General features: G+C 57.4%; 40 protein-coding genes (1 of these 40 running past the window's edge). 21 read left to right on the top strand and 19 right to left on the bottom strand.

Translation table 11 applies throughout. From position 1 onward, the window contains the following. From J3U88_RS21910 to J3U88_RS21885, 6 genes are all read right to left on the bottom strand, one after another. On the bottom strand, positions 1-118 hold the beginning of the coding sequence (locus J3U88_RS21910) for a GatB/YqeY domain-containing protein (RefSeq protein WP_207861123.1). Its footprint begins 332 nt before the window's first position; only the first 118 of its 450 coding nucleotides appear in the window; it begins with the start codon at positions 116-118; its stop codon lies beyond the left edge, outside the window. A gap of 120 nt (positions 119-238) precedes the next feature. Then, entirely contained in the window at positions 239-1,390 is a 1,152-nt protein-coding gene (locus J3U88_RS21905) for an NAD(P)/FAD-dependent oxidoreductase (protein WP_207861122.1), read from the bottom strand. 4 nt (positions 1,391-1,394) lie between these two features. Continuing rightward, positions 1,395-4,421, bottom strand: a complete 3,027-nt coding sequence (locus J3U88_RS21900; RefSeq protein ID WP_207861121.1) for a LodA/GoxA family CTQ-dependent oxidase — start codon at positions 4,419-4,421, stop codon at positions 1,395-1,397. A gap of 144 nt (positions 4,422-4,565) precedes the next feature. Then, positions 4,566-5,189 carry a sigma-70 family RNA polymerase sigma factor gene (locus tag J3U88_RS21895; RefSeq protein WP_207861120.1) on the bottom strand — a complete coding sequence of 208 codons (624 nt, stop codon included), beginning with the start codon at positions 5,187-5,189 and terminating at the stop codon, positions 4,566-4,568. Positions 5,190-5,500: 311 nt separating this feature from the next. Continuing rightward, positions 5,501-5,986: an ArsI/CadI family heavy metal resistance metalloenzyme gene (locus J3U88_RS21890; protein ID WP_207861119.1), complete on the bottom strand. Its 486-nt coding sequence runs from the start codon at positions 5,984-5,986 to the stop codon at positions 5,501-5,503. A gap of 301 nt (positions 5,987-6,287) precedes the next feature. After that, the gene (locus tag J3U88_RS21885; protein WP_207861118.1) at positions 6,288-6,428 is read right to left on the bottom strand and encodes a hypothetical protein; all 141 of its coding nucleotides are present in this window, start codon (positions 6,426-6,428) and stop codon (positions 6,288-6,290) included. 421 nt (positions 6,429-6,849) lie between these two features. On the opposite strand from J3U88_RS21885, the gene J3U88_RS21880 reads away from it, so the two are divergent. The 4 genes from J3U88_RS21880 (at position 6,850) to J3U88_RS21865 (ending at position 12,747) form a co-directional block, all read left to right on the top strand. Beyond that, complete coding sequence (locus J3U88_RS21880; RefSeq protein ID WP_207861117.1) at positions 6,850-9,120, top strand: hypothetical protein; 2,271 nt, start codon at positions 6,850-6,852, stop codon at positions 9,118-9,120. A gap of 360 nt (positions 9,121-9,480) precedes the next feature. After that, the gene (locus J3U88_RS21875) at positions 9,481-9,951 is read left to right on the top strand and encodes a type VI secretion system tube protein Hcp (protein ID WP_207861116.1); all 471 of its coding nucleotides are present in this window, start codon (positions 9,481-9,483) and stop codon (positions 9,949-9,951) included. 218 nt (positions 9,952-10,169) lie between these two features. Beyond that, positions 10,170-10,469 carry a hypothetical protein gene (locus J3U88_RS21870; RefSeq protein ID WP_207861115.1) on the top strand — a complete coding sequence of 100 codons (300 nt, stop codon included), beginning with the start codon at positions 10,170-10,172 and terminating at the stop codon, positions 10,467-10,469. Between the two features lie 364 nt (positions 10,470-10,833). Further along, positions 10,834-12,747 (top strand): tetratricopeptide repeat protein, encoded by a 1,914-nt coding sequence (locus J3U88_RS21865; protein WP_207861114.1) that lies wholly within the window; start codon positions 10,834-10,836, stop codon positions 12,745-12,747. 95 nt (positions 12,748-12,842) lie between these two features. Here J3U88_RS21865 and J3U88_RS21860 read toward each other — a convergent pair whose 3' ends face one another. Then, complete coding sequence (locus J3U88_RS21860; protein ID WP_207861113.1) at positions 12,843-14,201, bottom strand: TldD/PmbA family protein; 1,359 nt, start codon at positions 14,199-14,201, stop codon at positions 12,843-12,845. Beyond that, on the bottom strand, positions 14,198-15,604 hold the full coding sequence (locus tag J3U88_RS21855; RefSeq protein ID WP_207861112.1) for a TldD/PmbA family protein: 1,407 nt from the start codon (positions 15,602-15,604) through the stop codon (positions 14,198-14,200). Before J3U88_RS21855 ends, J3U88_RS21860 begins: the two co-directional genes overlap by 4 nt. A gap of 938 nt (positions 15,605-16,542) precedes the next feature. On the opposite strand from J3U88_RS21855, the gene J3U88_RS21850 reads away from it, so the two are divergent. Together J3U88_RS21850 and J3U88_RS21845 are read left to right on the top strand one after the other, a co-directional pair. Further along, entirely contained in the window at positions 16,543-18,285 is a 1,743-nt protein-coding gene (locus J3U88_RS21850; RefSeq protein ID WP_207861111.1) for a M20/M25/M40 family metallo-hydrolase, read from the top strand. 150 nt (positions 18,286-18,435) lie between these two features. Continuing rightward, on the top strand, positions 18,436-18,774 hold the full coding sequence (locus tag J3U88_RS21845) for a hypothetical protein (RefSeq protein ID WP_207861110.1): 339 nt from the start codon (positions 18,436-18,438) through the stop codon (positions 18,772-18,774). A 179-nt stretch (positions 18,775-18,953) separates the two neighbouring features. Here J3U88_RS21845 and J3U88_RS21840 read toward each other — a convergent pair whose 3' ends face one another. The 3 genes from J3U88_RS21840 to J3U88_RS21830 form a co-directional block, all read right to left on the bottom strand. After that, positions 18,954-19,364 carry a hypothetical protein gene (locus J3U88_RS21840; RefSeq protein WP_207861109.1) on the bottom strand — a complete coding sequence of 137 codons (411 nt, stop codon included), beginning with the start codon at positions 19,362-19,364 and terminating at the stop codon, positions 18,954-18,956. 178 nt (positions 19,365-19,542) lie between these two features. Further along, complete coding sequence (locus J3U88_RS21835; RefSeq protein ID WP_207861108.1) at positions 19,543-19,968, bottom strand: ElaB/YgaM/YqjD family protein; 426 nt, start codon at positions 19,966-19,968, stop codon at positions 19,543-19,545. Positions 19,969-20,168: 200 nt separating this feature from the next. Continuing rightward, entirely contained in the window at positions 20,169-20,363 is a 195-nt protein-coding gene (locus tag J3U88_RS21830; protein WP_207861107.1) for a hypothetical protein, read from the bottom strand. Positions 20,364-20,837: 474 nt separating this feature from the next. On the opposite strand from J3U88_RS21830, the gene J3U88_RS21825 reads away from it, so the two are divergent. Beyond that, positions 20,838-22,211 carry a sigma-54 interaction domain-containing protein gene (locus J3U88_RS21825; protein ID WP_207861106.1) on the top strand — a complete coding sequence of 458 codons (1,374 nt, stop codon included), beginning with the start codon at positions 20,838-20,840 and terminating at the stop codon, positions 22,209-22,211. 107 nt (positions 22,212-22,318) lie between these two features. Here J3U88_RS21825 and J3U88_RS21820 read toward each other — a convergent pair whose 3' ends face one another. From J3U88_RS21820 to J3U88_RS21810, 3 genes are all read right to left on the bottom strand, one after another. Next, positions 22,319-23,143, bottom strand: coding sequence for a BON domain-containing protein (locus J3U88_RS21820; protein ID WP_207861105.1), 825 nt, complete (start codon positions 23,141-23,143; stop codon positions 22,319-22,321). Positions 23,144-23,246: 103 nt separating this feature from the next. Further along, entirely contained in the window at positions 23,247-23,450 is a 204-nt protein-coding gene (locus tag J3U88_RS21815) for a CsbD family protein (protein WP_207861104.1), read from the bottom strand. A gap of 531 nt (positions 23,451-23,981) precedes the next feature. Further along, positions 23,982-25,106: an alpha/beta hydrolase gene (locus tag J3U88_RS21810; protein WP_207861103.1), complete on the bottom strand. Its 1,125-nt coding sequence runs from the start codon at positions 25,104-25,106 to the stop codon at positions 23,982-23,984. On the opposite strand from J3U88_RS21810, the gene J3U88_RS21805 reads away from it, so the two are divergent. Then, positions 25,105-25,332 carry a hypothetical protein gene (locus tag J3U88_RS21805; RefSeq protein ID WP_207861102.1) on the top strand — a complete coding sequence of 76 codons (228 nt, stop codon included), beginning with the start codon at positions 25,105-25,107 and terminating at the stop codon, positions 25,330-25,332. The two genes, J3U88_RS21810 and J3U88_RS21805, sit on opposite strands and share 2 nt — an antisense overlap. Positions 25,333-25,509: 177 nt before the next feature. Beyond that, positions 25,510-26,970 (top strand): PI-PLC domain-containing protein, encoded by a 1,461-nt coding sequence (locus tag J3U88_RS21800; RefSeq protein ID WP_207861101.1) that lies wholly within the window; start codon positions 25,510-25,512, stop codon positions 26,968-26,970. 119 nt (positions 26,971-27,089) lie between these two features. On the opposite strand, the gene J3U88_RS21795 is transcribed toward J3U88_RS21800, so the two are convergent. Further along, positions 27,090-27,932 carry a B12-binding domain-containing protein gene (locus J3U88_RS21795; protein ID WP_207861100.1) on the bottom strand — a complete coding sequence of 281 codons (843 nt, stop codon included), beginning with the start codon at positions 27,930-27,932 and terminating at the stop codon, positions 27,090-27,092. A gap of 186 nt (positions 27,933-28,118) precedes the next feature. On the opposite strand from J3U88_RS21795, the gene J3U88_RS21790 reads away from it, so the two are divergent. The 7 genes from J3U88_RS21790 (at position 28,119) to J3U88_RS21760 (ending at position 34,828) form a co-directional block, all read left to right on the top strand. After that, positions 28,119-29,087 (top strand): acyl-CoA desaturase, encoded by a 969-nt coding sequence (locus J3U88_RS21790; protein WP_207861099.1) that lies wholly within the window; start codon positions 28,119-28,121, stop codon positions 29,085-29,087. A 9-nt stretch (positions 29,088-29,096) separates the two neighbouring features. After that, a complete protein-coding gene (locus J3U88_RS21785; protein ID WP_207861098.1) occupies positions 29,097-30,374 on the top strand; it encodes an NAD(P)/FAD-dependent oxidoreductase in 1,278 nt (425 codons plus the stop codon). Next, a complete protein-coding gene (locus J3U88_RS21780) occupies positions 30,371-31,213 on the top strand; it encodes a DUF1365 domain-containing protein (RefSeq protein ID WP_207861097.1) in 843 nt (280 codons plus the stop codon). The genes J3U88_RS21785 and J3U88_RS21780 overlap by 4 nt, the downstream gene beginning before the upstream one ends. Continuing rightward, positions 31,210-32,523, top strand: a complete 1,314-nt coding sequence (locus J3U88_RS21775; RefSeq protein WP_207861096.1) for an SAM-dependent methyltransferase — start codon at positions 31,210-31,212, stop codon at positions 32,521-32,523. Before J3U88_RS21780 ends, J3U88_RS21775 begins: the two co-directional genes overlap by 4 nt. An 11-nt stretch (positions 32,524-32,534) precedes the next feature. Beyond that, entirely contained in the window at positions 32,535-32,894 is a 360-nt protein-coding gene (locus J3U88_RS21770; RefSeq protein ID WP_207861095.1) for a DUF1475 family protein, read from the top strand. Positions 32,895-32,901: 7 nt separating this feature from the next. Next, entirely contained in the window at positions 32,902-33,702 is an 801-nt protein-coding gene (locus tag J3U88_RS21765) for a DUF1295 domain-containing protein (RefSeq protein WP_207861094.1), read from the top strand. 91 nt (positions 33,703-33,793) lie between these two features. Then, entirely contained in the window at positions 33,794-34,828 is a 1,035-nt protein-coding gene (locus tag J3U88_RS21760; protein WP_207861093.1) for an SAM-dependent methyltransferase, read from the top strand. Between the two features lie 34 nt (positions 34,829-34,862). Here J3U88_RS21760 and J3U88_RS21755 read toward each other — a convergent pair whose 3' ends face one another. Beyond that, positions 34,863-36,857 carry a hypothetical protein gene (locus J3U88_RS21755; RefSeq protein ID WP_207861092.1) on the bottom strand — a complete coding sequence of 665 codons (1,995 nt, stop codon included), beginning with the start codon at positions 36,855-36,857 and terminating at the stop codon, positions 34,863-34,865. Positions 36,858-36,879: 22 nt separating this feature from the next. Next, a complete protein-coding gene (locus J3U88_RS21750) occupies positions 36,880-38,208 on the bottom strand; it encodes a P-loop NTPase fold protein (RefSeq protein WP_207861091.1) in 1,329 nt (442 codons plus the stop codon). A gap of 296 nt (positions 38,209-38,504) precedes the next feature. On the opposite strand from J3U88_RS21750, the gene J3U88_RS21745 reads away from it, so the two are divergent. Continuing rightward, positions 38,505-39,584 carry a radical SAM protein gene (locus J3U88_RS21745; protein WP_207861090.1) on the top strand — a complete coding sequence of 360 codons (1,080 nt, stop codon included), beginning with the start codon at positions 38,505-38,507 and terminating at the stop codon, positions 39,582-39,584. Positions 39,585-39,604: 20 nt separating this feature from the next. Next, positions 39,605-40,900, top strand: coding sequence for a radical SAM protein (locus J3U88_RS21740; protein ID WP_207861089.1), 1,296 nt, complete (start codon positions 39,605-39,607; stop codon positions 40,898-40,900). Between the two features lie 147 nt (positions 40,901-41,047). Here the strand turns inward: J3U88_RS21740 and J3U88_RS21735 are convergent, their stop codons facing one another. Then, entirely contained in the window at positions 41,048-41,974 is a 927-nt protein-coding gene (locus J3U88_RS21735) for a thrombospondin type 3 repeat-containing protein (protein WP_207861088.1), read from the bottom strand. 517 nt (positions 41,975-42,491) lie between these two features. Here J3U88_RS21735 and J3U88_RS21730 point away from each other — a divergent pair. Together J3U88_RS21730 and J3U88_RS21725 are read left to right on the top strand one after the other, a co-directional pair. Continuing rightward, a complete protein-coding gene (locus J3U88_RS21730) occupies positions 42,492-46,757 on the top strand; it encodes a leucine-rich repeat domain-containing protein (protein WP_207861087.1) in 4,266 nt (1,421 codons plus the stop codon). Positions 46,758-46,955: 198 nt separating this feature from the next. Beyond that, on the top strand, positions 46,956-50,126 hold the full coding sequence (locus tag J3U88_RS21725) for a leucine-rich repeat domain-containing protein (RefSeq protein WP_207861086.1): 3,171 nt from the start codon (positions 46,956-46,958) through the stop codon (positions 50,124-50,126). Here J3U88_RS21725 and J3U88_RS21720 read toward each other — a convergent pair. Next, complete coding sequence (locus tag J3U88_RS21720; RefSeq protein ID WP_207861085.1) at positions 50,123-55,969, bottom strand: ATP-binding sensor histidine kinase; 5,847 nt, start codon at positions 55,967-55,969, stop codon at positions 50,123-50,125. The two genes, J3U88_RS21725 and J3U88_RS21720, sit on opposite strands and share 4 nt — an antisense overlap. A 1,166-nt stretch (positions 55,970-57,135) precedes the next feature. On the opposite strand from J3U88_RS21720, the gene J3U88_RS21715 reads away from it, so the two are divergent. Continuing rightward, positions 57,136-57,633 (top strand): FG-GAP repeat domain-containing protein, encoded by a 498-nt coding sequence (locus tag J3U88_RS21715; RefSeq protein ID WP_243436079.1) that lies wholly within the window; start codon positions 57,136-57,138, stop codon positions 57,631-57,633. Positions 57,634-57,671 lie beyond the last annotated feature (38 nt).

Here is a 57,671-nt window from a genome sequence, read left to right as displayed (position 1 = left end):
CCGTTTCTTTTTTGATGATTTCGGCTTTGAGCATCCGCAGCGCGCCCAAGCGCACCTTGTCTTTTGCTTTCATCGCCGTTTTCATGTCGTTACTAATGCGCTCACGAATCGTGCTCATGGTGTGTACCTCATAGTGTGATTCGGCTGCCGAAAACCACGCGGGGATTGAGGTCTGCCGCCTGGGGACAACCGCCATGGAAGGGGCTAGCTCACCCATCCTACATGAACACGCGCAAAGTCACCCTTTTTTCTCCATGAAAGATACCGTTGCGTGTCGCCTTTGCCAAAAGGGTGCATGGCAAAAGCGGCGTTCCATGCCGTAAAACAGCAGGCGATGGGTTTGGTAGCCTTGCCATACACGTTCGATTTGGGCCCTGTATTGTTGCTGAACCCAAGCCGTGTTTTCCGCGTTGGGATGGGTGAGCCGACGCGATGCCTTGAGCAGATCACCGAGTTGCATGGCTGTCGCCATCGCGTGGAACATGCCCTGGGATGAGAGTGGATCGAAAGCGCAGGCCGCGTCGCCGACCGCCGCCCAGGCCGCGCCCGCCGCGGTGGGGAGGCGACTGGAGCCGGCCGCCACCATGCCGTGTAACACCAGGTCGGTCTGTACTGAATCCGTTAATTCGGCCAATACCGGCTCGCGGCCGGCCAAGTCGAGGAATGCCGCCGGTTCGCGGTGGAGGCTGCTGTTGATCAGATCACTGTCGCTTTGGTAGGCAAGGACCCGCCGGCCGTTGGGCAAGGGCGCGCTGTACCACCAACCATTTTGGGCCGCGAGGATCAGGCCCATTTTGCGGGGGTCCCGGTTGGGGATTGTCGCCCAACAGGCCGTGAGGCGGTCGAGATGGATGCGTGAACCGGGGAGGCGTTTGGCGAACGGGGCCGTGCGTCCGCCTGCATCGATCACGTAACGCGTGTGGACCCTCTGTTCCACCGCGCTGTTTCCGCCCCCGCGCAGCAGGTGGAGGCGCAGGCCGTCGTCTTCCGTTTCCGCTTTTTGAAAGGTTGCCGGGCGCAGAAAAACGGCCCCGGCCGCCTCGGCTCGCGCCCTTAAAAAACCTTCGAACGCGGCGCGGTCCAGGTGGTAACCGGCGCCGTCGGGATTGCGCAGGTGGTCGTTGATATGACAATGCGAGGAGCCCCAATAGCTTTGCATTCCTAGGGAGCACTGATGTGGCGAATTGGGGCCGGTCAAGGTTTCGCTCAAGCCGAGTGCTTCCAAGATGCGCCGCGCCGCCGGCGGCAGGCACTCGCCGATGCGTGGCGGGGGTTCTGCTTGCCGGTCGACCAGGAGCACGCGACAGGTCGGCGCAAGGGCGAGCGCGGCGATGCAGCCGGCAATGCCCGCGCCAATCACCGCCACGTCCGTTTGGACCAGATCCGCCATCCCGTTACCGGAAACGCGAAACTTTTTCGATCATTCCGAGGTTGATGCGTGCGCGACCCGTGTCCTGCTCCTTCTTCGGCACGCTGTGCGCGGCTTTTTCCGCATCGCTCGGCGCCTGCGAGGTTCGCAATCCGGCGCTCTCCTCGTGGGTGACACCCACCTGCATGTCCGGCGGGAAGTTGGCATCGCCTTCCACGCCCGGCCGCGCTTGAACGACGGCGAGGCGGTCAAAGTGGTGAATCATGCTGTTGATTTGGGCGGTGTAGGTGGCCGGCTGACCGTGCAGCGGCAGCGCGTCCAACCAGTCGGTGCGGTAGGCAAAGGCCTGGCGACGCGTTTCTTCCGAGAGGTTGGGGTCCATGACTTCCGCGTAACGGGCCTCGTTGAGGATGTTGTTGGGAACCCTTGCCGGCCAGAAGGTCGGCAGGAAGGGATCGTAATCGCTGGTGTAGCCGTCGCGACAACTGGCGGTGTCGGTCTGCCACGGGATGGCCATCCAGCGCGTGATGCCACCCGCGACCTGCCCGCCCATAAGCGGGCCTTTGGCCAGCGTCAACACATCGCTGTTCATCAAAGGTCCGTAATACCAACCCGCCTTGGGGTCCGTATCGGGCGCATGTTTGAAACGGAACGGTGCCTTGTACATGCCCGTCGTGCGCACCGGCCAGGTCATTTCGCAGCCGGGGTGGAACGCGTCCGCCAGGCAGAATTCCATCGCCGCTCGGGTTAGCGTATCCGGTTGTTCGGCCACCGGAACCTGGTCGATGCAGCTGGGTTCCGGGGTGTCGTTGCCCAAATAATCCGCGTCGAAATCGCCTTCGACCCATTGGTCTAAAAAGGAGAGTTGCAGGTCGGAGAGGGTGCAGTGCTGCCGCACCGAACCCGAGGGGGGAATCGTGATTGCGTCACCGTACAACCACGGCCACAGTTGCGCGGCTTGGGCGCCGGGCACGTCGAAGCGGCGGAAGTTGTTGGAGATGGTGCGGCGCATTTCGAGGTTGGCCGAGGAGGGATCGTTGAGTTTGGCGATCCATTCCTCCGTGGTGTAGTCGAACTGACCGCCCCATCCAAATGCCGCGGCAAAGCCGGCGTTGACCCATTGCAGGTTGGTCATGCGTTGGAAAATCGGCAGGATGTCGTTTTTGAAGGAGGGTCGCTTGGGCCGAATCAGTGTTCCCGCTTGAACCGCCACGTCACGCATCAAGTCATACATCGTGCGTACCGATTTCTGCATGGGCGCATAGTCCGGCGGGGCGCAAATGACCCAGGCCGGTTCGACCGACAGCCGCACGCCTTGGTAGGTGACCTCGGCCGTGACCGGCCCGTCGGAAATGTCGTCGTACCAGCCTTGGTTGTTGGCGAAGGTGATGGCGAGTTGGCCGTGAATGTTGCGTGACGTGCCGTGTCCGCCGAGCATGATCAGTCGTCCCGCATCGTCCGTGCGCATCTCGCCCAAGTACACTCCTTCTTCGAAAAACGTGCCTTTAAACTCTTTGCGCTTGTCCTTGCTACCGTGGGCCAGCGTTTGTTTGCCGCCGTCGATTAGCAGGTTGTTGCGGTCGGCGACGTTGTTGTTGCGCAGCAGCGACGGGGGCGCGTCGTCCGCTTCCGGGATATCCAGTGCGATTTGGAATTCGTACCAGGACGCTTTCTGGTTGGCCAGGTGGCTGTGCCAGGTGATTTCCGCGTTTTCCCGCGTCAGTTCTTTAACCGCCTTACCCGCCGCGTTAAAGCCGTAGATGCGGAACTCGGCCGCTTGGCGTTTGAGGGCCCCGCTTGCGTCGCGGTAGGCTTCCGCGCCCGGTTGGGGTGGTGGGTTGGGGACTTGCGGCCCGAGGAACCAGCCATCCTCGCTGTTGCCGACCCGCATCACGCCGATGGGCGGATAAATACCCGCGGTGACGATACAATCCGAGTTTTCATCCGTGTTGCCGACGAACGGGGGGTTTGGGGCTTCCGGCTCCGTGAGTTGTTGGCCGTTGGCTTGGTGGCGTGCCTCGGCGGAGGCTGCATAAACCACGCGCCGCGCCTCGGCGATGCTGCCCAGCGGTTCATGGGCGGGTGGGGTGCGCCAAATGTTAAAAGCGAGGTTGGTGCCGAACGATTCCTGGCCGATGGCGCAAATGTCTTGTTGGGGAAAGTTGATTTCGGCGATGCAAACGAAGGGGCTTTCGTCCGTGGGCCACACCACTTGGGCGTCGTCGAGCGGCATGGTTGCGGGGTTGGTGCGCGGTTGAATTTCAAATCGGAAGGTGGCCGGCCCGTTGCGCAGGCGGCTTTCCAGGTCGAGCCGCAGGTAATCGTTGTCTGTAAAGGGCGCGCCGCGATTCGTGCCCGGCACCGGTACGATGCGGTATTTGACAATTTCTTGTTCGCCGAGGCGGAAGGGAAGGATCGCCCAATAACGTGCGCTCAAGCAACTCGCCTCGACCTTGCTCATCGCTTTGATGATGGCCGCCACCTCGGGGTGTTTTGCCAAATAACTGTCGTAATCGCCTTCAACCACGCCCGCGGTGGTGAACTGGCACATTTGCTGGGCGTCCTTGGCGAAGAAGCGGTCGATGTTCTGAAAGATGAAATCGCTGGTATTGCCTTCCCCGAGCAGTTTTGGGCCCGGCACGCCGAACAGTTTTAAGCCGACCCCGAGCGTGGTGTGCAGGTCGGGACTGGTGGGGGTGGTATCGCTGGAGAAACGCGCCACGCAGTCGTAGTTTTTCCCGGCGAAAATACCGACCTGGAAACAGGGATCGATGTCCTCACGGATGTTAAAGGTGCCGTAGGCAACCCCGTGTTGCTTGCGAAATACCGCGCGTTGGGCCGGATGCTGTCCGTTCTCAATGCGGAACTTTTGACCCATTTCCACGAACATTTCTTCGAGCCGTTTGGTGACCACCGGTGTGGGACCGTCGCTATTCCAGCAAACAACGTCGTTGGCGCCGGCCTTTTCGGGTTGGTGATCCTGTCCTTTTGCGCGTTTTTTCTTTTTTCCGGTCTTGTCCTTATCCTTGTCTTTTGCGGGTTTCTTCGCCATGGCGGAGCTCTCCTGGGGGTGATCCGCGCAAACCGCGCAACAATCCCCATTGCGTGAAGGCGGTATTTTCCCGTGTTTTTGAATCGGTACCCAAATACTAATTCTTTTGAAAAGGCGACGCAATGTTTTTGGGGTGGGTGTGAATTAGCTTGATTTGGGTATTTTGCGTTCTGGATGGAGGCTGTGTGTTTTTTCGGGGGTGGGCGTGTCTCGGGGGCAGGCGCAGGGCGGCGCATCAGGGTGATTGCGTTGCCACGCCGTCACCCGGCCTTGGGCATCGAATTCAAAGCTGCAGCAGTCGTGTAAGGCGTTGCCCAGCAAGCGGCGCCCGCGTTGTACCCGCGATTTGGCGCCTGCTACCGACAGACCGAGGGTGGCCGCGATTTCCTTCATGGATTGATGGTGAAGGTCGGCCGCGGCCACCGCTTCAGCATATTTTGGGGGGAGCCCCAACAACATCGGCTCTAGCCAGGTTGCCACCAATTGTTCCGTTTCCGTGACGACCGCCGCGTCCTGGTGTGGGAACTGGTCCGGGCAGCCTTCGGGTTCGGGTTGACGGCGGCGGTAGTGGTCGGTGATCAGGTTTCGCGTCACCGTCACCAGCCACGCGACCGGGTTCCCGTGACGGGGGGGTCGTTCCAACAGGCGCACAAAGGCTTCCTGGAGAATATCCTCCGCGTCGGCCGGGTTGGCCACGCGCGCCGCCACGTAAGCTTGCAGCTCGCCGCGGAATTGGTGCCAAAGCGTTTCGAATTGGGCGCGCGTCATCTTCATTCGCTCCTGGGCTGATGGTGTCGGGGCTAGCCCGCATTTCTCACAAGGAATTCTGCTACGGGGCAACCCATGCGATTACGAGGGGGCGGCCTTCCGCGGGGCGGCCTCCCGCGGGGCGGCCTCCCGCCTTACTCGGTCGAGCCGCCTTCGCCTCAGCTGCTACGCCGAACGGTCGGACCCCGAAAGGTCGGACCCCGAAAGGTCGGACCCCTGCGCCGTGGCTTGGTCGTAATCTTCGTACTCACAAGGCTTTCTGCTTCTCGCGACGAATCCTTGTGAGAAATGCGGGCTAGGGTCGTGGGGGTTTATCCGCAACAGCCCGTGGCGGCTGCCGCGGCCGCACCGGTTTGTTGGGCCGAGACATAGGCCGGGTCGTCCTCCGCGAAGCTGTCTGCCTCCAGGACCACGAAGAACTCGATCATGTTGCCGTCCGGGTCCGCCACCCAGATCTTATCCTGTTTGGCGTAACAACAAACCTGATCGGTTTCGACGGATTTAACCAGACCCGCCGCGGTGAGGCGTTCGCGGATGCGCGCCAGTTGGCCCGTGTCCTTGAGCTGAACGCCCATGTGGGAGAGGGCGCCCGCGCCGACTTTGGCGCTTTGGTTCAGCGTCAAGTTAATCGAGGGATGGGCGACCTCGAATTTCGCGTACCCGGGCCGTTCCTTGGTCGGTGCTTGTTCCAGCAAGGCGCTGTAAAACGCGGTTGAGACCTTGATATCGGCCACATTAAGCGCGAGGTGGAAGCGGGCCGGACCGGCAAAATCGACAGCGGAATGTTGAATCGTCATGAGAAGACCTCCAAAACATCATTTACCCCCTCAACGAGCCGATCCCGTTTTGGATGCAAACTTTTTCAAAAAAAATGATCCTACCACCCGCGCTGCTTCTTCGCGAAACCTGTCGACGGTCAGGGTACCCATCGAGGAGTATCCCGTTTTCCACGGGTGTCCTGCTTTTCCCGCCGGGCTTTTTCGCGCGGCGTTTACCTGGACGACAGGGATTTTTGGCTGTCAGGATGATCTTCGCCATGAACAAACAAAATGCGTCACCGGATTTTGTAGTGCAACCCTGCGAAACTGGGGTTACGATTCACAAGTCCAGGTTTGGAATGGAACCGACCTCGTCGAAACCGTTGCCTTGCAAGGCAAAGCTGTTCGCTTGTTGGCTTTGGAGCGCGGTCTCTTGATCGTGACCAAGGTCGACGGGGTTCCCCAATTCACCCTTCGTCATTAAGGATCGCTTGAGTCCTGAAGCAACAGCAAAGCCCACGGCGTTTCGTCGCGGGCTTTTTATGGTTTCGGGCCGGCGGTTTTTGCTTTGCTTTGGGAATAAGCTCTAGGGAGAGAAATTATTACAAGGTCGGTGGGCGTGGAAAACGTTCGGTTTGTGTGAAAGTGCCAATTTGTCCTGTCCCTAATCCTGTTCTTTTGCGCTTAGATAGACGACCCTGTTTGCGGTGATTTTGATCACCTTTGGGTCGGGCTTTGGGCGGTGCCCTTGTCGCTTACCTCTGCTCGCCGTGTTTGGGTTTTCTCCGCGTTCCGACGGGAAATCCTTTTTCAAAAAGAGAACGGCTGTTTTGGCGTTGCTCCGACCCACGCGTTTCAGCTCCATTTGCTCTGATTTGTATGATTTTTAGGAGTCGCTTCGAATGAACCGTACGTTTTCTTTTTTGCTGCTCGTATCTTTGACCGTCCCAGTTCTCGCCTCGGGGAATCGTTTCGTTTTTTTGGATTCCGACGGGGTTCACGAACGTTTTTTAGACACCCGCACCGGGGAAACCCTCCTGCGCGACATTGATTTCCGGCGCGCCGCGCGCGGTGTGCAATCAACCCTGTGGTTGCAAAGCCGTCAGGTAGGGGACCTTGTTTATTTCCTCTTCACCGAGCCCGGCCACATCAAGCGCTACGACCTTCAGTCGGGTACCTGGCTGGCCGACATCCTCTTGCCCGAAACACCAACCGCTTTTGCCGTAACCGGTGAGCAATTGAGCGTTGCCTTTGGGCGGCGCATCGCGCGTTTTGACCTCTCCGGCCGCGGTGAAACCCATTTGCGCAATACCGTCAACGATGTTTATGGTTTAACGCCCTTTGGCCGCTTCTTACTGGTGCAAACCTCGGCAGGCATGCAGAGTATCGATGCCTTGACCGGTGGATTGATTGACGAAAGCAACTTTTGGTACCGCTTGGGCGAATTGGCCGTCCGCGCCGACGGGGTCGGTTTCGGCCGTTCCCTCGGTACCAGTCCTTCCGACATTGTTCGTTTTGAGATTGGGAGCGACGGTGTGTTCGGCAACCAAAACGACAGCCCCTACCACGGGGGTTTTCCCGGCGCGCAATGGGTGCGCCTTTTGCCCGATCAGGCCCGTGTGGTCGACAACGGCGGCACCGTTTACCATGCCGATGATTTGGTTTACGCCACCAGTGTCGCCGGACACTTCGACGACATCGCTTTTTATGGGAATGTGCCCATTATCCTGCGCGATAACCATTTGATCGCGTTTAACCGGACCCTGTTGGAAACCGGTCGTTTGGAAGTAGCGGAGTCCCTGCTTAAAATCGCCGTCGTCGGCGAAACCGTCGTCGGGTTTTACGAGGGCACCGACGGACCGGAGACCGCCGTTTACGCCATCGAGCAATTGCAGCCTGAGACGCCCGGCGCTGCCGTGAATCCCGTGGGTTTGGCCTATACCCCCGATGCTGTCATCATGGATCGCGCCGGCGTGTTGAATCTCCTCAGCCGCGCCCATTTATCCGTGTTTCGTTGGTCCGTGGCCGAGCAGCGTTACCTGGACACCATTCCCTTGGTGAACGGCCCGCACTACATGACCTACAGCGAGGCGACGCACGCCTTGTTTTTCGCGTACAATTCCGGTGCCTTGACCCGGCTCGATTTAGACGGGGACCGGCGAGAAGTGCCTTTCGCCAACCTACCGACCGCACCTTTGGGTTTGGCCGCCGCGGATCAGCATATTTTTGCCTGTGATTCATCCGGCGCTTGGGCAAGCCATCGCCTCTTCAACCTGGCAGGGGAATTAACCGAATACGTGGATTGGAACCATAGCTCGGTCGAGTTCATTTGGAGCCAACCGCTGCGCCGCATGTTTTTCTTCGGGTTCGGCGATTTAATGTATGAGGAAATTTCTACCGCCGGCCGCATCGTTGACCGTGGCGAAGCGCCCTATTCCAACGATACGCGGGTTGACTATCCCATCCGGGTGTCGCCGGACGGGGCTTACATTGTGCTGGGGACCGGCGTGATTTACAGCGGTGCCGATCTGGCGCGGACCAATACCTTGTCCAATGAAATCGAGGACGCCGCGTGGTTCGATGGCCGGCTGTTCACCCTGCACAACCTCGGAGGGGTTACTCAGCTCCAGGAGTGGGGCGCCGGTAACTTTCCCATTTTGGCGCGGCTTTCCTATTATGGTACGCCCTTGCGTTTGTTCGCGGCCGCGGGCGGTTTGCAGGTGATCACCATGGTGGACGAGGTTCCCGTGTTTTCGCTTTACCAACCCGCGTGCGCGGCCGATCCCTTGCCCACCGTCAGTACCTTACCCGCCGAGGTTGAGGTATGCGAGGGCGGAGAAACGACTCTGAGTTTGGCCGTTCTTGAGGGTGAGGTAACCGCGTGGCAGTGGCGCTTTAACGGCTTGCCCATCGCGGGTGCCGACGCCGCCGACTATACCTTGCCGGCGACCGGCGAAGCCATGTTAGGTGCTTACGATTGTTTGATCACCAGCTGCAACGGCTCCTTTCTCTCATCCACCGCGACCGTGCGTATGGGTACCACCGTTTACGACGACACCGCCTTCGCCTGGTGGCCGAACCTTCCGAACAGTGCCTGTTACGACACCAACCAAAACAGCCTCACGGATGTTCTTGACCTGGTGGCGATGGTCAATCTCGGCGTCCCTCGCTAGCTCGCATTTCTCCTGCCGTCCATTATCAAAAACAGACCCGCGGATTTCTTAGACCGCGGGTCTTTTTCTTTTTGGAGCGGCCATCCTTATATAAATGAACGGGCGTGGCCTGTGTACCCCAATCGGAGAGCCTTCAGGGGTGGGCTGGTGTTTGGATTTCAGATAGCCCTGTTTCGATTCGAGATACCCGGCCGGGCAGGTGGATTCCGTATCGACGAACAGGTTGTTTGCCCTGGCAAACAATCAAGCTCCCGCGGTGTGTTTTTTTGCCGAAAAAGGCCTCAATCGTGGGGGGGTGCGGTTGGCACGCACCCTGCAAAGTACTAAAGCGTCAAAGTTAACTTATAAGGAGACCCCCAAATGACTGTTTATTCTTTTGTACGTTGTGGCAACATCCCAGGCGCTGAAGCCGAAACCGGTCACGAAACCGACATCCGCGTTCACGAGTTGCACCTCAGCTCCAACCTGCCCGTTTCCGAATTGGACAACAAAGTTAAATCCAAGCGTTCCCGTCAACCCCTGACCTACGTTTCTGAAATGGGCAAACACACGCCCGTAACTTTCCAACACCTCTTCAACAACGTGGAAGTACCTGAACTGGATGTGTTGTTCTACCGCCCCGACATCGTCAGCGGCGACATGACCAACTATTTCACCATCAAGTTCAAGCGCCTCAAAGTCGTTTACTCCGGCGTGACCAAGCGCAACGTGTACTTGCCCGAAAGTGATCGCTTCCCGGATGAGCACACCACCAAAATGGTTTACGGCAACGTGGTATACAGCTACAACGAAGACGGCATCGAAGCTGAAGACGAAGTCAACGACCACTAGATTGCGGCCCGCTCGGGCTTCCTAGGTATGAACCCAAGCCTGAGCGCGTTCGTTCCCGCCGGTTTAATAGCAAACCACCTATCGGTTTCCCGGCGATCCTTTCATTCTTATAAAAAGGCCCTTCTGGGGCCTTTTCCTTTTTGGGCCGGCAAAAGGACTTTTCTGAATCGGGTTCGTGTTCGATACAATGAACAGCATCCCCATCAAGGAGTTCGCGCGTGGGTCGTCCCGCACCCAATTGGTTTGCCGATCTAAAAGATCTTCACCCCGAACGTTGGTATACCTCGCCGCGTTTGGCGCGATTGGTCGCGCGTTCCCCCGCCAATGTGCGCATTGTGCTCAGCCGCCGTATTCCGCCGACCTACCAATCCATCGGCGGCGAACTTTACGCCACCTGGCTGGGTTCCGATTTGATTGCGCTGAGTCAAACCTTTGCCGTGGAAAAAGCACAGCGTGATCGCCGCAAGCGCAAGCCGCGGGTTATCAATGATTCGCCCGGCGGAAATCCGCCCGGCTAACAAAAGTTTCCTCATTTGGTTCAGCGCTTCAGCGTTTTTTTCCTGAGAAAGTGGTAAGCCCGTCGCCGCCTTTTGGTATGATAGCTCACCGTTACCCGACCGTATCAAACCTTGCAGCCAGGCGGCCTTGACAGCGTCTTCGCGTCGTTGGGCGTAAGGTTCCGCGCCGCCCCATCACCCCGGTGGTCCCGTCGCGGCAATGGAATCCACCCTTTGTGATCGGTTTCCTATTGGTTGCTCGGTGCCCGGCCGATAAGGCTTAGGTACCTTGGGCCCTCGGTTGGGTCATCTTGATCAAGGCATGCCCCGGACCGCCTGGTCCATGGGGCGCGGGACTCGGCAAACGGGTCGAAGGGTAGGTCGCATGACACGGATCGTTTCATTATTTTGCAAACCATGGCGCATCGCCTTATTTTTGGTGACCCTGTCCTGTGTCGCCAACGCCTTGGCCCAGCACCCTTTTTACGTGCAGGCCTATGACAACGGCGTGCAGGCCATGACACTCGACAACCGCGACATGGCGCTTGAGTTCCTGGAAATTGCCGCCTTTGGCTTGCTCGAACATCCCGAATACCTCAAAGACATATACATCCGCACCGCCGTCCTGCTTCACGAGGACGAAAGCCAACGGGCGAAGTTCATGCAAATCGCCGCGCGTGTTAAACGCCTGATCGGCGACCAAGGCCAACGTCCCGAAAGGGTCGACGCCCAGATTTGGGACCGCTACTTAATTGCTGTCGGCCGCAAAAAGCCGCCGCTGCCGCCGGTGCCCAAGGACGAAAGCAAACTCCGCGAATACACCCAAAAGTACCCGCGGAAGCTAGAGGCTTGGCAAGCCCTTGTCGATATTGATCTTAAGGGGCGTGAGACCCGTGCGCGTCAAACTCTCGCCGACGCCCTGGAACACCATCCCAAAAACGTGGCTCTGCTGGAAGAAGCGTTGACCTTCGCTGTTAACCGCGACCGCAAACGTTCGGCCGCCGATCACGCCGAGGCCCTGTACAAGCTGAATCCTGGTTCGGCCGTGGTTATGGAATACTACGGCGTCATCGCCGCCGACCAGGACAAATGGGACGACGCCGAACGCTTTCTGAAAAACGTTGGCAAAACGCCCATCCTGCGCGATACCGCCGATGCTTTGGCCGCGCTTGACCGCCAACGCAAACGCGAGGCCGACCAAAAAGCCAAGGAAGATGCGCGCATCGCCAAACTGGAAGCCCAGAAAAAGGCTGACGATGAACGCGCCCGCCAAAAAGAATTGGACGCGGAGAAGGCGCGTCTGGCCAAGCTGGAAGCCGATAAGGAACGTTTGGAGAAAGAAAAAGCAGACGAGCAGCGCCGCTTGGAAGACAAACGCAAGGCTGAGTTGGCCAAGGCCGAGAAGCGCAAAAAACGGGAAGCGTCGAGCGCGGAAAAAGAGAAACCGGCTGACAAGCCGGAAACCCGCACCGCGAAAAAGGCCGATCCCGACCCGATCCAAATCTTGGAAACCCGTCTGCGCAAAAACCGCAACGATTTGGAAGCACGCTACGATCTGGCGGAACTTTACCTGGACCGCAAGGACCTGCGCAAAGCGGGCAAGGAACTGCGCCGTCTTGGTAACACCGACGCGACCGGCCCCCGTTACACCGAGGTTTACGCCCGCTACAACTACCTGGCCGAACGCTACAAACGCAACATCGACCTGAAAAAACCCGAGTCCTTGTCCAATCGCGCCAAGTACTTCGTGGGCATGAGCTATTTCCGTTCCGAGCGTTTGGACGAGGCCGTCAAGCTGCTCAAACCCCTGAGCCGCACCACCTATCCCGACCTAAAAGAAGTCGACAAGGTCCTCGAGGAAACCGACCGTTCCGACGCGGAACTGCGCGAGCAGTCGGTGCGCGACCGCAGCATCCAGCAATTGGAGCGCCGCGTCAAACGGGACAGCGCCAAACCCATCGACAAACTCCAACTGATCGGCTTGTACCTGGAACGCAAAAACTACCGCAAAGCGGCACCGCTGATTGAGGATGGCGTCAAACAATACCGCGCCAACCAAGATTTTCGTTACTACGCGGGTCGTCTGGCCCTGTACCGCAAAAAATACGGCGAAGCCTACCGTATGTTCCACAGCCTGATCAACGCGGGATACCGCCAAAACGACATCTACTTCTACGGCGGCATGGCCGCCATGAAAGACGGCCAAGAGGCCGCCGCCGAGTACTTATTCAAAATGGCCGTCCGCGACAACGTCTCCCTGGAAAAACGCATCGAAGAGGTCCGCTCCGGCAATCGGTAAGGTTTTTTTGCCGCCGTTGAACGCGGTATAGTGGTTTTGCAAAAAACAAACAACGCCCGCATCAAACGACGTCTGGGCGTTTTCTGAGCGAAGCGTTACAAACCGCTGACGTTCATGTTGCCGATGATGAAACCCGGGGTTTGGACCGACCAGTCGTGCATGACGTTGTTGCCCATGTGGCTGATGTTTTTGAGCATGTCCTTGAGGTTGCTGTTGAGGGTGAACTCCATGACCGGGTACTGGACCTCGCCGTTTTCGACCCACAGCCCCAAGGCCGCTCGTGAGAAATCGCCGGTGGAAATGTTGACGCCCTGGCCTAGCAGGCTAATGACCCAAATACCGGTGCCCATCTCTTTGAGCAGGCCCGCTTCGTCGAAGGGACCCGGTTCGATGAGCAGGTTGGCCGTGCCGCCCGCGTGGCCCGTGGTGGTTTTGCCTAATTTATTCGCGCTGTAGGAGCCGAGCAGCCAGGTGTTGAGGCGGCCTTTTTCGATCAGTTTAGCGGCTTTTTTGGCGACGCCCTCGCGGTCGTAGTTGCGGCTCGATTGGCCGCGCGGAATAAAGGGATCCTCGGTGATGGTGACGATGTCGCTGCATACCTGCTGTTCCAGTTGGTCGATGAGGAAGGATTCGTTGCGGTACACCGCGCCGCCGGTCATGGCCGCCAGCAGGTTGCTCCAGATCGAACGTGCCACGGTGGGTTCGAAATAACAGGGGAAGGTGCCGGTTTGTGGTTTGCGTGCGCCGATTTTGCGCAGCACGTTGTTGGCCGCGCGTTGCGCGGTCTCTTTGGTGCCGCGCAGGTCGGCGCGGTGACGGCGTTGGCTGCCCCAGCTTCCGCTTTGCTTGCGGCCCACGTTGAGGTCGCCCTCTTTGACTTGGTCGTCGGCAAAACCCGAGACGCCCATACCCAGCAGGGTGCGCTGCTCCGCTTTGCAGAAGCCGGCGCTGTTGGCGACCACCGCGGCCGAGATGGTGGAGGAGAAGCTGGCGCCGTCGCTTTTGAGCCGTTCGTCCACGGCCAGCAGGTGGTTTTCCAGTTCGCGCGCCAGTTCGATTTTTTCGGTGACGGGCATGTCGAGCAGGCCCGCGTCGAACAGGTCGAGGTCCTTAAATTCGGTGGCCAGTTGCTCCGGTTTGGGGAGGGTGTAGAAGGTATCGCGGTCCGTGTACTTTGAAAGAACCATCGCTTGGTCCACGATGCCGCGGATGCTGTCCGGCGTTAAATCGCAGGTGGACACCGAGGCGCGGCGGTAGTCTTGCGAGACCGTCAGCGACATTTCGAAGGGCTCGGCTTCGCTCAGGTTCTCGATTTCGCCGTTGCGCACCTCGACCTCGAAGTCGCGGCGCCGCATAATTTGGCATTCCGCGGTGTCGGCGCCTTTGTCGCGCGCCATTTGCAGGACGTCGCGCGCTTTTTCTTCCAGTTCCTTCAAATCGGCGTACTGTTTCATGCTTGCTGGCCCCCCACGGTCATTTGCGAAATCTTAATCGTTGGCAGTCCCACGCCGACCGGCACGCTTTGCCCTTTGCCGCAGGTCCAAATGCCGGTGCCCATTTCGAAATCGTTGCCGACCATGGTCACCTTGCTGAGTGCGTCTGGGCCGTTGCCGACCAGCAGGAAGTTTTTGATGGGATGGGTGATTTTGCCGTCCTCAATCAAATAGGCCTCGCTGGGTACAAAGGTGAAGTTGCCGTTGCTGATGTCGACCTGACCACCTTTGAAGGTTTTGCAGTAAATGCCGTGTTGGGTCGAACCGACAATTTCGTCCGCGCTGTACTTGCCGGGAAGCATGTAGGTGGTGCGCATGCGGGGGAGTGGCTGGTACTTGTAGGATTCGCGGCGGCCGTTGCCGGTGCTTTCCTGCTCGAAGTAGCGGGCCGAGATTTCGTCCATCATGTAGGACTTAAGGCGGCCTTCCTCGATCAGGACGGTGCGTTGCGAGTCGTTGAGCTCGTCGTCGATGTTGATCGCGCCGCGGTCGTTTTCAATGGTGCCGTCGTCGATGATGGTGCATTGCGCGTCGGCCACCATTTCACCGAGGCGACCGGTATAGGCCGAGGTGCCTTTGCGGTTGAAATCCGCCTCAAGCGGGTGGCCGATGGCCTCGTGGAGCAGGATGCCCGAGTCGCCGGGGGCCAGAATGACGGGGAGCATGCCGGCGGGGGCTTGCTTGGCGTTGAGCAGGGTGAGCGCTTCGTTGACCGCTTTTTCCGCCCAGTGTTTGACCTTTTCCCCCGTGACGAAGGAGAAGCCGACGCGGCCGCCGTCACCGGCGCGGCCGATTTGGCGCTCGCCGTCTTTTTCGCAAATGACCGAGATCGAGAAACGCAGCATGGGTTGCACGTCTTCGACGAGGCGTCCGCGCGAATCGGCGATGACCAGCGCGCGGCGGCTGTCGGCGTAGCTGATGGTGACCTTGGAAACCAGGTCACTGTGCTTGCGGGCGAAGTCGTTGGCTTTGTTGATCCAGGTTATTTTTTGGTCGAGGTCGACGTCAATCGAGGGATCGGCGACTTGGTAATAATTTTTCAGTGTTTTGGGGTCGACGGCGAATGCTTCTTCCGAACCTTTGTCGTCGGCGATGGCGGCGGCGGTGGCGGCGATTTTGAGGAAATTCTTGTCATCGAGTTGTTCGGTATAGGCGTAACCGGTTTTTTCACCTTTCACGACCCGAACCCCGACGCCCTTTTCAATGGAGGAGACGGCGGTTTTGAGGATGCCTTCTTCCATAACCAAACTGTTGTAGCGCGCGTGTTCGCAGTAAATTTCAGCGAAATCGCCGCCGCGTTGCATGGCGGTTTGCAATACCCGGCTCGTACTTTCGCGGCTCAAACGGAACAAATCCAACGACATCGGCCACCTCCTTAAACCCACCAACTCTAGCACATTTGGGGGGTGCCGGCGCGGGCGCTTGGGAACGCTTTTGATATCAAGGCGTTTCATGAAGGGGTGTTGTGTGTCCACGATGGTTTTGGGTCCTCGGGTTACTTTGTTCACTAAAAAGGGGTCCTCTGGATAAGCCCGTTGGGACTTCGGGGTGATGTTTCTCCGGGCGTTGGTGTAGTTCCCCCGCGCATCCTTGACCCGGCAGGGACCGGCGCGCTCGCGGCCTTTTGGGCCGACGGGTAGACGGTAGTTTTCGCAAGCAAACCCCTCGGCCTAACGCGATTTTAGCGCGCCAACTGCCGCGTCAAGGACCGTTCCACAAAAAATGGGTAGGACCCATTTTTTCCTCCACTTGCACTACCCCGAATGGGGCCTCTCGGCATCCTGTAATCTAGCCCGTATTTCTCACACGGAATTCTGGTTCGGGGCAACCCATGCGATTGGCAGGGTTTGCCTTCCGCGGGGCGGCCGGCCGCCTTGCTTGGTCGATCCACCTTCGCCTCTGCTGTTACGCTGAAAGGTCGGCCCCGCGAACGGTCGGGCCCTTGTACCGGCTCTCGGTCGTAAACTTCGTACTCACAAGGCTTTCAGCTTCTCGCGACTAATCCTTGTGGGAAATGCGGGCTAAGGGTGCTGATGCCGGCACCCCCTGAACGGCGGATGGCGGACGGTGGACACCTATGTTTTTCAATACGGCTGAAGTCTACCTCATTTATGTCCGGGGGAATGCGTCGCCGGCTTTTGTACCCCAACGCCCTCCCGAAAAATGCCAAAAGGAAGGGTGCCGAATCCTCCCCTGAACCGGTCTCCGAACGCGCCTGATCCCCAAATCATCCGCACGCGGGGGTTCGTGGTAAGCTATGCCTTCCACCATCTTATGAATTCCTCGTTCAGGAGTAGCATCAATGCGACATTTGGTCATCTTGTTACTTACGGCGGCCCTGCTGTTCAGCGCTTGCCAGACCAATCCCACCTCAGCTTCCGGCGACTCAGCCAAACAATCATCCGAAAAAGCCGCGCCCGCGGCCAAAGTTAGCGCGGCCGATACCGATTCAGCCGTCGCCAAAATCAGCGGCGAACGCATCCTCAAAGGAACCGAGGTTATGGCCGCCGACGACATGGCCGGCCGTGCCACCGGCACCGAGGGCGAACTCAAAGCCGCCCAATGGATCGCCGACCAGTACCGCGATATCGGTCTCAAACCCATGGGCGATAGCCAGGACTTTTTTCAGGTCGTTAACCTGATCGGAATGAAAAAAGAAGCCGACGCCACCAAGCTCAGCCTCAAAGGCGATGCCGGCGAGATTGGCTACAAAAGCGGGGAAACGCTGACCTTCAGCTCCACCTCGCAAAAAGAAGACGTTTCCATTACCGACGCACCCCTGCTCTTTGTCGGCTACGGCGTCGATGCACCCGAACACGAATGGAACGACTACAAAGATGTCGACGTCAAGGGCAAAGTCCTGCTGTACCTCAACAACGACCCCGCCATCGCCGATCAACCCGACGCCTTCGGCGGCGAAGCCCGTACCTACTACGGCCGATACACCTACAAATTCGAACAAGCCATGAAACGCGGTGCCGCCGGCGCCTTCATCATCCACACCACGCCTTCCGCCGGTTACGGCTGGAGCGTGATCGGCACCTCCGGCGAACGGGAATCCTTTGAAGTGAAACTCCCCAACAGCGGTTACCAACTCGACGTACTCGGTTGGATGCACCAAGACTTGGCCGACAAACTCGCGGGCACGGTCGGTGCAACCCTCGATCAGTGGTTCGAAATGGGCAACAAGCGCGACTTCAAACCCGTTGAACTGCCGATTACGCTGTCCGCCACCATTAAAACGACCCTGCGCGAAACCGAAGCCCGCAACGTCGTCGGCGTCTGGGAGGGTTCCGATCCCCAACTCAAAGACGAAGTGGTGATCTTCACCGCGCACTACGACCACCTCGGTGTGAAAGAAAGCGGCGACGGCGACCGCGTCTACAACGGTGCCTGGGACAACGCATTGGGTACCGCGGCCATTATCGAAATTGCACGCGCGTTTTCCGAATCCAAGGTACGCCCCCGTCGCTCTGTCGCCTTCTTGGCCTGCTCCGCGGAAGAGCGTGGCCTGTTGGGCAGCAAATGGTTTGTTGAAAAACCCCCGATCCCCATGAAAAACTTCGTCGCCAACCTCAACGTCGACATGCCGCAGGTGCTGGGACTGAGCACCGACATGGGCGCCATCGGTTTCGAATCCAACCAACTCGGCGACTGGCTGGTTGAACTCGCCGGTCAAACCAAGGTCACCGCCAAAGACGGCAGCGAAAAAAACGTTTCCGTGAAAGGTGATCCCAACCCCAACGCGGGCAGCTTTTACCGTTCCGACCAGGCCAACTTCGTCAAAAAAGGCGTGCCCGCCATCTTTTTTGTTCCCGGCAAGGACTACGTCAAGGATCTCAAGATCGACCCCGCCAAGTTCAAAAGCGACCACTACCACCAAGTTTCGGACGAAATCAACGAGCATTGGGACCTTACCGGTTGTGTGCGCGACATGCAAATCGTCATGCGGCTGGCTATTAAAGTGGCCGACAACGACGCCATCCCTACTTGGGCCGCCGGCAACGAGTTTGAGGGCGCCTGGAAAGCCCTGCACGGCAAATAACACCAAACCCATATAACCGAAAATCGGCCGCCGTTTCCCCGTGAAACGGCGGCCGATTTTTTGTTCTTTTTGATCGGAACGAAATACAAAGCTTGCCCGCGTCGTTTTCTCCTATTAGATTGCGTGAAGAGAACTCAGGCGGAAGATACGATGGAAATTAGCGGCAATTCGAGCGATGGCCTTCTACGCCCGCGCTTGGACCGGCCCAACGGTCGGGAACCCAGCGCGGCGCGCCGTGCCCAGGAAGCGGAACAAGCCCGATTGGAAGAACGCGGCGAACTGCGTCAGGATGTTTTTAAAGAAGTACGTCGCTTGCCCGATGCCGACGAGGAAGTTGAAATCGCCGAGGTTCGCGAGGAACGCGGCGACCAATCGATACTGGTCGCGGTGAAGGTGGTCAAAGAAAAGATCCCTCTACAAGCGGACGAGGCGGCTCGTGCCCAAGCCAACCTCGATCCGTCCCGCATCGCGCAACTGTTGGCTGAATAAACGGTCGGCTTTGATGCGTTGATGCGACAGGGCCGGCGGGAAACGCGCCTCGGATGAGGATGGGTTGCAGCCTGAACTCGCCTCTTTGGTTCCTGCCTTCCTTGATCGGGTGGGTCTTCATTTAAAAGAAAGGGTTTGCCGAGGGTGCGCGGCGTACGCGCGAGATGGTCCCAGACGTATCACGAACCTTGCTGCGCCAAATCGTCGATTCGGCGTTTGAGCTCGGCCTTAGCGGCATCCGGCAGGTCCTCGAAAAACCATCCAAGGCCGAGGGCGACGATGACGGCTTCCAACGGGTGGTTGAAAATGAGTTCGCGCCACCCGTCCCCCAAGGCGGCACCGTCATCTTGTTGCGCGGTAGGTCGTTCTGGTTCGCCGGAATAAAGCGCCATCCCCACGGTTGCTATGAAGCAAAGCGGCAAGGCCAAAAAGACGAGGGCCAGCAAAAAGGCGGTGGGGATCGCGCCGAGGTGCGCGACGCCTACCTGGTAAAGGCCGAACACGGCAAAGGCAAAAGCGAGCAGGAGCATGGCACCTGCCAGTACGAGGGCGGTGAAGAGCACCAATAATTTTAAGACCCATGTTTTCATCGTGTTCTCGCTCATCAATTGCCCGGTGGGCGTCGTTTGTTTCGTTCTGTCGCTTTAATCAGCAGCGGTTGTTGCGGGAAGCAATCATGCCGAGAGAAAAGCGAGCCGAAAAAAGATGGAAGTTTGGGTGGCGCGTGGATCGGCCCGCGTCGCGCTCTGTGCCTAGGTGGTCGGGGGATTACCGGCGTTTAAGGAGGGCCGAGGCAAGGATACCGAGGCCGAAGGCACCGCCCACGTAAACAAAGGGACGTTCCTTAATGTGGTTTTCAGCGCGGTCCAGCGACTTTTTCGTGACTTCACTCGAGGTTTCCAACATCTCTTTGCTCGACGCCACCACATTATCCCGGACACGGTTCACTTCACGCGCGCTCACCTCGGTGATCACTTTGGTTAAGGAAGCGAGATCCTCGCGCAAAGCGGCCATATCTTCGCGGATATTCTCAATTTCTTGCGCGGGTGACGGTTCTTTCTGTGATTTGGTAAAGTTACTAACGTTGTTTGATTCTTTTAATTCAGCTTGAGCAGTCATGTATTCATCCTTTCTGTAAAATTTCTTGCAAACGGTGTCAGGCGTTTGCGGGTGGTATGTTTCGGTTTGAGACAAACCCGATCACGATTAAGGTGATCGAAAGCGCACAGGGTATGGTTCAGCCGGCGTCTATCGCCCACGGCTAAATGGTTTGACTGGGGCGTCCTGGCTTGGATTCCTTGCCCACCAAAGGGTAAGCAAGTGCCTTGGCGAGATTCCCCAAAAGAGTAAAGCGACCATCCTGGGGTTCAGGTTCAGGGCGGTGGCGAGACGGATTAGTCGTTATCATCGGTGTGGTCGTCAATCTCGTCTTTCACTTCTTCTTTAATTTCTTCAGCCGAGTCTTTCACTTTTTCTACTTTTTGATCAATCTTCTTGCCGGCTTTTTCAAAGGTTCCTTCCTTCTCTTGGCAGCCTAAAAGGAGAATGCTAAATAAGAGAAGGATCAAAATCATTTTAAATTGTTTCATGTTCAACTCCTTTTGTTTTGTTGTTTTGATTTAAAGCAAGCATGGTGCCAAAAAGTCATTGTGAAGGTAAGTGGCTTTTTCGTAGTTGTTTAGGGGTGTGGGCGCTTATCTCGTCGCCGGCGAGCGTTCTCTTGTTGCGTAACTTCTACAAGCTGCTCGAGACTTTTTTCAAAAGCGAGCCTCGGTGCGGCGGGGTAGGTTGCCCGGCCGTCTGCCCCCTTTGATTTCTCGCCGCCAACGGCGGTCCAGCCTCGCCGGGATGGAACCAACCCGACGATCACACAACCATCAACCGTTGGTCGCCACCCATCCTGCACCACTTTAAGAGGCTGGTTCGCGAGAGCGCCCCCGCCCAAACCAGCGCGGTCGAAGGTTCATGCCCAAGTGGATCGCTGAATTAAACAGGCACAACCCTCTGCGTTAAGGTACATTAAGGTTCACGCTGCTCCCCCCAAATCATCATTGTGAGTTTTTATGCGACAACAAGCGAAAGTGATCCTCTACGATGCCTCCGAGTCCTTCACTGCAAAAATCCAAACCTGTTTTTCCAGTTTGGCCATCAAGGTGCACTGCATGACCACCCTGGCCGAAATGCGCCAGTTTCTAACGAAGCGCCAGGCCGATGTGTGTTTGTTGGTCCTCGATGATATGTCGGAACGGCAAGCTCGCGAAATCTGCAAGCACCTGCTTGAATCGGCCGAGTTGATCCTTTTAAGCAAGGAGCCGCGCCCGGCCTTGGCAGAAATATGCGCCAACCTAGGTGCCTCCTATCACTTCTCGGAACCGCTTGATATGGCTTATTTCAAGGAGGTGCTGAAGGACATCCTGGCTGATTTGGAGGCCGCCCATCAAACCCAAGATATCCTTGAGAAGGGGCCACCGCTGGGTCGGTTTGGGCAGATGTACGGCGACGCCCGGGTCATGCGCCGCATGTACCGCAAGATCCGCAAGGTCGCCGACAGCAAAATTAGCGTGTTGTTGATCGGTGAAAGTGGCTCCGGGAAAGAGTTGGCAGCTCAGAGTATTCACAGCCTGAGCCGCCGCCGGGAAGCGCCCTGCTTGGGCTTGAATTGCAGCGCTATTTCACGCGAGCTCTTGGAGAGCGAGTTGTTCGGCCATAAGCGGGGTAGTTTCACCGGCGCCGACCGCGACCACGCCGGTTACTTCGAACGCGCCGAAAACGGGACCCTCTTCCTGGACGAAATCACCGAAATGGACCCGCAACTCCAAACCAAACTGCTTCGGGTGCTGGAATCAGAACGTTTTACACCGGTCGGTGGTGAACGAGAGAAACAGGCCGATGTTCGCATTGTCGCCGCAACCAATCGCAACCCTCAAGAGGCGGTAAAAGAGGGCGTCTTGCGCGAGGATCTGTTTTTCCGTTTGGCCCAGTTCCCCATCCGTGTCCCCCCATTGCGCGAACGCGAGGCGGATATCGTCAACCTTGCCGAACTCTTTTTGTTGGAGCTAAACCGAGAAAACGAAACCTCGAAAACCTTTTCGGAAGAAGTTCGCGAACAAATCCAATCGTGGCGGTGGCCGGGTAATGTTCGGGAGTTGCGCCACGTGGTCGAGCACGCCTACATTTTGAGCCGGGACGAGATTCAGCCGAAAGACCTCCCGCCGTACATGATCAACCAGGGCTGGCTGGAAAACGAAGCAAACCTCTCTATTCCGGTGGGAATTACCCTGGCTGATGCCGAAAAGCGCCTCCTGCTGGCGACCCTGGATGCCAACGAAGGCAACAAACAGGCGACCGCCACGCAATTGGATATCAGTCTAAAAACCCTGTACAACAAGCTGAACCGTTACGAAGCCTCGGAGCGTGAAGACGAAACCAAGTCATAGCCCGCGCGGGGCGGCGCCCCCGTGGGTGTAACAAAAAAATGGGGCGAACCGCCCGTCGGCGGCCCGCCCCTTCTCTACCTAGAGACTTAGTGGGTTATGGGTAAGTTCTATCGGATTTCGAGTGCGTCAGCGTTTACACGACGGACACCGAGCGTATCTTCTGCAATTTTGCAGGCTAATTCTTTTTCGCCCTTGTGTGCAACGTGACCTTTTAAGGTAACGACGCCTTCGTCGACGTCAACGTCGATATCGGTCGCGTCTACGCCGCGGGTATAGGCATATTGACTGTTAACTTTGGTGGCGACCCACATGTCGTCAATCTTTTCGGTGAGGTGTTGTAAGCGCAGGTCCTTTTCTTTTTTATCGGATTCCTTGACGGCCAAATGACTGTTTACCGTTTTGACACCACGCGTATTTTTGGCAATGCTTTCTGCAATTTTTCGGCTGTCGGCATCGGAAACTTGTCCCGCCAAGCTCACATGGCCGTCTGCTACTTCAACGTCGATGGAAAACCCGGAGACGTGTTTGTTGGCTACCAATCGGGATGAGACCGCAACATTGATGGCGGCGTCATTGAGGGTCGAACCGACTTCATGAACGAGAGAAGCTTTTTTCTTGGGTGCGTGGTTCCCTTTTTCATCTTTGGCGATTTTGAGGTAGTTTTCTACCGTCCGCACGCCCTTGGTGCCTTCTGCCATAGAGCCGGCAAGGTTCTTTTCAGAACGATTGTCGACTTCACCGTGGAGCGCGACAACCCCGTCGGACACATCAATATCAATGGTCAACGGGTTTAAACTTTCACTAAGGGCATAAGACGCCCACAGTTTGGAGGCAATAATACTGTCTTCCAAAACGTTCTCATTGGAATCAGCGTTGACAGGAAAGGCGACAGTCAGGGCAAAAAGTAGTGCAATTAAAGTGTGGTATTTCAAGAGAATCTCCTAGATTGATGAAAGATTTCGGTTTGGAGATGAATTTCATATTTATGAAATGCATCCGAAAGTCAATGTATTAAAAGGACTCTAGCGTGTGGACTTAGCTGCTAACGCTTGCGACGAGTTGATCGATTTGGTTCTCGGCTTCGTCTTTTTTGAGACCGTATTCCTTGCGCAGACGACCCACGAATTCTTCGCGTTTACCGCGTGCCGATTCCAAATCATCATCGTTTAATTTGCCCCATTTCGCACGAGCTTTACCTTTAAAAATTTCCCATTGACCTTGTGTAATATCCCAGTTCATAAGTTCTCCTTTTTTAGTTTATGGTGTTCATCTTGGGCCTCGAACAAAACCGTTGTTTAACCGGAGGCAACTCGTTTCAACTTCAACGAAAAGCCTTTGACCGGAATATCCGGTTTGTTGCGGACGGTGATACTTAAAGCAAAGCCGGTGCCAACTTAAGAAATTTTCTGTAAGCTGTTTGTTTTGTTTGGTTTGTAGTTTTTTAGAGGGCGGCGGGTGCCGTTGTGAAATACGACGCCCCTGGAAGAATCTTCAATAGTCACTGTTCTTTTTTCAAAGTTTCAAAAGCATAGGTTCATTCTATCTAAACACAGGGTTCATTTCCCCAGACGCGATCTGGGATTAGTAACACCTTAGTCGGCCCGGTAGTCACCGGCCGTTCCCACCGGCGTTCGTCGCAAGGCCCGCCGTCCCGGCTCACATTGATCACCTTCTGGAACAGGGTCGGCTCAGCATCGAGAGGTGTCGTCGGTGAAGAAGTTGCGTTGTTTTTCTCGCAAGTTAAATCACTTGGGTTGGCCGGCGCTTGTATCACCGTTGCTGCCGGGTGGCTTTCGCCAGGATGGGGATCAGCAACTCGTCTAAATAGCCGTGCCAGGAATAGATGGAATGGCCGATCGGTTCCTCGCGGAAGTGAACACGGTAGCCTTTTTCCTTCATTACCCCGTAGTAATCCACGCTGTTGGGTAGCCAGAAGTCGTAACTCCCGGTCAGGATGTGAATTTGGGGGCGGGGATCGCCTTCCATGCGACGCAACTGGGTGCCGAAATCGGTTTCAGTCCCGGCCGGCGCGAAAGCAATTGCACCGATGAATTTGTCCGGGTGGATGGTGACCAAGTCGAGGGTGCTTAAACCGCCGCGCGAACCGCCGATGAGGACCTGGCGGTCGCTGTCGATGCGCCACTTTTGTTTAAGATGGGGCATCAGTTCTTCCAGCAGCATCAGGCGAAACAGGGTGAACATGCGGTATTCCAGCCAGCGATCCACCGGATCCACAAACACGGCGATCACCGGTGGGATTTTTTGATCGGCGATCAGGTTGTCCAAAATGGTGGGAACTTTGCCGCGTTTGGCATAGGCCGAGCCGTCGGCGATGTACAGCGTCGGCAATTTACCCCTATGTTCCCCATAACCCGCCGGCGTGTAGACATGGACCTGGCGTTCGTTGCGGCGCAAGTTGCTTTTAAACGAAAAGGATTCGAGTTTGCCTGCCGGCACGCCCGGCCGCCGTTCCAGCTCAGGGTGATCTGGGTAGTCCGGCATTTGCGCCACGCTGGTGTCCCCGGAAAAAGAAGCGACCTTCCTCGGGTTGCGCGGGTCGGGACCATGTTTGCCGTCAACCTCGATCAAATATTCCAGGCGGGCCTTGGGTTGGGCCGGCACGCCGAAGTGGTACCAGTTCCCGGCCAGGTGGGTCATGGGCGTGCCGGCGGGTTTGCGGCCCCGGCGCCAGCGGTCAAAGTCGCCAAGGATCTTAGGTTCCCGGCCGTCTTCCGCGCGATAAAACATGTGAAACACCGTGCCTTCGATGATCGGGGTGCCGCCCTGATCTTTGATGCGTTGCTCGATATGGGTGACCAGCGCGTCGCCGGTCAAGCCTTGGGTGGGATAGGGGACGGGTTCAATGGCAAGAAGCAGCAATAGCGAAAGCATCATGGAAAACTCCAGCAATTTGGTTTTGGAAACCGGGATACTCCATCTTATACGGGTACCGGCGTTGATTGGCCTGCTCGCGGACAAAAAAACCAGGGCCACCCCTGAGCGCTGGAAAAAGATGGGTATTCCACTTTTGGATGCGCTGAGGTGCGTTTTTTTAGGTGGTTATCCTTTTGTGGTGAATGGTTACGTTTTTCTGGGTGTTAAATTTGTGTGTAGTGGTTGACCTACCTGGCTGCTTGAATCTATCTTGGTAGTAGAATTTTCCTATTTGCGACAACTTAATTTTCGTTGCTCCCGTCGTGGCCTGCACCGTTTTGAAGCGGACGGGGTGTGCTCGGTTTTGAGTGCGCTTCCGTTTTGGCGGTGCTCGCGCATGGAGCAACGTTCCAGGAGGAACATCATGGGTAAAGGTGCCTTGATGGTTGCGCTTAACTTGGACACGCGCGCCCACGGTTCGACCATCAGCGACACGAAGTGCATGTACACCGACGGTGATCAGGGTTCGATGCTAAACCTGTTCGACAACGCCGAGCTGGGACCGATGAGTGCCGTCCCCGCCTTGGGCCAATCACCCGCCTATATTGAAGCCAAGGGTGGCGGCTCCTGCGCGTTACAACAATCCCACTTTCAGTTGAACTTCAGCGGGGAAGCGGCGGGTGCCGTGGGCATTAACCTGCAAACCGCCGCCGACCCGGTCAAGATCACCAAGCAGGAAGGCCCGGTTTGGGTGCAGTGGACCCAAGCCGACATCCCCATTCCTTGGCAGGGAACGCCGGGTATTGGGGTGTTGCGCACCAATCCCAATCCACCGTCGCAGGCCCCTTTTGAAAACATCTCGGGTGCCGGCTGGATGGGTTCCTTGTTGGCTGCCGACGGCGCCTTTGGCCGACGTTCGTTGAACAAGGTATCTTTGCCGGCGGCCCATGACGCGGCCATGGGTGAAATCAACAACTGTACGACCTTTGCCAACGCGCGCATTACCCAAACGCAGCGCTTATCCATCGCGGGTCAGTTACAGGCGGGGATTCGTTATTTCGACATTCGTCCCTTCCTGCCTGCCAATCAAAGTGGTGACGCGCCGACCTTCACCACGGGTCACTTTTCGGTGGTGCCGGTGGTCGGTGCTCAGGGTTGTGAGGGCGAATCCATTCACGGGATTCTCTCGTCGGTAAAGGCTTTTGTGGCGGCGCAACCGCGTGAGTTGGTGATCCTCAAATTCAGTCACGCCATGACCAGCAAAGGCAAGCCATTCGATACCGCGACCCAGCAGGCCTTGATCAGCCAAATGAAAAGCGAGCTGGGTGATGCGCTGTTCACCGCGCAAGTGGGTGAAAAGGTCGGTTTGATGACGGTGAACCAAATCATCAACGGCGGCAAGCGGGTCTTGTGTGTGTTCGACGGGTTGGATGCGGGTTTGTACGACGCGCCGGGCGGGGTGCTGAAATTTGGCGGGATAAGTTGCGACATGGATAAACCGCTGCAGCCGATTGCGAACGAAGAGCACACCAATTTTGACCTGTTCGACTGTTATTCAGGTACGGAAAACGCCGTGTTCATGATGACCGACCAGCTCACCAAGTACCGGCGTTTCACCGATGCGACTTGGAGCCAGGGCGAGATGTTCCTGCTCTCGTTTACCTTAACCTTATCCGATTTCAATTCGACCCCGGCGGGCGGTGATCTGTCGATTCTCGACCTGGCCGACACGGCCAACCCCTTACTGTGGCAATACGCCACCGCGATGTTCCCCGGACCGGCGGGCAACATCACCCAACCACCCAACCTGGTCTACGTCGATGCAGTCGACGACCAAACCCCCCTACGCGCGGCGCTCTACTTTAACAGCCAGGTCGCTTCGTGAAAATTCAAACGAGGGCACCTGCCTATTCTTCGCTCGGGTCGGGTAGGTGAGTGCCCATCGTTTAGCCCCGCTTTGGCGGAGCCGGAATTAAAGATTCACCAAATGGCAACGACCGGTGTTTAGCCGTTGGATTTGAGGAAGTCGATGAGGTCGCCGATGCGGTCGCAGTGGACCGTGTAGCTGATTTTGGCGCGGCGGGCGTTGGTGAGGCCGCGACCGCCGACCGCGAGTTTGGTTTGGTGGGCCAGGCAGGCTTGCCAGATGATTTCGCAGTCCGTCACGAAGTTGGATTCCATTGCGACCGAGGACACGCTGAGCCACAGCAGTTGCGGCTTGCGGGTGGCGACCGCCTTGGCGATGGTGTCGCCCGGTAAATTGACGCCCAGGGTCTCCGACCGCCGGCCTACTTCGCGCAGCGCCGCTTCTACCATCAGGTTGGCCAGCTCGTAGGGGTCGTGGCGTAAACCCGCGCCCAGGGCCAGTGTCTTTTTGTCCGAGGCGTCCGGGATCAAGCTGATTAGTTCGTACAAGGCGCGGCGGCAGAGTTCCGCGCTCTGGCGTTCCTGGTACACCTCGATTTCGCCGCTTTGCCACATTTCGCCGATGCGCTGGAACGCGGGGCCGAGTCCCTCGTCGAAAAACCGCGTCAGCGGTTTGCTCGAAAGGTACCAGCTTGTGAATATGCCGCGCAGCCGTTGCTCGTCCGCGCTGAGCAGGGCCGCCAACAAGGTTTCCTGTGAAAGGGTCGCTTCTTTTTTGCCCGACTCGGCCGGCAAACCGATCATCGCCGGGTCGACCAGGTCGTGGTCGCGCCCGCGCAGAAACGACAACAGATCGCGCCGGCTGATGCGACGGTGGCCCCCGGCCGTTTTTTGGACGGCCAATAATCCGCGATCACACCAGCGTTTAAGCGATGCTTCGCTGACCCCGATGGCCTTGGCAACTTGTCTAGGACTGTACACCCGCTGTCCGCCTTTTTGAGAAATGATCGATTTGATCGATTTTTTTTAATCTAAACCCTGCATATCAACGAATGCAAGTGTTGTGGTGAACGTTTTGAACGTTTTCTGGCTTGACGCGGCTAGTTTTCGACTTTAGCTTGGTTACAACGCACCGCAACATCATCGATAAGGGAATTTTCGAACGTTATGGGTTTTGAGTTTTTGAAAAAAATCGCCGTGATGGTGCTGCTCTGGTTCGATACCGATTACCAGGCGGCCGAACTGAAAACCGAGGGACCCGCGGCCGAGCGCTTCAACTGGGTTCGCGTGTTGCCGTTTATCGGCATGCACCTCGCCTGTTTGACGGTGTTTCTGGTGGGCTGGAGCTGGTTCGCGGTCCTGTTCGCCCTGGGCATGTACTTGATCCGCATGTTTGCGATTACGGCCTTTTACCATCGTTACTTTTCGCACCGCAGTTTCAAAAGCAGCCGTGTGCTTCAGTTTTTCTTTGCCCTGCTCGGCTGCTCGGCGGTGCAGCGCGGGCCGCTGTGGTGGGCCGCCCACCATCGCCATCACCACGCATACTCCGATACCGAACGCGACGCCCACTCACCGACCACGCGCGGGTTTTGGTGGAGCCACATGTTTTGGTTCACCTGTGACGCGAATTTCCCCACCCAATACAAACGGGTCAAAGATTTTGCCAAGTTCCCCGAGTTGGTGTTCCTCAACCGCTACGACATCTTGGTGCCGTTCCTGCTCGCGGTTGGCATCCTGGCTTTGGGCAAAGGCCTTGAGGTTTGGGCGCCCGGCCTGGGCGTGACCGGTTGGCAACTGTTGGTGTGGGGTTTTGTCATTTCCACGGTGGTGCTGTTCCACGCCACCTTCACGATTAATTCATTGGCGCATGTGATCGGCTCGCGCCGCTTCGAAACCAAAGACGACAGCCGTAACAACTGGTGGCTGGCGTTGTTGACCTTGGGTGAGGGTTGGCACAACAACCACCACCGCTATCCGGCATCCGTCCGCCAGGGATTTCGCTGGTGGGAGATTGATGTGACTTATTACGTGCTGCGCCTGATGGCCGTCGTCGGGTTGATTTGGGATTTACGACCCGTACCGGAACGCATCCTTCAGGAAGCGTCCGCTGCGGGCAAACAGCCGGCGCCGGCTTAAGGGGATACCATGAACATTGCTGTTATTGGTAGCGGGATCTCGGGATTAACCGCGGCCTACCATTTATCAAAGGACCATCAGGTCACCGTTTTCGAGGCGCGCAACCGTCTTGGTGGGCATACCCACACGGTGGACGTGCCGCTTCCAGACGGGAAGACGGCGGCGGTGGATACCGGGTTTATCGTGTACAACGAAAAGACCTATCCGCTGTTTACCGAATTGTTGGCGACGCTCCAGGTCGCCACCCAGCCCTCGGATATGAGTTTCAGTGTGAAGTGTGAACGCACCGGTTTGGAGTACAACGGCCATACCTTGAACACCTTGTTCGCGCAACGGCGTAACTTGGTTAAGCCGGGCTTTTGGTTGATGATTCGCGATATCTTGCGATTTAACGACCACGCCAAAATGTTGGCCGTCGATCCCGACTTGGATCAGACCCAAACCCTGGGTGACTACCTGGACCGCGAGGGTTACGGTTCGGCTTTTGTCGAGCAGTACATTTTGCCGATGGGTGCCGCCATTTGGTCTTCCGGCCGCGACGGCATGCTGGCTTTTCCACTGGCGTTTTTCCTGCGTTTCTTTCACAACCACGGCATGCTCAACATCAATGATCGGCCGCAATGGCGCGTGCTCCAAGGTGGTTCGCGAAGCTACCTCGCGCCGCTGACGGCGCCCTTCGCGGACAGCATCCGTCTAAACAGTCCGGTGACGGCGATTCGTCGCTTGCCCCATGAGGTGTTGATCGAGGTGGACCACGGTGAGGTGGCGCGTTTCAACGCGGTGGTGATCGCGGCGCATTCGGACCAAGCGCTGCGTTTGTTGGAAGATCCGAGCCCGGAGGAACAACGGGTTCTGGGTGCGGTTCCGTATTCGTCCAACCACACGGTTCTGCACTGGGATGATCGGGTTCTGCCGCGGGCGAAACGCGCCTGGGCGGCCTGGAACTACCATCGCCTGCGCGAGGATCGCGAGACGGTATCGCTGACCTACAACATGAACATTTTGCAAAGCCTCGACCTGCCGCGCACCTACTGCGTGACGCTTAATTATCCCGGGTCGATTGATCGCAACAAAATCGTGCGGGAATTGACCTACCAGCACCCGATTTTCACCGTTGCCGGTGAACGCGCCAAAACAGATCACGGGCTGATCAGTGGCCACCGCAATACCTATTACTGCGGCGCTTATTGGTTTAACGGCTTCCACGAGGACGGTGTGCGCAGCGGCCTGCGCGTGGTTTCGCAAATCAAACAGGATGCGGCTACTCGCGAGGTCGTGGCGATATGAGCGCATTAAACGAACACGCGGTTCTGGGCGAACACTCGCGCGTCTATCGCGGTTGGGTGCGGCATCGCCGCTACCTGCCCAAGGCCCACGATTTTCAGTACCAGCTCTACATGCTGTACCTGGACCTGGACGAGATCGACGCGATTTTTTCCGCCAAGTGGTGGACGTCGCTCGGGCGTGCGCCGCGCCCGCTGGCTTTTCGCCGCGAGGATTACCTCGGCCCAACCGAGGTTCCGCTGAAAACAGCGGTCCAGCAACGGGTTCGCGAGGTGGCCGGCCTCGATGTCACCGGACCGGTGCGGATGCTTTCCCAGGTGCGCGTGTTCGGTTGGGTGTTTAACCCGGTCACCTTCTACTTTTGCTTCGACGAAACCGATGCCCACCCGCGCGTGATCCTGGCCGAAATCACCAATACGCCTTGGGGCGAGCGCCATACCTACGCGCTGGAGTGCCGTCGCGCCGCCACCAAAAACCAATTCACCATGGCCAAACAGTTTCATATCTCGCCCTTCATGCCCATGGACATGCACTACCGCTGGTCGTTTAGCGGGCCGGGTCGCAACCTCGCGATCCACATGGAGAATTTCCGCCGCGGCGAGCGCTGCTTCGACGCGACCCTGTCCATGGAAGAACAGCCGATGACGGCCGGTAATTTGGGCCGTTGCCTGGTGGATTACCCGCTGATGACCGGCAAAATCGCCGTCGGCATTTACTGGCAAGCCCTGCGTTTGTGGCTGAAACGCGTCCCTTTTTACAGCCATCCCAAATACAGCGATCCCCGTGCCGCCGCGCCGGGGGTACACACGACCCGAGTACCCGCGGAGGAGTTGTCTTCATGACCAGTATTGATACCAAATTAAACGGCGGCCTGGTCGCCGAACCCCAGTACCGCACCATGGAGAAGTGGGCGCGGACCGCGCTTTTCAAGGCGTTGACCACGCTGCACACCGGCAGCTTGACTCTAATTGAAGCCGACGAACGCAATGTGTTCGGGCACCCGGAAGCTGCCGGCCCCCACGCGGTGATTCACGTCCATCAAGGCGCCTTTTTCACCAACATCGCTTTTGGTGGCAGCATCGGCGCGGGCGAATCCTTTATGGAAGGCGAATGGCATTCACCCGATCTGGTCGATGTGGTGCGGCTAATGTCGCTGAACCTCGATGTCTTGGACGGCATGGAGGGCGGCTGGGCGCATTTGACCAAACCCATCCTCAAAGTGCTGCACGCCTTCAACAAAAACACACGTTCCGGCTCGCGCAACAACATTGCCGCCCACTACGACCTGGGCAACGACTTTTTCCGCGAGTTCCTCGACCCCACCATGATGTACAGCGCGGCCGTGTTCCCCCACGCGGAGGCGACCCTCAACGAGGCGGCGGTTCACAAGCTTGACCGCGTCTGTCGCAAGTTGGAGCTGGGTCCCGACGACCATGTGGTGGAGATCGGTACCGGCTGGGGTGGGTTCGCGATCCACGCCGCCAAAAACTACGGTTGCCGCGTAACCACCACCACCATTTCCCAGGAACAGCACGCCTATGCCGCGCTTCGCATCCGGGAGGAAGGTTTGCAGGATCGCATCGAACTGCTGCTCAAAGATTACCGCGACTTGGACGGTGTTTACGACAAGCTGGTGTCTATCGAGATGATCGAGGCCGTCGGCCACCATTTCCTCGGGACCTGGTTCGAAAAATGTTCCTCGCTGCTCAAGCCGGACGGGTTGATGTGCATCCAGGCGATCACCATGCCGGAAGACCGTTACGACAGCGCCCTGCGCGATGTTGACTTCATCAAACGCTACATTTTTCCCGGCAGCTTCATCCCTTCGGTGGGGGCGATGCTGGACGCGATGGGTAAAAGCACGGACCTTAAAATGATCCACATGGAAGATCACAGCGACCACTACGCGCGCACCCTGGCCTTGTGGCGCCGTAACTTCCACGCGAACCGCGAGGGCGCGGTGATCGCGGCCTTGCCCACGCGCTTCCAGCGCATGTGGGACTTTTACCTGGCCTACTGCGAGGGCGGTTTCTGGGAACGCGTCATCGGCAGCGCCCAACTCGTTTTCGCCAAACCCCGCAACCGCCGCGACGCGGTGTTGCAAGAACTCGGTTGGGGCGCCCCCGCTGAACGACCCGCGCCGCGCGGGTAGGAAGGTCGGTTGTGATTGTGATGTTGCGGGTGGTCGCGCCGCTGCTGTGCGTGACCATGACGGCCCTGGTCATCCAAACCAGCTTGCAGAGCAACTTACTGGAAGAATGGGACAGCTTGGCCGCCATTCCCTGGATGCGCACCACCCTGGTCGACTTTTACTACAACATACTGCTGCTCATTTTTTGGGCCTTCTACAAGGAACAAAGCTGGGCGAGCCGCGTGCTGTGGTTGGTGCTCTTTGTGTGTACCGGTGCCATCGCAACCGCGCTTTACGTGGCGGTTCAAGCCTACCGTGTGCCGGTTGATGCACCGCTCGCCCAACTGCTGCTCAACCCCGACGACTACCGGCGTTTCGCGCCGCCCGCATGAGGTAACCATGGATCCGACCTTTTGGCTTTTCACCGCTTACGGCGCCCTCGGCGTGTTTGTGTTTTTCTCGCTGCTGTGGCTGCTGCACTTCCCCTTACGCAACGCGTCCATCGTGGATGTGGGCTGGTCCACCGGTCTCGCCGGTCTGGCTTGCGGCTATGCCTGGCTCGCGGCGCCGGATTCGCCCCGGGCCTGGCTGCTGGCGGCGATGGTCACGGTGTGGGGTGTGCGCCTCGCGGCCTACCTGGGCCTGCGCATCCTGCGCGACGGCAAGGAGGAAGGGCGCTACGTGCGCCTGCGCGAGACCTGGAAAACCAATCTCGGTTTTAAGTTTTTTGTGTTCTTCCAAGCCCAAGCCATGCTCGACGTGGTGCTGGCGGTGCCCTTCCTACTCGTTGCCCTGAACCCGGCGCCGGGCCTCGGGGTTTGGGAGTTTCTGGGGGTGGGTCTGTGGTTGATCGCGGTCGGTGGCGAAGCGCTGGCCGACCAGCAACTGGCCGCCTTCAAAAAAGATCCCGCCAACCGCGGCAAGGTCTGCAAACGAGGTTTGTGGGCTTGGTCGCGCCATCCCAATTATTTCTTCGAATGGCTGGTGTGGGTGGCCTTTGCCGTGTTTGCCATGGGTTCGCCCTGGGGCTGGCTCGGCTGGCTGTCGCCCGCGCTGATGTTTTACTTCATTTGGAACATCACCGGCATTCCCGCCACCGAAGAACAGGCCCTCTCCACCAAAGGCGAGGCCTATCGCCGTTACCAGCGCGAAACCAGTGCCTTTTTCCCTTGGTTCCCCAAACGGGAATCCTCGGTTTAACCCGCAATTATTTGTTCTCCTCCGATCCTTTCGACAGCCAACGATTACCGCGTGCGTCGCACACGCCAACCCTAGATTTCGGGAGTTCCCCATGATGTTGACACTTGCTTTGGAAAAGAACCTGCTGCCGGACATGTTGATCCGCGTCGGCATCCGCAACCTGTTGCGCCAACGTTTGAACGAATTGGAAGAAGGCGGCCTGCAAGCGGGCCAAGAGCGTTTTGAAGCGCTGATCCAAACCCTCAGCCAGGGACCGATCGCGGTGGAAACCGATGCCGCCAACGAGCAGCACTACGAGGTACCCGCCGCGTTCTACAGCTTCGTGCTGGGCGATTACCGCAAGTACAGCAGCGGTTACTGGCAGGAGGGTACCCGCGATTTGAGCACCGCCGAGCGGGACATGCTGGCGCTGACCTGCGAACGTGCCGACCTGCAGGACGGCCAAGATGTGTTGGAACTGGGTTGTGGTTGGGGTTCCCTTACATTATATATGGCCCAACAATTCCCCAACAGCCGCATTACCGGGGTATCCAACAGCCACAGCCAGCGCGAGGAAATCCTGAGGCTGGCCGAGGCGCGGGGTTTAACCAACATCGAGATCCTCACCCGCGACATCAATGTGCTGGAACTGGACCGGCAGTTCGACCGCGTGGTGTCGGTGGAAATGTTCGAGCACATGCGCAACTACAAACGTTTGTTGGAAAAGGTGGCCGGCTTCCTGAAGGACGACGGCAAGTTGTTTGTCCACATTTTCACCCATCGCGACCACGCCTATCTGTTCGAGGTCCGCGACGAAACCGATTGGATGGCCAAGTATTTCTTCACCGGCGGGGTGATGCCGAGCGACCGCATGTTGCTGTATTTCGCCGACGCCTTCAAAGTGACGCGCCATTGGCGGGTCAACGGCACCCATTACGCCAAAACAGCCGAGGCCTGGCTACACAACATGGACGCCCATCGAAAAGAGATTACCGCCTTGTTCCACCAAACTTACGGCCGCGAGCAAACCACCAAGTGGTGGGCCTACTGGCGCGTGTTTTTCATGGCCTGCGCGGAGTTGTGGGGCTACCAAAAAGGCAACGAATGGTTCGTAAGCCATTACCTACTGGAAAAACGGGCTTTGTAGTAAGCCGTTGACTTTCTTTGAGGGAGGGGTCCAACTAGGAACCCTCCTCAAACGGAACGTGGTTTTTTTTTAGCTTGTGCTTGTCCATGGCAAGTGTCTCTAACCAATCACGTGAAATACCGAATTTGGAAGACGTCAATTTTTTAGGAAAGCGTTCCAAAGCAAGCTGTGCTGCTTTCGTGAGGTTGGGGTCGTCAAGTTGGTGCGTTAAGAAAGCAAGCAACGTTAATATATGGCCGCTTTCATTGCTTTTATTGCCGTATACCCTATTGCTGATATCCAAAGCTTTCTGACAAGAAGAACGGCCTTCTTGAGCGCGGCCCTGTGAGGTTTGAGCGATGCTTATTTTACATAACAGTGAAGCTAGCCGTGGATGTTCTAGGTTCATAGAGGCACCAGCTTCGTTTCTCCATGTTATCTCAGCGGTTAAAAGGTCTCCTTTTGCGGCCTGATGGTCTCCTATTGCATCAAGTAGGTTCTTCCATAAATTGATCACAATGCTGGGAGAATGAGTGCTTTCTTTCGTTTTAAATAGTAGTTTCCAGGAATCGCCGTGGAAGCCGCGGAGATCCATAACAGTGCAAAGTGCTGTGATAACTTCTAGGTATAAGGGGTGATGGTGGCCTACCAACCGATGGGCTCCTTTAAGTGCCTGCTCAAGAATTTCTTGAACTGAGGATAAGTCTCCTTGTTTGTAAAAGACTTGTGCTTTGGCAAGCCATATCGTGATTTGGTAAAGGTGGTTCTTTGATTCGGAAGATAGATTTTTTAGGTAGTCGTCGAGAAGAGATAGAGCCTGCTTGGTTTCTTGATGTGATGACAAAACCATCGCGTGAATCCTTACGGCGTAGCAAAGCAAAATATCTTTAACTGAACATCGTCGCGAAATGATTTCAAGCCCGGCTGCCGATTCTTTCGCTGCCAAGCTTAAATTGCCCTGTTTCAAGGCCAAAAATGCTAATAAGCTAAAGCCCTGTCCAAGTAACAAGGAAGAGTTACCAAGGGTCTGCTTTATTCTTGTGTTGGAATCTGTTAAAACCTCAATGGCTTTAGCTGTTCTTTCTTGCAAGGCATAAGCTTCGGCTTGGGTTTGGTGAATCATCTCCCGAAAACTGAAGTGTTCAGGATCGGATAGTTTACTTGACAGTTTCTTGCTTTCATTGATTGCTATCTGGTAGTTTCCGTTTGTTATGAACATTCGGATTAACTCTGAACGAACCATAAACTCATGCGAGGGGATGTTTTCAACCTCGGGATGTCTGGATAATTCTTCTAGAGAAACCATAGCATTATAGTGCGTTTCGGAAAGTCGCAAATAAGTTGCTTTGGTAAGTTTAAATTGCCAGCTTGGCGGCTCCGAGCTGTGATTGAGGCGATAGGTTTCTATTAAATCTTTTGCTTCTGTGTAAGCGCCAACCATCAAACATTTCCATATTCTTTTCAGTCCGGGTTCGGTGAGCATGTCCACAATAAAAGAGCTATGGCCAGGTCCAACGGGGTCAGAGCGGAAGGCCTCTACTGGAATGGTGAGCTTGGGCTGAGGTAGTGCCTCAATGCGTAAGGCCACAAAGTCGGAAAAGTCGGGGGCGCCAAGATCGAGCAATTGTTGGGTGTAGGGGTGAATCACCATGATCCACGGTACGGCGAGGTCGCGCACGAACAGATCGCGCTGCACATTGAGTTGCTGGATCAGCGCCGGCTGTCTTTCTTCGACGCCCGGTTTTTCTGGTGCAAGGTGGTGTTCCCAGCCTTCCACCATTAGGAAGGCGGCTTGGGGTGTTTCTGCCAATTTGTCTTTTAGCTCTGCCCACAGGTTTTGCGCGGGAAGTTTAGACACATCGATCCTGCAAAGCGTTTCGTTGTCCTCAAGCTGTTGCTCCAGCCAATGCTTCAACCGGCGACGATCACCTACGGTGGCCATTTCTGCCAGCAGCAACTTAAAGCCTTGGCCGCGCATTCGCGTGACAAACCGTTGCAAAGCACGCGCTTGTCGGGCAGGGAATACGGTTTCGAGGATTTGATCGCTCACGGTGTAACCCTCCAACCGGATGTTAGGTTGTTGGCGGGTTGGTTTGATGGTCGGCGTGGGCTTGCTTGAATTCGTCCAATTCACTAATCAAAGGGTGAATGTCGTACCAACCGGCGCCGTTGTACATAAAGGCCAAGCGATAGTACAAAGCTTGGCGGTAAGGTTCGCCTTCATCCAACTGTTTCGTGTGGGAAATATGCACCAGCGCCTGCATTAAACCAAGTGCATTGATGCGGTTGCGCAATCGCGAGCGGTGGCGGCTTAGGGCGCGGTTGACGTCTTCCAACACGATAAAATCACCATCTGCCTCCAGGCTGGCATCTTGTGCGAGTTCCAGTAAGTTGCGGATACTGCCGCCACTGCCGAAGACCAACCGGTCTTGGGTTTTTGGTTCTGGGACCAATTTCTCGAGGTTGATGCGTTTGGCCAGGGCTTTTAGTAAAAGATCGTGGCCGGGGCCGGCGAAATGATCGTAGGGCTGGCCGGCCTGGCGCAATTTAATGGTCGGCATGGTGAAGCAGCGGTAGTTTTGTTCGAGGTTTTCCGATTCCGGCCGGTAATAGAGGTTGATGGGTGGGGTCAAAATGAAATGGCAATGCAGGCTTTTGAACCGTTCCGCGTTGCGCGAGATCAGGGTGTCGATCACTTGTGGCGGGTAACGGTCGAGGTTGTCGATGATGACCAGAAGTTCCTGATTCTTATTTTTGAGCTTCTCGTTGGCGGCATCAAGCAGTTTGTTGACGGCCTCGGCGAGCGTTTTGGGGAACTTGCGCAGCACCTCTTTCACTTCGGTTTTATGGGTACTTTCCGTCTTGAACAAGGCCTTGAGGTTGGCCATGAGTTTTGAGAAATAGGGAACGCCCGCTTTGGCTTGGATATGGGTTTCCAATTGACCGAGGTAGGTGGTGCCCACCGAGGTAGTTTTGATGGTTTGACCAAACCAACTCGCGATATCGAAAAGCAGTTTTTGCGGCAACTGGAGTTGTTCCTCACGCATGACTTGGTCGATGATCTGCGCCATAACCAGCAACAGATCCTCGATTTCGATATCGTGCGGATGCATTTCCACGTTGGCTTCGATGTAAATGGTTTTGTACTTGTTTTGAAGTGCTTGGGCCAATTGGTTGAGCTCGGTGGTTTTACCCGCGCCGCGATGGCTGCTGAACACCAAACGGTGAAAGTCGTCCGTGTGGGACTGCAGCAACCGGGTCATCAAGGTGGTAACGCGATCACCCCGACCCGCTGTGAAATCCTGCCAACGTTCGTCGCCGCCCGGCAGCGGTTTTTCGGGAGAAAGTGCGGCGGTTGCGTCCACGATGGTCTGGGCAATCAGGTAGGGTTGGTCGGTCATAAAGGCTCTATTCCCCTGGCTAAGTCATTGAAAGCGTTGGTTCATTCTATCAAGGTTGATCCAAAATACTAATCCTCATATGTCTTCCGGGGTGAACCGGGCCGTGATCGAAAGAAGCACCGTTTCTTGGCGGACGGGGATCGTGAAGGGGCATGACGAACGCGCCAGAGCGGTTCTTCAAAATGGATCTGGCCGAGCGAGCCTAAGTCGGAAACGACAGCCCGTCCGTCCGCATCTCGCAAATCCTGATACAATGTGGGCGCCCATCGGGCCGATTGCACCATCGAGGAGTTGCCATGCGCGGGCTCATTGCTGAAAAAGTCGCGGAAGGGATTCGCATTACCGACGAGGAAGCCGTTTACCTCTACCAGGAGGCCGAACTCGCCGACCTGCGCGCATGGGCCACCACCGCGCGGAACCGTTTCCACAGGCCCAACCAGGCGACCTACCTCATCATGCGCATCATTAACTACACCAACGTGTGTGTCGCCAAGTGCGATTACTGCAGCTTTTACCGCCTGCCCAAATCGCCCGACGGTTATGTGCTGCCGCGCGATCAGATTTACGCCAAGATCGACGAAATTTTAGAGCTGGGCGGCGATTTTGTTGGTTTTAACGGCGGCTTCAACCCCAAGCTCAAGCTGGACTGGTACCAGGAAACCTTTCGCCAAATCCGCGAACGCTACGGCGATACGGTTGAATTTTATGCGCTGACCGTGGCCGAAATGATGTACGTCGCCAAGCTGTGCCGCATTTCCTACGCGGAAGTGTGTTACGCCCTAAAAGACGCCGGCGTGCGCTGGATTACCGGCGGCGGTGCCGAAATTCTGACCAACGCATTCCGCGAACGCCACAGCCCCCAAAAATACACGGCCGACGATTACATGCTCGCCCAAGAAACCATTATGCGTTGTGGCTTGAATTCGACCGGCACCATGGTGATTGGTTTTGACGAAAGCATCGACGAACGTGTCGAGCACCTGCGTCGCGTCCGGGAAATGCAGGACAGGCTGCGTGCCGACGGGTTGCTGGGTTTGTTTAGTTTTTTGAGCTGGACCTACAAGCCGTACCACAACGAATTGGGTGGACAAGAGGTCGACGGCGAGAGTTACCTGCGCCATTTGGCGGTGGCCCGTTTGTACCTGGACAACATCACCCACATGCGCACCTCGGTGTTGACCCAAAACAGCAATGCCTTGCACGGCTTGCATTACGGCGCCAATGATTTCGACATTCCCTTGGAAGACGAGGTCACGCAAATGGCCGGCGCGGTGATTAACCGCAACATCAAAGAGATTATCGCCCAGGCTGAAAACGAAGGGATCACACCCGTCTTTCGGCCGATGGCGCAGGCACCCGCCCTGCGCAACGTTTAAGTTACTGAGAAGGATTTTGCATGGAACTTGTGCGTCACGCTTACCAACAGGTGATCGACCACGTCACCCGCTTTGATCAAATCCCGGCCGAGGCCGTGGTGAAACAGGATGTGCTGCGCTTGGGCCTGCGTTTTAGCGACGCGGCCATGAACATCGCGGCCGGCTTCAAACCCAAGGATTACTTCATCTTTTCCTTCGATTTGATTGAAATCAAGGACATGCAGAACTCCGAGCACCTGCGCGTGCCGGAAGAAATTCGCATCAGCGGCGGCGAACTCGGCTTGCGGCCGACGGTGATTTCCGTGCGCATCAATCCCGAATCGCCCTACCACGTCGATTTGGTCGACGGCAAAATCACGCTTTTGTGTGACGGCACCGCCATGGCCGAGGTCGAGTACCACCCGGTGCCGCCCTTCTACCACGAGGCGCTGGCGAGCGGCAAACCCATGGGCGAAATTGCGCCGGTCCTGGAATGGGGTTACCTGATTTACCTGACCGCCTACCGCATGTGCCAGTACTTCAACAAAGAAGAACAGTGTCAGTTCTGCGACATCAACCGCAACTTTATCCAGCAGCGCAAGGCGGGCAAGGTTTACACGGGCATCAAAGACCCGGCCGAAATCGTCGAGGCGCTGGCCCACATCGACCGCACCGACGACAAAGCCAAGGCCTACACCTTAACCGGCGGTTCGGTGTTAACCAACCTGCAGGGTCGCGGTGAGGTTGATTTTTACGTGCGTTACATCGAGGCGATTGAGGCGGCCTTCCCCGGCCGTTGGATTTCCAAGGCGGTGGTGCAGGCCTTTACCCAGGAAGATTGCCAACGCCTCAAGCAGGCGGGCGTACAGATTTACCACCCGAACTACGAGGTGTGGGGTGCGGAACTGTTCGCCAAAATTTGTCCCGGCAAAACCCGTGTGATTGGGTTTGAGAGCTGGATTAACCGCGTGGTTGCGTCGGCGGCGGTGTTCGGCGGCGAAAACGTGATCCCCAACTTTGTCGGCGGTGTGGAACTCAACACGGTGTGTGGTTTTAAAGATGTCGATCAGGCCGTGGCCCACACGCGCGAGGGTTTGGACTGGTTCATGCGCCAAGGCGTGGTGCCGCGTTTTACCACCTGGTGTCCCGAACCGCTGGCGGCTTTGGGTCCGCAACCCGCGCCACCACTGGAATACTTCTGCAAGCTGCTGATCGCGTGGCGCGAGACCTTCCGTCATTACGGGCACAAGGTACCGCCAGGTTACGGCGAGCCCGGTCCCGGCAACGCGGTGTTCAGCGTATCGGCCTTTATGGATGTGCTCGACAACGACGTTTAAGCTTTCGGGATGACGAGGTGCCATCAGAACCGGTTGGTTTGACGGCGGATCAAAAGCAGCACATCACCGCGATGGCAGTGCCAAGGGTATTCGAGAATTAAAAAAAGCGGCATTGCTGCCGCTTTTTTAGGTGTCGCTTAAGGGCGGTTATTTACCGCATGGTGAGCCGATGTTGACATAACGTTCCCCACGGAACTTAAAGGTTGGGGCCTGGCCGGCGGGGTAGGTGGAAATGACCCGGCCGGTGGCGCAGTCGAGTTGCTTGTAATTCAATTGGTTGACATCGAAGTCGTACCAAACTTCGTGGAGGCTGTTATTGATGCAGCGGTACGTGCCGGAAAATTCGGTATGGAAGCTAAGGGTTGTCCAATAGGGGCGGGTGACCACATTGTTGCTGTCGCATTTGTCGCCGATGCCGTCGCCGTCGCAATCGTTTTGGTTGGCGTTGGCGACGTAATCGCAGTTGTCGTAATAGCTGGTGATACCGTCGCCGTCGGGGTCGCCGCTGCAGGAAGGATGCGAGGCCCATTGGGGACAGGCGCAGTTGCGCACGTCGTCGCGGCAGTCAATCAGGACCGGGGTTGTTTTGCCGGTTTTCACCCGCTTCGAGACCACGTTGGTCGGGGTGACCGAAATGTGGGCGGCCATTTCAAAACCTTCCTCGTCAAACAAACCTTGCTGCCATGCTTTCAAATCGTCGTAGCTAAATTCGTGGTAGGGCTCGCCGTCAACCAAGGCTTGCACACGAACCGAACTGCCCGCGTGATGGAGTGCCGCGAGTTCAGCCGCTTTTTTGGGCTGACTGCCGAATAAGGCGATGGCGCCGTCTTCGGTGAGTTTGGCGATGTGGTGGCTTTCCTCCAAAAGGACCTGCTCTTCAACGCGAACTTGGAACACCAGATGGTTGCTGTCGGTGAAATCCTCGGCGAAAGCGGGATAAAACAGGCTGGGGTTGGGGATGTCGGTGTTGGGTTTGGCGGTGGCGGGCTCCATGGCGGACAGGTTCAGCGCGGAGAGTTGGAACAAGGCGAACAGAATCAGGGCGATATTCAGAAAAAGGTGCTTGGCAGACATGCAGGACTCCTAGATGAGGGCGGTTGGCGTGATCTCGGGTATTTCATCGGGTGCGACCCAAAGTGGGCGCATCACGCGTTGTGTGAAAAGGGTCGGCGGCGAGACCGACCCGTGATCTGCCCCTAACTCTAAAGGTCGACGGGGCTGCAGCGTGAGTGTCGCGGGTCATGAACGCGCGTGAAAAAAGTTGTGGGACACCCGTGACACCTGTCACGGGCCGGTCGGACCGCGCTTGAGATCTCGGAAGCAATGGGTGCGTATGAAGTGAACCAATTGCTCTGTGAGGCCTTGGCCTCCTATTGAAGAGACGGGTGCTGTCTCAAACACCGGTAACAGAGAAAAAAATTGGGCGACGCGCGAAGACCTCGTGGGCGAGCTTGAGCGCTGGAAAGGTAAGTGGTTTAGAAGAAAAAGTTTGGCTCTGTTGTTTCGCGCCGGCATCGGAATTGTTCAAGGGAAACCCATCGATGACATCGTTTTTCCGTTTCCCTTTTACATTCCATTTCGAGGATCACTGATGCTGATGAATCACCTCGGCCGCTTATCATTCGGCCCACTTGCTTTCTTGATGGTCTGGTACCTGTCGACCGGCCCACTTCCCGCCCAAACCTTTGAACAAACCACTTATGAAACGCCCGACTATCGGATCGGGCTGCACACCCACCAGGGATATCCCGCCGAGATGGCGGCCCTCCTGGATGAAGAACTGATGCAATGGCGCGGCGTGCGCGCGGGTTGGGCCGACGCCGACCTCAACCATTTAATTGATCACGCCAACCAATTTAATGCACCGCTGCTTTCGCACGGGGGCATCTCTTGGCGTATCGAACGCCGCGACCTCGCCGTCGCGGTCGTACAGCAAACACCTTTGCGTCTCCGCGTGGATCCGCTTCAAGCCCTCCATGTGGGTGACTTCTTGTTTCACGCCCAAGGTGCCTTTCGGGTGGCGGTCGTCGCCGCCGATGGTTTGATCACGCTTCAGCCGTTCCAAGGTGATTCCCTCTTACCCAAGGACACCGGCCGACTTTCGGTTTACCGCGCGGTGCTGCACGAAGACGCGGCCCAATCATTGCGCGAATTAACCGTTGCGCGGGTGATGGTTCAACTGGTGTTGCTGCCTGCTTTGGATGATCCGTTGCCGCCGCTGTTTTTTCAGGAGAATCGCGGCGATGCGGGGATAGGTGTCGGTGCCAACGCCAAAGCCGCCGCCCCGCTGTTTGCCCATCCCCGCTTTCAGCCGCCCGCGCTGCCCGCGGTTGGTAAACGCGCGGATGAACGCGCGCTCTTTGTGCGCCAACTGACGCGCGACTTGATCGCGCAAATCACCGCCGCCGCACGCACGGAAAACGGGGGTTCCAAAATCGCCTACTGGCTGTTGGGTAACGAACCCGATAGCTTGATTCCGGTTGCGCCCGACCGTTACCTAGATTGGCTGACGGCGTTTCACGATCTGCTGCGGGAAACGGAGGCACCCGGCCAATTGGTATTGGCCAACCTGAGCGGCTACAACCCAGGTTTCGACGGCTGGCTGCATGGGCTTCAAGAGGAAATGGAACAACGGCTGGAGGACGGCCGCCTTGATCCGGCCGCGCGTCCCTTCGAGGCGGTTGCGATTACCCATTACTTGACGTACGACAGCTTCGAAACGAAAGCGTTGCGCGAGGTTACCGAACGATTGCAGCGCGTGAGCCGCGACATCGCCGCGTTGTTCACCGGCGCAAGGCCGCTGCAATTCATCGCCAAGGAGTTGGCCTTCGCGGGGCAGCCCGCCGAGCACCGAACCTGGGCACAAAGCGGGGGCGACGGCGAACTTCGCCCCGAGATCAAACAACGCATCCGCGCCTACCTGAACACTTTAAAATCCATGGGTTACGACGATTTGGTGTGGTTCAACCAAATGCCGACCGGTTACGGCCACGGTCGCCTGATCGACAGCGTGACAAACGCGCGCGAAACGGGACTGGGCCGCTTTTTGCGCCTACTCAATCAACCGGTTGCGTCCCCACTCCTGGCCGAGTTCAAAACCGCTGACGGCTTTTTTGATTTCCGCCTCCTATTTGAGTCGACGCGGCTAGGGTACAGCGGGGGTCGTTTCACCTTGTGGGCCGAGGACGCGGCGGGCAACCGTTTGGCTGTTTCACGGGGCGTCCTCAATGGCGATACCATGCAGGCCGACGGCCGCTTTTTCCTCGACACGCCCGCGGCCGCGCTCCACCTGCGTTTCGAAACGGGCCATGCTGAAAACGAAACCTTCTTCTGGTCGTTCGCGCCTGTTGCGGCGCCGCGCCAAACAGCCGCGCTTGTGAAACGCAAGGAAGTAATCGACATTCCCGACATTGCCTTCGCCCGTTTTCTGTTGGCGCGGTTCGATGCGAATGAGGACGGGCTACTCACCACCGACGAGGTCGCTGATGTGGAAGAGATCGATTGGGAATTGCCCAGTACGATCAAGGACCTCACCGGCCTGGATGCCTTTGCAAACCTCAAGACGCTGAGGATTGTTTACGGTTCCGCCGGCAACATCCCGATCCATTTCCCCTCGTTGGCCGATCTGCCGTTGCGCGCGATTCGGTTGTTTCATTTTTACCTTAGCGAACCCTTGGTGACACCGCCTGAATTGGAGCGTCTCTCCATGACGTTGGTTGGAGATAGTCAATCGGCGGACCTGCGCGGCTCACCTCGGTTAAATTCTCTTTACCTGCGCGGGGCGCGGCAACCTTTGTTTGGGAAACATGTCTTGCGGGACCTTTCTTTCGACGGCGTGGTAGTTGATGATCCTGCCGGTTTCAGTCAGGTGCGGGTGACCGAACAATGTCTCATCCAAGCATGCCGGGTAGCGCCCCGGTTCGACCTGGGCGGGATGGGTTTCGGTGGTCGGGTCAGGATGATTAAAACGCCGTTTGTGCTGTTGCGCGCCGATTTGAGCGAGGTGACCCATCTGTTTCTGGACGACAACAACCTCACCAGTGACAGTTTGGACCGGATCCTTCAGGAAAATGACTGGGATGCGCTGGAGGTTTTGGATGTGCGCAACGCCTTGCTGGACCGCTTCCCCGATTTGGCCAATGTGCCCGGTTTGAAAAACCTGCGCTTGATTCGTTGTGATCTGCCAGGATTGCCGGCGGTTTCCTTGCCGCCGAACCTGACGAGCCTGAATTTGGCTGAAAACCAAATGACGGAAGTTGTTTTCTCGCCGTCGACGGCGTTGCAAGGACTCGATTTAAGCGGGAATCGCTTGGAGATCGCGGTGAACCTGCGCGGATTACCCAACCTTCTGCGTCTCGATGTGTCCGATAATAGGCGCTTGCCGCGGATTGACGGCTTGCCCTTTTGTCGCGGTTTAGAATCCTTGTACTTCCGCAATACGAACATCCCGGTGTTCCCCGATCTTCGTGTGTTACCCCGTCTGGCCCGGGTCTACGGTTACGGGAGCCCCCTGGTGGATCAGTGTGGCGAGGCCGAACTTTACATGACGAGTTCACACTGGCAGGAAGGCGACGGCTTCCGCACACCGACCAACACCAACCTGTTGTGTACCCCGGATGAACGGGAGCAGGGGCCGGTTTTTCCCGACCGGCCGTTGCGCGCGCTGAGTTGGGTGCCCCAGGGCGATCAATGGTTGCTTACCTGGAAAGGCGGCACGCGTCGCAATTACCAGCCGGAGCGTGTCAAACTAACCGGGGTGGGAGCATGGACCAATGAGGCCGGGGGTTCTTATGAAACACGGCGTCGCATCATGCTTGCCGAAGCCGATGTCGCGTTTGAACTCGCCGCCGTGGCCGAACCCGATGAGGCCGGTAGCTCGCCGCAAATTGATGTGCAACGTTTTTCGTTACAACAACAGGCCGCGCCTTGGGTCTACATTCTGCCTCACGTTCCCTTGGATCGGGGCTGGTCGCAGGTGATCGAGTTAAGCGCCGCGGCCGGCGCGGTAACGGTGGATCTGGAAGGGGTGGCGCCCGACGGCGTGGTGGTGTTTACCAAACAACTGACACTTGCGCCGGGGCAAACTCAAAGTGAATCGATTGATGCTTTGATCGAACCCCTTGACCGCGAGGTGTTGCATTGGATGCGGTTACGGGCGGACGGCCCGCTGGATGCTTTTCAGGTGTTGGGTCGTCGCGAATCGGACGCACGCACCCGTGATCGTTTGCAGCCGGCCTACGCGCTTGAGGGCGTGGCGCACCTGCCGCCCCGCGCCGATCATTGGTTCGCCGGTTTGGTGTTTGTGAATCCGGGAAGCCAACCCGCTTCACTGATGTTGTGGCATCACAACGATCACGGTGCTTTGATCGGCCGTGAGACCCTGACGCTGCAGCCGGGGCAACAGTGGAAAGTATTGGCGGATGATGCCTTTGCGCTCCAGCGCCGGGCATCGTTGCTGCGCTGGGCCTCGGATGTCTCGCTGCGCGAAATGGTGCTTTACGGCAACCGCCGCCCCTTCACCCATTTGTTCAGCGAATGGCAAACCGATACCGTCATGAGCCGAGGTTTTTTGGAACAGGTTACTGACGATACCGAGCTGACCTTTCTCAACAGCGAGGACAACATCACCTTGATTCGTCTGTTCCAGGGTGATGAGCCAGACTCGGAACGGCGGGTGACGCTGACGCCCTGGGGCGTGCAAACCGTGTCGCTTCGCGATTTGTACGCCGACCCGACCGCCGGCCCGATTCGCTTCGAAGCCGACAGCGCCGTGGGCGCCCGCGCCTTGTTTTTCCAGAGCGGCAAACGCACCCGTTTCCTCGCGGGCATGCGTTCCTTCACCCCGATTTCGGACTAACCCCCACCAACCGGCGCCCATGGCGCATCGGGCATGGTCCTGATGCGCCATGGGCATGCGGGCACAACCATTTTGCGACCTCGTGCCCGATCCAATCTCGGTTTTTCTGCCATTGACCCGCCCGTGTTCGGCGGATCCCAACGGGACACGGCGGCCGCTGCCGCTTGTCCCTTTCCAAATCGATTAAGGGGATTTTAAATGTTGGTGAATCATTGTTCGGATCCTTTCCGTCTCGGCCCGCTCGCGTTTTTTACGGTCTGGTGGCTTGCGCACGCCTTGTCACCCGCCCAAACCTATGAACAACAAAGCTATCAAACACCGGACTATCGCGTCGGGTTGCATACCCACCAGGGTTACCCCGCCGACATGGCCGCGCTTTTTGATGAAGAACTGATGCGCCGGCGCGGTGCGCGGGCCGGCTGGGCCGAGGCCGATTTGGACGGGTTAATCCAACACGCGGGTCGCTTCGGTGCGCCGCTGCTTTCGCACGGCGGTATCTCCTGGCGAATCGAGCGGGACGACCTGGCGATCACGGTCGTGCAACACACCCCGTTACAGCGCCACATCGGCTCGCCGTTACAGACGCATTTCACGACCGGCGCGGAGGGGCTCGATTTCCAACTGCAGTTTTCGTCCACACCGCATGCTTACAGCGGCGGGCGTTTTACCCTGTGGATGGAAGACGCCGCGGGCCGTCGCACCCTTGTGTCCCAGGGTTGGCTCAACCATGACACCCAGCAGGCTGACGGCCGCGTGCCGCTCGAACAACCACCCGCCGCGTTATACCTCGAATTCCAGACCGGTATCGCCGCGAATGAACGGTTTTCCTGGACGTTCACGCCCCGCGAGGCCAAGCCAACAGCAGCAGCCGGCGCCATGGATAAAACGCCCGTCCGCGTCCCGGACCGCATGTTTGAATTGTTTCTTTTGGGGAAATATGACATTGACGGCGACGGTACCTTGACGCACGACGAGGTGAACCAGGTGGTCTCCGCCTCTTGGTCGCTTCGTGATGTACGGGACCTCACCGGTTTGGAAGCTTTTAGGACGCTTGAGGACTTGTCGATTCGTTTTGAGAACAGGACGGTACGGCCTATTATTTTCCCCGATCTCAAGGGGCGCCCTTTGCGTCGGCTGACGTTGCAAAACACGGCGCTGGCTGAACCACTGCAAACACCGTCGGGTCTAACCTCTCTCAACCTTTTGTTGCGGGGGAATACCCAGGCGGTCGATCTGCGTCGCTCATCCCGCTTAACCTTTTTGACCTTGGACGATGCCCGCGAAACCTCGCCGCAACCCTTATTGGCCTCACAGCGGTTTTCCGCTCTGACCCTGGGCGGTGTTGTCGTGGATGATCCCGGCGCCTTTGAGCGGATCAAGGTAACCGAACGTGCCGCGTTCCTGCGTTGTGTGTTCCCGGAAATCTTGGATTTCGGCGGCATGCAGTTCAGCGGACAGCTCCATTTCGAACAATCACCGCTGACCAACCTGCGTGCCGACGTGCGCGGGGTGACGCGCTTGACGCTGCACGGGAGCAGCCTTTCCCTGCACGAGCTCCAAACCATCCTGAGCGACAATGCTTGGGACGCCTTGATCAACCTTGACCTCGCGCGGGCTCGGCTCGGCGATTTACCCGACTTCTCGGCCCTGAACCAGTTGGAAATTCTGACGATGGCCCACGCGGGGTTGTCCGGGCGGCTCCGGCCGACCCTGCCACCCAACCTGAAAAAACTGGCGCTGTCTGAAAACCAAATCACGGGTATCGACTTTCCTCAAAACACGGGTCTGACCGAGCTGCTCCTCGCTGGCAATAACTTGCAACACCGACTCAACCTTAAAAACCTACCCGAGCTGAGCCTGCTTAATGTTTCCGGTAACCCCGCGCTATCGCGGTTGGACGGCCTGGCTTTCTGCCAAAACCTGCGTACCTTGTACTTCCGCAATTGTGGCTTTTTAGTGTTCCCCGATTTAGACCTGTTGCCTCGGTTACGGCGGGTTTTTGGGCGCGGGAATCCCTTTGTCGACCGTTGTCGTGAGGCCGATTTCTTCCTCGATTCGCCGTTTTGGAGTATTTACAGCGGCGAACGCGATCCCGCCAACACCGATCTCTTATGTTTCCCCTACGAACGCGACGATTACCCCGAATATGCGGATCGGCCCTTGCGTTCCTTGAGTTGGGTGCCCCAGGGCGACCAGTGGTTGCTTTCCTGGAAAGGCGGCACCCGCCGCAATTTCAAACCCGACCGCTTTTCGCTTACAGCAGATCAGGGCTGGACCCGCATCGCCGGCGAGGCTTATGAAATGCGCCGGCGCGTTCGGCTCGCGGAGAGCCACGCCGATTTCCAGCTTACCGCCTTGGCCGAGACCGAACCGGACGAACCACGGCCGGATCAGATCGCACAGGAACAATTTGCCTTGGAGCAGCAGATCGTTCCCTGGACCTATGTGATCCCCCACGTCCCCTTGGATGAACACTGGTCGCTGGACATCGAATTAAGCCACAAACTCGGCAGAAGCGTGGCCGTGGCCCTCGAAGGCGTGGCGCCCGACGGCGTGGTGGTACTGGAAAAGCAGTTCACCATCGCGCCGGGGCAAGCATGGCGCGAATCGATTGATCAGCTGATCGAACCGTTGCGCCGCGACGTCTTTCACTGGGTGCGCCTGCGCGCCGATGGTGAACTGGCCGCGTTTCAATCCTTGGGCCGAACCGGGGTGGCCGAGAAAACACGGGAACCCTTGTTGCCGGCTTATGCGCGCGAAGGGTTGATCCATGTACCGCCTGAGTCGGATGTGTGGTTCGCCGGGTTGGTATTGGTGAATCCCGGCAGCCAGGCCGCCGATGTGGTACTGGACCATTTCGACGAAGGGGGTGACCTACTCGCGCAACAAACGATCACCCTCGCCCCTGGCCGCAAGTGGAAAACCTTGGCCGAGCATGGTTTCGCCCTGCAAAGCGGGGCTTCCTCGGTGCGTTGGCGGAGCTCTGTGCCTTTGCGCGAGTTGTTGCTGTATGGAAACCGTGACCCCTTCACGCGATTGTTCAGCGAGGTGCAGTCGGATACCGCGCTGAGCCGCGGCCAACTGGATCGGGCCGACGCCGACACCGAAATCACCTTCATCAACAGCGACGAGAACCCGGTGTTGGTGCGCTTGGTTCAGGTCGACAACCCCGACAGCGCGCGGCACCTAACCTTGTTGCCGAACGGCGTACAAACGGTTTTACTACGCGACCTTTATGACAACCCGAGCACGGGCCCGCTCCGTTTCGAGGCCGACGGTTTCGTCGCGGCGCGCGCCTTGTTCTTCCAAAGCGGCAAACGCGCTCGCTTGCTGGCCGACATGGGTTCCTTCGCGCCGGTTTCGGATTAATCCGCGGCCGGTTGGGCTTGGCGTTGCCCGCGGCGGCGGCCGGTGCGGCGGCTGTCGCGGGGGAGGCGCAACATGAACTCGGTAAAAAAGCCGTCCTCGGAGCTGACGGTCATTTCGCCGTGGTGTTGTTCCTCGATGATCTCGCGGCAGATTGGCAGCCCGAGGCCGGTGCCCTCGCCCGCCGGCTTGGTGGTGAAAAACGGATTAAAAATGCGGTCGGTCAATTTGCGCGGGATACCCGTGCCGTTGTCGTAAATGCGGATTTGCACGTAGTCGCCGTCGCCTTGGGTCGTGACACGGATGCGCGGCTGGAAGCTGTCGTCGCTGGTTTCTTTCTTTTTGACCACCGCGTAAAAGGCGTTGTTTACCAGGTTGATGATGACGCGACTAAGGTCCTGGGCCACCGCAAAAATTTTGGGCTGGGCCGGGTCCATGGTGCGTTCGATGCGCACGTTGGCGGAAGTCTGTTGCACGCGTAACCCGTGATATGCCAAGTCAGTGTACTCATCGACCAGGTTGTTGACGTCGATCAATTCGCGGTGCATCGATTGGCCGCGCGACAGCAACATCATGCTTTTGATAATGCCCGCCGCGCGTTCGCCGTGGTTTTGGATCAGCAGGGCGTTGTCGGTGATGTCGCTGAGCAAAAGGTCGACTTCCTCGTAAGCCGGACCCTCAATAAACTTCTGTTGTTGCTCCAGCAGGACCGCCAGCTCTTGGGTGAGTTCACGTGAGACCATGGCGAAATTGTTGATGAAGTTCAGCGGGTTGCGGATTTCGTGGCCGATCCCCGCCGCGAGCGCGCCCACCGCCGCCATGCGTTCCTGGTTGACCAGTTTCTCTTGGGCCGAGGCCAGTTGTTGGTTGGACTGTTCCAGTTGGAACATGAGTTTCGATTTGACGTATACCGAAAGCGCGTGGTCGCGGAAACGCGCCAGCTTGCGAATTTGTTGGTGGGTTGTGTCGTGATCGGTCGGTTCGCCTTGGTGTTCAAAGACCAGCAGCGCCTCGACGTGTTCCTCCGGGCAAATGGTGAGCAGCACCAAGCGGTAATCCTGTTCCTCTTCCTGCCAACCGATGAGCTGGATGGGAAAATCGCGACGCGCCATGCGGTACACGCCCGATTCCCACTGCTCGGCTTTCTCGTTGATGGTTTGTTCCAGGTAGATTTGCGGCATATCGATTTGGCCGGGAGGCGTGGGATAGCCGACCGAGGCGACCAGGGACACGCTGTTGGGTTTGGTGAAGGTCGAGAAAAACAGGGCGTGTTGACCGGACTCCAGCAGGGCGAGACCTTCCTCCAGGATGTGGGCCAAATCGGAAGACCAGTTTTGCTTGCGTTTGGAAACTTGGACCAAGCGTTCGAGTACGGCGAGTTCGTGGTCGCGTGCTTCAATTTCGGCTGAGTGTCCCTCGATGCGACGGGACATCGCTTGGTTGCTTTGTTCCAAATCGTTGCGGGCGCGGCTGAGCTCGGTGCCTAATTGGGTGTTGCGCAGGGACACCGCGGCCTGGGTGGCGATAAGCTGCACCATTTGTAGGCGGCTGGGTGCGAACAGGCCGGCGAGCAGGCGGTTCTCCAGGTACAGCAACCCAATCAACCGGTTACACAGGGGAAGGGGAATGCAGACGGCCGAGGCGCAGGCGCCATTTTGGTAATAGGGATCTTGGTGGAAGGGGGGATGGTCGCCTTCTTGGTGGAGGACGGTGGTTTCTTTGGTGCGCAGGACATAGTGGAGCAGGGTGGCGGGCAAGGTTTTGTAGTGTTCCAGGGGGATGGAGCAGAGTACCTCGTTTTCCTCGGGATCGGGTGTGTGGATGACTTCCACATAAAAATGGCGTTCGCGTTCAAGCAGCAGCACGGCCCGTTCGGCGCCGGAGGTTTCCACGATGATGTCGACCAGGGTTTTGAGTAAGTCGGCGGGTCGGCCTTCGTGGGCGAGGACCTGTAATGCCTGGCCGACGGCCAAATCCTCTAAATCCTTACGGGCGGTGGTGTGGGTTCTGCTGAGGTTGAAATTTTGCTCCACCGGTGCCGCGTTAAAGCGAAAGTCGTCGTGGCGGCCAGGAAGGGTCATGCCCCATAAACGAAGGTATAGCTGGGGTTTGAGGGAAGAGGTGTAGGCGAAGGTGCCGAGTTGATGGTTGGCAAAACATCGTTCGATTTGTTGAAAAATCAGCGCGGTGAGTGCATGGGCCGCGTTATTTTTTGCCGCTTGGACCGCTGCCTGATACGCGTGGAGTGCGCCGTTGAGTTCGTCTTCCAGGCCGAGTATTTCCGCGTGGATGAGGGCCGCGCCCGCGCCGAAGTTTCGCGCGTGGATTTCGGCCCAATGCTGCAATTCGCACAACGTTTCTCTGAGTGTGACCAGGGCTTGGGGACGTTTTTTTGGATCCGCTGCCGCGCGCGCGGTGACCAAGCCTTCGAGCAGCAAAGACTCGTAGAGGCGTTGGGTGTGGAGGAGGAAGGCGCGACGGGGTTGCAGGCGTTTGACCGCGTCTTGGGCGCGCGGCATGTCGTCTTCGAGCAGGGCCGTGAACAGGCTGACCACCGAACAAACCGCGATCAGGTATTGGTTGCCATCGCGTTCGATGCGTGCCCAAAAACGTGTTTCGTTGAGGGGTTCGTGTGTTTCGAGATCGGGGTGTTCTTGGGGGCCGGCGAGACGCAGGGCTTGGTGCAGACAGTAGCTGCAAATGTCCAGCGAGGTTTGATTGCGGGTGATGCGTAGGAACGGCAGGTACTTAAGCGCTTGATGAATGACTTTGTTCAGGGAAACCCCGTGCATGAAACTGTTGAGAACGACCGCGTCGGCGGCGAACGCCGCGTACAGGGGATCACCGGCTTCGAGACAGCGTTCGACCGCCTTTTTGAAAGTGTGTTCGCCGTCGGCGATGGGTTCGCCCCAGTATTGATGGAACACGCCGTGGAAGAGTTGGCAGCGGCCGGCCGCGTGGGCGGCGCCGATCACCTCGGCAACCTGCAAGGCGTAGCGGCTGAGGCGGTAGGCTTCGCGGTAATCCCGGTGGCTCGTGAGCATCCGTGCGGCGAAGAGCTGCAGGGCCGGGGCTGTTTCCGGGCTAAACCCGTGTTCGCGGGAGCGCTGCAACATTTCGTAGAGGAACTGGTCGAGCGCGTGGTGGTTGCAGTGGAAGGTGGCGGGCAGGACCCCGGCGGAAAGGGTCATGAACAAGCGGTGTTCCTTGTCCTCCATTGGGGGCGGCGGATTTTCCAACAGCGTATCGGGTTGGGTTTGATTGGAAAACGCGGACCAGTGTTGCCACATGGCGCGGGTTTTCTCCTCGGCGACCGCGCTGTGAATGGGAAGCTTAACCTGCCATTCGTTCAGGGCTTCCATCGCCATGTCAAGTGCGGCGGCGTTGCGTTGTTCGTGGACCCGGAGTTGAATGGCGACCGCGTAGAGGCGGCCCCGCGCCAAGGGGGCCTCGATTTGCGGCAGGAGTTCGCGCAGCAACAACTCGCTGCGGCTGTGATCGCCGCTGAGGTAGCGGCCGGCCAGCCGTTGTTGTTGTAGGTCGAGCCAGAAGCGGTCGTTTTCCTCGCGTTCCCAGAGGTCGTCGGCCATGTCGAAATAGGCGACCGCGTTGGCAAAGGCGGAGGCGGCGAAGGCGTGTTTGCCGGCTTCGTAGTTCTGCTGAGCCAGACGGCGTCGGGCTTCGCGGTCCGTGATTTGGTCGACGCCCGCGTTGAAGTGGTGAACCACATGGAAAAGGGTTTCCGTTGCCGGTTTTTGGGTGTGGCGTTCCAGTTCCAAGGCGCCGATTTTGAGATGGATCCGGCCTTTTTCCTCCGGGGTGAGCCGGGTGACGAGTGCTTCGCACAGGCGGTCGTGGTGGAAGGCGTAGCCAACGCGCACCCGGTGGACCACATCCATTTGCACCGCGGGTTTGAGCAGGTCGCCCAATTCTTGAGGTTCCTTGCCCGCGACTTTGGCGAGTTCGGTTAGGCGGAAGGTGTCGCCGAAACAGGCGGCCACCGCGAGGACATCCACCGTCGCCGGCGGCAGCGAGGCCAGGTTTTTTTGTAGCAGGCGGGCGAGGGGTTCGTCGAGGGGCATTTCTTCGATGGCCTCGTTGTCCCAGGTCCAACCGTCTTGGTGGTCGAAGCGCAGCAGGCCGCGGTGGAACAGGTCGAGCATGAGGCGTCGGACCGTGAGCGGTACCCCGCCGGTTTTGCGCCACAACAGGTCGGCCAAACCCGAAACCGCGCCGGGGTTTTTGTGCAGGCTGTCGGCGATCAGGCCGCGCACGTGTTCGCGGTTGAGGCGGCCGAGGCGCATCGCGTTGAGATTGGTGTTTTTTTCCAGTGTTTCCAGCACAAAACGCAGTGGGTGACTGGGGCCGACCTCATTGTTGCGGAAGGAGATCACCATAAATAAGTTGCGGAAGCGCGGGGACATGGCCAGTGTTTGCAGTAGCGAGAGGCTGGCCAGATCGATCCACTGCACGTCGTCGAGGAACAATACCAGGGGCGATTCGGCGCGACACAAAGCGCGAATAAAACTTTCGAACTGGTTGCGAAACTTGACCGGGTCGTGGGTGGCGACGGGTGCCGTGGGCCCGGTGATTTTAGCCAGGTCCGGCAGCACCTCCGTCATCAATGAGGCGTTGCGACCCATTGCCAGTTCGAAGCGGCGGCGCCAGGTTTCTAGTTGTTGGGGTGATTCGGTGAGGATTTGGCGGATCAGGCCGCGGAAGGCGTCAACCACCGCGCTATAAGGTACCTCGCGACGGTGCATCGCGTATTTGCCTTCGAGCAGGTAGCCCTGGTGTTGTTGGACTGCCGGGTAAAGCGCGCGGATCAAGGTGGTTTTGCCGACACCGGGACGGCCGGTGACCACCGCGAACTCGCCTGAACCTTGGGCGACCCGTTGGAGGCCTTCTTGCAGACTCGCCAGTTGTTTTTCGCGCCCATACAACTTATTAGAAACAATCAGCTTTTTGATTTTCTCTTGTTGCCCGAGCGGGAAGGCGGAGATGGTTCCGTTTTCGGCGCGTTGATCGCGGCACAGTTCCAGGTCGGCCTTGAGTCCGGCGCCGCTTTGGTAGCGATCCTCCGGGTTTTTCTCCAGCAATTTGAGCACCACGGCCGACAGGGTTTTGGGAATCGTGGGGTTGCGGTGGTGCGGTACCGGCGGGCGTACCGCCAAGTGGGCGTGAATCAGCGCCGCCGGTTCCTCGTGTTGGAAGGGCAGGGTGCCGGTGAGCATTTCGAAAAAGCAGACGCCGAGCGCGTAGAGGTCGCAGCGGTCGTCGAGGACGCGGTTGGTGCGTCCGCTCTGTTCCGGTGCCATGTAAGCGGGGGAGCCGGCGACACTGCGCTGGTGTTCATCAAAACCGGGGGGACCGACGCCGTCCGCGTCAATCCCGACGGCTAGGCCGAAATCGCTGAGCAGGGGTTGGCCGCTTTGGTTGATGAGAATGTTTTCCGGTTTGATGTCACGGTGGATGACGCCTTGCTGGTGGATCGCCTCCAGGGTATCCGCCAGTTGAATCGCCATCGGCAGGAACAGGTCGAGACTGATAGGGCGTTGTTGGAGGAAGGCCGCGAGGGTGACGCCTTCGACATCTTCCAGAACAATCGCCAGGTAATCTTCCATAACCACCGTGTCGAGGGCGCGCACAATGCCCTCGTGGTGGAGTTGTTGGACCGTGCGGAACTCATGAAGGAACAGGGCCAGATCTTCACTGTTCGGTTGGTCGATGTTTTTTATTTTAATGACGACCGATAAGCCGTCGCGCAGACGGGTACCGCGAAACACCAAGTGGCGAATGCCTTGGTAGAGGTTTTGGCCGATCTCGTATCCGGGGATTTGAAACATAAGTAACTCACGGCGGCGTTCGACAAGGTGAACTGGGTCGTCGGTAGGGGGCGACCATGGCAGAGGGCGTAGCGCGGGGCCGCCGAGGCGGCGCATGGATTGGATCGGGAAACAAACGATGGTTCGAACCGGAATCCGGCCAATGCCGAGGGGCGGTTTTACTCGACCGGCGTGTTTTTCGCGAGGGGCTGTAAAAAGCGTGAAGTAGCTCAGTTTAGCACTTGCGGGCGGCAAGGCAACAAGGAATGCCGGGTCCGGTTGTGAAAACTTTGGCGGTGGTTTCAAGCGCGGCGGTGGTTCGATAAAATCGATTTTGGCAGCGTGTTTTTGTGGGGGGGGCGTTTCCGCCGGGAGCCTGGTTTTCTTCCGAGAGGACACGGTATAACCTAAGAAGCGCGATAAGAGCGAGGGATTTTGGCTAAAGATCTGGAGCGAAATGGTTTGGGAAAAGCGGGTCGGGGTCGCGCACGACGCGCACCGATTGGGTGCGGTGAGCATTTTCACAGACCGTTGCAGCCCAGAGGTTTAGCCTAAATCACCGCGAGTTATCGCGCTTCTTAGGTATAAGGCCGACCCATTTCCGGCGGGAGCTTGGTCATACCGGCATATCGGGGCGAGAACGGTCACACCTAAACGAAGCGATTCTTGACGGCGATGTTCACCAAAGATCTGGGCTGCAACGGCTTGGAGAAATGCTCGATGCACCCGGTGGGAGCACGTCGTGCGCGATCCCGGCCTACTTTTTTCAAGCCCTTTCTCACCAGATCTTTGGCAAAAATCATCCACACGAATTGCTCAGTTTAGGTCTCAGTCGTCCTTGGGAACTGTTTCGGCGGCACCGCCTGGGATCTTAAAAAAATTACTAGCCTTGTGAAGCGGTGATAACTTCTGTGGTTTGCTTGGTTTTGAGTTAAGGATAATTAAAAAAAGAAACAGGTTTTGTATAAGCGTGTTTTGTTTTGATTCCGTTGTTGCGGCGTTAACTATTTTAATTTAATATGTTTGGGTTTGTGGTCTCTTGCTTTGGTTAATGGTGAATGATGCTTTTTTTGCTGTCTTGATCTGAATTTAACGATGTTTTCGTATAAAGTGTAGAAGATTGTTTTTTTATAAGCGAGGGATCTTGTGACGTTATTTGTGCGTTGGTTCTTTATGTGGCTCTTTTGATGTTCGGCCTCGGCGACGGCACCTTTTCGCTCCAGACGCGGGAAGAACTTGGTTGGTGTAACTTCACCGCGATTGCGGACATCAACAACGACACTTTTTTGGATTATTCGGTTTCGAGTTTTATCGACAACACCGACGGGTTCACCGTTTATTTCGGCGACGGCACCGGCAATGCGGTTGCCGGTACCACCATCCCAATTCCCGGATCGAGCATTTGCCGCCTGCATGCCGCTGATTTCGACGGTGACGGCAACAACGATTTGGTGATGAGCCCGGTTTTCGGCGAACTTTCCCTGTTCCTCGGAAACGGTCGCGGGGGTTTTTCCAGCCGGCTGCGTTTCGAACGGGAGGACGCCAATTACTTGGGTTACGGCGATGTACTCGGCGATGCACGCCCCGAAATCTTCCGTAAGCCTACCAACGAGGGTTCAGACGCAAAGCGTCGAGACGGCTACACTTCCTGGAAAAGGTTCAGGAGGTTGCTTTGGGAAAGCTAAGAATCGAGCCAAAACAGAAATCGCCGGGTTTCATTCGT

The sequence above is a fragment of the Acanthopleuribacter pedis genome (genome assembly GCF_017377855.1).
GTDB lineage: Bacteria > Acidobacteriota > Holophagae > Acanthopleuribacterales > Acanthopleuribacteraceae > Acanthopleuribacter > Acanthopleuribacter pedis.
This window is presented reverse-complemented; position numbering and strand designations above follow the sequence as displayed.

Coding starts and splice junctions, on each gene's coding strand:
- J3U88_RS21905 (WP_207861122.1), bottom strand. CDS start 1,390: ATGGCGGATCTGGTCCAAACGGACGTGGCGGTGATTGGCGCGGGCATT.
- J3U88_RS21900 (WP_207861121.1), bottom strand. CDS start 4,421: ATGGCGAAGAAACCCGCAAAAGACAAGGATAAGGACAAGACCGGAAAA.
- J3U88_RS21895 (WP_207861120.1), bottom strand. CDS start 5,189: ATGACGCGCGCCCAATTCGAAACGCTTTGGCACCAATTCCGCGGCGAG.
- J3U88_RS21890 (WP_207861119.1), bottom strand. CDS start 5,986: ATGACGATTCAACATTCCGCTGTCGATTTTGCCGGTCCGGCCCGCTTC.
- J3U88_RS21885 (WP_207861118.1), bottom strand. CDS start 6,428: ATGACGAAGGGTGAATTGGGGAACCCCGTCGACCTTGGTCACGATCAA.
- J3U88_RS21880 (WP_207861117.1), top strand. CDS start 6,850: ATGAACCGTACGTTTTCTTTTTTGCTGCTCGTATCTTTGACCGTCCCA.
- J3U88_RS21875 (WP_207861116.1), top strand. CDS start 9,481: ATGACTGTTTATTCTTTTGTACGTTGTGGCAACATCCCAGGCGCTGAA.
- J3U88_RS21865 (WP_207861114.1), top strand. CDS start 10,834: ATGACACGGATCGTTTCATTATTTTGCAAACCATGGCGCATCGCCTTA.
- J3U88_RS21860 (WP_207861113.1), bottom strand. CDS start 14,201: ATGAAACAGTACGCCGATTTGAAGGAACTGGAAGAAAAAGCGCGCGAC.
- J3U88_RS21855 (WP_207861112.1), bottom strand. CDS start 15,604: ATGTCGTTGGATTTGTTCCGTTTGAGCCGCGAAAGTACGAGCCGGGTA.
- J3U88_RS21850 (WP_207861111.1), top strand. CDS start 16,543: ATGCGACATTTGGTCATCTTGTTACTTACGGCGGCCCTGCTGTTCAGC.
- J3U88_RS21845 (WP_207861110.1), top strand. CDS start 18,436: ATGGAAATTAGCGGCAATTCGAGCGATGGCCTTCTACGCCCGCGCTTG.
- J3U88_RS21840 (WP_207861109.1), bottom strand. CDS start 19,364: ATGAAAACATGGGTCTTAAAATTATTGGTGCTCTTCACCGCCCTCGTA.
- J3U88_RS21830 (WP_207861107.1), bottom strand. CDS start 20,363: ATGAAACAATTTAAAATGATTTTGATCCTTCTCTTATTTAGCATTCTC.
- J3U88_RS21825 (WP_207861106.1), top strand. CDS start 20,838: ATGCGACAACAAGCGAAAGTGATCCTCTACGATGCCTCCGAGTCCTTC.
- J3U88_RS21815 (WP_207861104.1), bottom strand. CDS start 23,450: ATGAACTGGGATATTACACAAGGTCAATGGGAAATTTTTAAAGGTAAA.
- J3U88_RS21805 (WP_207861102.1), top strand. CDS start 25,105: ATGGAAAACTCCAGCAATTTGGTTTTGGAAACCGGGATACTCCATCTT.
- J3U88_RS21810 (WP_207861103.1), bottom strand. CDS start 25,106: ATGATGCTTTCGCTATTGCTGCTTCTTGCCATTGAACCCGTCCCCTAT.
- J3U88_RS21800 (WP_207861101.1), top strand. CDS start 25,510: ATGGGTAAAGGTGCCTTGATGGTTGCGCTTAACTTGGACACGCGCGCC.
- J3U88_RS21790 (WP_207861099.1), top strand. CDS start 28,119: ATGGGTTTTGAGTTTTTGAAAAAAATCGCCGTGATGGTGCTGCTCTGG.
- J3U88_RS21785 (WP_207861098.1), top strand. CDS start 29,097: ATGAACATTGCTGTTATTGGTAGCGGGATCTCGGGATTAACCGCGGCC.
- J3U88_RS21780 (WP_207861097.1), top strand. CDS start 30,371: ATGAGCGCATTAAACGAACACGCGGTTCTGGGCGAACACTCGCGCGTC.
- J3U88_RS21775 (WP_207861096.1), top strand. CDS start 31,210: ATGACCAGTATTGATACCAAATTAAACGGCGGCCTGGTCGCCGAACCC.
- J3U88_RS21765 (WP_207861094.1), top strand. CDS start 32,902: ATGGATCCGACCTTTTGGCTTTTCACCGCTTACGGCGCCCTCGGCGTG.
- J3U88_RS21760 (WP_207861093.1), top strand. CDS start 33,794: ATGATGTTGACACTTGCTTTGGAAAAGAACCTGCTGCCGGACATGTTG.
- J3U88_RS21750 (WP_207861091.1), bottom strand. CDS start 38,208: ATGACCGACCAACCCTACCTGATTGCCCAGACCATCGTGGACGCAACC.
- J3U88_RS21745 (WP_207861090.1), top strand. CDS start 38,505: ATGCGCGGGCTCATTGCTGAAAAAGTCGCGGAAGGGATTCGCATTACC.
- J3U88_RS21740 (WP_207861089.1), top strand. CDS start 39,605: ATGGAACTTGTGCGTCACGCTTACCAACAGGTGATCGACCACGTCACC.
- J3U88_RS21735 (WP_207861088.1), bottom strand. CDS start 41,974: ATGTCTGCCAAGCACCTTTTTCTGAATATCGCCCTGATTCTGTTCGCC.
- J3U88_RS21730 (WP_207861087.1), top strand. CDS start 42,492: ATGCTGATGAATCACCTCGGCCGCTTATCATTCGGCCCACTTGCTTTC.
- J3U88_RS21725 (WP_207861086.1), top strand. CDS start 46,956: ATGTTGGTGAATCATTGTTCGGATCCTTTCCGTCTCGGCCCGCTCGCG.
- J3U88_RS21720 (WP_207861085.1), bottom strand. CDS start 55,969: ATGTTTCAAATCCCCGGATACGAGATCGGCCAAAACCTCTACCAAGGC.
- J3U88_RS21715 (WP_243436079.1), top strand. CDS start 57,136: ATGTTCGGCCTCGGCGACGGCACCTTTTCGCTCCAGACGCGGGAAGAA.